46 protein-coding genes (2 of these 46 running past the window's edge) are annotated in these 57418 nt (G+C 66.5%); 25 read left to right on the top strand and 21 right to left on the bottom strand.

Translation table 11 applies throughout. The features are described 5' to 3' along the window. A protein-coding gene (locus ACQR10_RS00915) for a polyprenyl synthetase family protein (protein WP_316179209.1) crosses the window boundary here: on the bottom strand, window positions 1–882 show its 5' portion. The gene continues 39 nt to the left of window position 1, outside the view; the window shows 882 of its 921 coding nt (coding positions 1–882); its start codon is at window positions 880–882; its stop codon lies beyond the left edge, outside the window. Window positions 883–1069: 187 nt separating this feature from the next. On the opposite strand from ACQR10_RS00915, the gene mtgA reads away from it, so the two are divergent. The 3 genes from mtgA (at window position 1070) to ACQR10_RS00900 (ending at window position 3005) form a co-directional block, all read left to right on the top strand. Further along, the gene (gene mtgA, locus ACQR10_RS00910; protein WP_316179423.1) at window positions 1070–1741 is read left to right on the top strand and encodes a monofunctional biosynthetic peptidoglycan transglycosylase; all 672 of its coding nucleotides are present in this window, start codon (window positions 1070–1072) and stop codon (window positions 1739–1741) included. A gap of 167 nt (window positions 1742–1908) precedes the next feature. Further along, window positions 1909–2091, top strand: coding sequence for a 50S ribosomal protein L32 (rpmF, locus tag ACQR10_RS00905; protein WP_006610266.1), 183 nt, complete (start codon window positions 1909–1911; stop codon window positions 2089–2091). Window positions 2092–2279: 188 nt separating this feature from the next. Further along, window positions 2280–3005, top strand: coding sequence for a hypothetical protein (locus ACQR10_RS00900; protein ID WP_316215286.1), 726 nt, complete (start codon window positions 2280–2282; stop codon window positions 3003–3005). A gap of 17 nt (window positions 3006–3022) precedes the next feature. Here ACQR10_RS00900 and ACQR10_RS00895 read toward each other — a convergent pair whose 3' ends face one another. Next, window positions 3023–3244 carry a hypothetical protein gene (locus ACQR10_RS00895; protein ID WP_315801747.1) on the bottom strand — a complete coding sequence of 74 codons (222 nt, stop codon included), beginning with the start codon at window positions 3242–3244 and terminating at the stop codon, window positions 3023–3025. A 367-nt stretch (window positions 3245–3611) separates the two neighbouring features. Here ACQR10_RS00895 and ACQR10_RS00890 point away from each other — a divergent pair, with 367 nt between their 5' ends. Further along, window positions 3612–5279, top strand: coding sequence for a bifunctional diguanylate cyclase/phosphodiesterase (locus ACQR10_RS00890; RefSeq protein ID WP_316179424.1), 1668 nt, complete (start codon window positions 3612–3614; stop codon window positions 5277–5279). A gap of 39 nt (window positions 5280–5318) precedes the next feature. Here the strand turns inward: ACQR10_RS00890 and phaR are convergent, their stop codons facing one another. After that, window positions 5319–5918: a polyhydroxyalkanoate synthesis repressor PhaR gene (phaR, locus tag ACQR10_RS00885; RefSeq protein ID WP_257167926.1), complete on the bottom strand. Its 600-nt coding sequence runs from the start codon at window positions 5916–5918 to the stop codon at window positions 5319–5321. A gap of 383 nt (window positions 5919–6301) precedes the next feature. Here phaR and ACQR10_RS00880 point away from each other — a divergent pair, with 383 nt between their 5' ends. The 4 genes from ACQR10_RS00880 (at window position 6302) to ACQR10_RS00865 (ending at window position 11737) form a co-directional block, all read left to right on the top strand. After that, the gene (locus tag ACQR10_RS00880; RefSeq protein ID WP_315801746.1) at window positions 6302–7480 is read left to right on the top strand and encodes an acetyl-CoA C-acetyltransferase; all 1179 of its coding nucleotides are present in this window, start codon (window positions 6302–6304) and stop codon (window positions 7478–7480) included. 271 nt (window positions 7481–7751) lie between these two features. Then, window positions 7752–8477 (top strand): beta-ketoacyl-ACP reductase, encoded by a 726-nt coding sequence (locus ACQR10_RS00875; protein WP_316179215.1) that lies wholly within the window; start codon window positions 7752–7754, stop codon window positions 8475–8477. A gap of 153 nt (window positions 8478–8630) precedes the next feature. Then, the gene (gene yddG / locus ACQR10_RS00870; RefSeq protein WP_315801744.1) at window positions 8631–9503 is read left to right on the top strand and encodes an aromatic amino acid exporter YddG; all 873 of its coding nucleotides are present in this window, start codon (window positions 8631–8633) and stop codon (window positions 9501–9503) included. 224 nt (window positions 9504–9727) lie between these two features. Beyond that, the gene (locus ACQR10_RS00865) at window positions 9728–11737 is read left to right on the top strand and encodes a putative bifunctional diguanylate cyclase/phosphodiesterase (protein WP_316215285.1); all 2010 of its coding nucleotides are present in this window, start codon (window positions 9728–9730) and stop codon (window positions 11735–11737) included. Window position 11738: 1 nt separating this feature from the next. Here ACQR10_RS00865 and ACQR10_RS00860 read toward each other — a convergent pair whose 3' ends face one another. Together ACQR10_RS00860 and gloB are read right to left on the bottom strand one after the other, a co-directional pair. After that, window positions 11739–12173: a cupin domain-containing protein gene (locus tag ACQR10_RS00860; RefSeq protein WP_316215284.1), complete on the bottom strand. Its 435-nt coding sequence runs from the start codon at window positions 12171–12173 to the stop codon at window positions 11739–11741. Window positions 12174–12184: 11 nt separating this feature from the next. Continuing rightward, complete coding sequence (gene gloB / locus ACQR10_RS00855) at window positions 12185–12952, bottom strand: hydroxyacylglutathione hydrolase (RefSeq protein WP_316215283.1); 768 nt, start codon at window positions 12950–12952, stop codon at window positions 12185–12187. Between the two features lie 192 nt (window positions 12953–13144). Here gloB and ACQR10_RS00850 point away from each other — a divergent pair, with 192 nt between their 5' ends. Beyond that, the gene (locus tag ACQR10_RS00850; RefSeq protein ID WP_315801740.1) at window positions 13145–13921 is read left to right on the top strand and encodes a class I SAM-dependent methyltransferase; all 777 of its coding nucleotides are present in this window, start codon (window positions 13145–13147) and stop codon (window positions 13919–13921) included. An 86-nt stretch (window positions 13922–14007) separates the two neighbouring features. Here the strand turns inward: ACQR10_RS00850 and ACQR10_RS00845 are convergent, their stop codons facing one another. From ACQR10_RS00845 to ACQR10_RS00825, 5 genes are all read right to left on the bottom strand, one after another. Further along, window positions 14008–14835: a DUF4167 domain-containing protein gene (locus ACQR10_RS00845; RefSeq protein WP_315801739.1), complete on the bottom strand. Its 828-nt coding sequence runs from the start codon at window positions 14833–14835 to the stop codon at window positions 14008–14010. Between the two features lie 563 nt (window positions 14836–15398). Next, a complete protein-coding gene (gene prmC, locus ACQR10_RS00840) occupies window positions 15399–16286 on the bottom strand; it encodes a peptide chain release factor N(5)-glutamine methyltransferase (protein ID WP_316215282.1) in 888 nt (295 codons plus the stop codon). A 193-nt stretch (window positions 16287–16479) separates the two neighbouring features. Continuing rightward, window positions 16480–17565, bottom strand: a complete 1086-nt coding sequence (gene prfA / locus ACQR10_RS00835) for a peptide chain release factor 1 (protein WP_316179225.1) — start codon at window positions 17563–17565, stop codon at window positions 16480–16482. 60 nt (window positions 17566–17625) lie between these two features. Beyond that, window positions 17626–19893 carry a phosphoenolpyruvate--protein phosphotransferase gene (ptsP, locus tag ACQR10_RS00830; RefSeq protein ID WP_316215281.1) on the bottom strand — a complete coding sequence of 756 codons (2268 nt, stop codon included), beginning with the start codon at window positions 19891–19893 and terminating at the stop codon, window positions 17626–17628. 302 nt (window positions 19894–20195) lie between these two features. Continuing rightward, window positions 20196–21452, bottom strand: a complete 1257-nt coding sequence (locus ACQR10_RS00825; RefSeq protein ID WP_315801736.1) for an aspartate kinase — start codon at window positions 21450–21452, stop codon at window positions 20196–20198. Window positions 21453–21612: 160 nt separating this feature from the next. On the opposite strand from ACQR10_RS00825, the gene ACQR10_RS00820 reads away from it, so the two are divergent. Both ACQR10_RS00820 and ubiG read left to right on the top strand, forming a co-directional pair. Further along, a complete protein-coding gene (locus tag ACQR10_RS00820) occupies window positions 21613–22080 on the top strand; it encodes a PH domain-containing protein (protein ID WP_315801735.1) in 468 nt (155 codons plus the stop codon). A gap of 47 nt (window positions 22081–22127) precedes the next feature. Then, on the top strand, window positions 22128–22892 hold the full coding sequence (gene ubiG / locus ACQR10_RS00815; protein ID WP_409997904.1) for a bifunctional 2-polyprenyl-6-hydroxyphenol methylase/3-demethylubiquinol 3-O-methyltransferase UbiG: 765 nt from the start codon (window positions 22128–22130) through the stop codon (window positions 22890–22892). Window positions 22893–22983: 91 nt separating this feature from the next. Here the strand turns inward: ubiG and ACQR10_RS00810 are convergent, their stop codons facing one another. The 4 genes from ACQR10_RS00810 to ACQR10_RS00795 all read right to left on the bottom strand — a co-directional run bounded on the left by ACQR10_RS00810 (window position 22984) and on the right by ACQR10_RS00795 (window position 29094). After that, window positions 22984–25083 (bottom strand): S9 family peptidase, encoded by a 2100-nt coding sequence (locus ACQR10_RS00810; RefSeq protein ID WP_434889686.1) that lies wholly within the window; start codon window positions 25081–25083, stop codon window positions 22984–22986. Window positions 25084–25091: 8 nt separating this feature from the next. After that, entirely contained in the window at window positions 25092–26279 is a 1188-nt protein-coding gene (locus tag ACQR10_RS00805) for a pyridoxal-phosphate-dependent aminotransferase family protein (RefSeq protein WP_434911740.1), read from the bottom strand. Between the two features lie 154 nt (window positions 26280–26433). Next, entirely contained in the window at window positions 26434–27159 is a 726-nt protein-coding gene (locus tag ACQR10_RS00800) for a thermonuclease family protein (RefSeq protein WP_434911739.1), read from the bottom strand. Between the two features lie 210 nt (window positions 27160–27369). Then, window positions 27370–29094, bottom strand: a complete 1725-nt coding sequence (locus ACQR10_RS00795) for a hypothetical protein (protein WP_434911738.1) — start codon at window positions 29092–29094, stop codon at window positions 27370–27372. A gap of 430 nt (window positions 29095–29524) precedes the next feature. On the opposite strand from ACQR10_RS00795, the gene ACQR10_RS00790 reads away from it, so the two are divergent. Then, window positions 29525–30385 (top strand): caspase family protein, encoded by an 861-nt coding sequence (locus tag ACQR10_RS00790; RefSeq protein ID WP_316179233.1) that lies wholly within the window; start codon window positions 29525–29527, stop codon window positions 30383–30385. Window positions 30386–30760: 375 nt separating this feature from the next. On the opposite strand, the gene ACQR10_RS00785 is transcribed toward ACQR10_RS00790, so the two are convergent. After that, a complete protein-coding gene (locus tag ACQR10_RS00785; protein ID WP_409997898.1) occupies window positions 30761–31639 on the bottom strand; it encodes an efflux RND transporter periplasmic adaptor subunit in 879 nt (292 codons plus the stop codon). Window positions 31640–31841: 202 nt separating this feature from the next. Between ACQR10_RS00785 and ACQR10_RS00780 the strand changes: the two genes are divergently transcribed. Further along, the gene (locus ACQR10_RS00780; RefSeq protein WP_434911737.1) at window positions 31842–32819 is read left to right on the top strand and encodes a L,D-transpeptidase family protein; all 978 of its coding nucleotides are present in this window, start codon (window positions 31842–31844) and stop codon (window positions 32817–32819) included. A gap of 946 nt (window positions 32820–33765) precedes the next feature. On the opposite strand, the gene ACQR10_RS00775 is transcribed toward ACQR10_RS00780, so the two are convergent. Continuing rightward, entirely contained in the window at window positions 33766–34572 is an 807-nt protein-coding gene (locus ACQR10_RS00775) for an N-acyl homoserine lactonase family protein (protein ID WP_434911736.1), read from the bottom strand. A gap of 351 nt (window positions 34573–34923) precedes the next feature. On the opposite strand from ACQR10_RS00775, the gene ACQR10_RS00770 reads away from it, so the two are divergent. From ACQR10_RS00770 to ACQR10_RS00755, 4 genes are all read left to right on the top strand, one after another. Next, window positions 34924–36486, top strand: a complete 1563-nt coding sequence (locus ACQR10_RS00770) for a caspase family protein (RefSeq protein WP_434911786.1) — start codon at window positions 34924–34926, stop codon at window positions 36484–36486. Between the two features lie 131 nt (window positions 36487–36617). Beyond that, window positions 36618–37295, top strand: a complete 678-nt coding sequence (locus ACQR10_RS00765; protein WP_315801727.1) for an OmpA family protein — start codon at window positions 36618–36620, stop codon at window positions 37293–37295. Window positions 37296–37455: 160 nt separating this feature from the next. Then, window positions 37456–38382, top strand: coding sequence for an efflux RND transporter periplasmic adaptor subunit (locus ACQR10_RS00760; RefSeq protein WP_316179240.1), 927 nt, complete (start codon window positions 37456–37458; stop codon window positions 38380–38382). Next, entirely contained in the window at window positions 38382–41534 is a 3153-nt protein-coding gene (locus ACQR10_RS00755; RefSeq protein ID WP_315801725.1) for an efflux RND transporter permease subunit, read from the top strand. Before ACQR10_RS00760 ends, ACQR10_RS00755 begins: the two co-directional genes overlap by 1 nt. Before the next feature lie 24 nt (window positions 41535–41558). On the opposite strand, the gene ACQR10_RS00750 is transcribed toward ACQR10_RS00755, so the two are convergent. Together ACQR10_RS00750 and ACQR10_RS00745 are read right to left on the bottom strand one after the other, a co-directional pair. Beyond that, complete coding sequence (locus tag ACQR10_RS00750; protein WP_316215274.1) at window positions 41559–43193, bottom strand: glycosyltransferase family 39 protein; 1635 nt, start codon at window positions 43191–43193, stop codon at window positions 41559–41561. 276 nt (window positions 43194–43469) lie between these two features. Beyond that, on the bottom strand, window positions 43470–44144 hold the full coding sequence (locus ACQR10_RS00745) for a Crp/Fnr family transcriptional regulator (RefSeq protein ID WP_315801723.1): 675 nt from the start codon (window positions 44142–44144) through the stop codon (window positions 43470–43472). A gap of 212 nt (window positions 44145–44356) precedes the next feature. On the opposite strand from ACQR10_RS00745, the gene ACQR10_RS00740 reads away from it, so the two are divergent. Both ACQR10_RS00740 and ACQR10_RS00735 read left to right on the top strand, forming a co-directional pair. Then, window positions 44357–46438, top strand: coding sequence for an AsmA family protein (locus tag ACQR10_RS00740; RefSeq protein WP_315801722.1), 2082 nt, complete (start codon window positions 44357–44359; stop codon window positions 46436–46438). Between the two features lie 261 nt (window positions 46439–46699). Continuing rightward, window positions 46700–49156 (top strand): adenylate/guanylate cyclase domain-containing protein, encoded by a 2457-nt coding sequence (locus ACQR10_RS00735; RefSeq protein WP_315801721.1) that lies wholly within the window; start codon window positions 46700–46702, stop codon window positions 49154–49156. Window positions 49157–49291: 135 nt separating this feature from the next. Here the strand turns inward: ACQR10_RS00735 and ACQR10_RS00730 are convergent, their stop codons facing one another. Continuing rightward, the gene (locus tag ACQR10_RS00730; protein ID WP_434838196.1) at window positions 49292–49849 is read right to left on the bottom strand and encodes a MarR family winged helix-turn-helix transcriptional regulator; all 558 of its coding nucleotides are present in this window, start codon (window positions 49847–49849) and stop codon (window positions 49292–49294) included. Between the two features lie 167 nt (window positions 49850–50016). Here ACQR10_RS00730 and ACQR10_RS00725 point away from each other — a divergent pair, with 167 nt between their 5' ends. The 5 genes from ACQR10_RS00725 to fahA all read left to right on the top strand — a co-directional run bounded on the left by ACQR10_RS00725 (window position 50017) and on the right by fahA (window position 55654). Continuing rightward, window positions 50017–51651 (top strand): FAD-dependent oxidoreductase, encoded by a 1635-nt coding sequence (locus ACQR10_RS00725; protein ID WP_316238035.1) that lies wholly within the window; start codon window positions 50017–50019, stop codon window positions 51649–51651. A 13-nt stretch (window positions 51652–51664) separates the two neighbouring features. Further along, window positions 51665–51892 (top strand): DUF2783 domain-containing protein, encoded by a 228-nt coding sequence (locus ACQR10_RS00720; protein WP_315801718.1) that lies wholly within the window; start codon window positions 51665–51667, stop codon window positions 51890–51892. Between the two features lie 27 nt (window positions 51893–51919). Continuing rightward, window positions 51920–52876, top strand: a complete 957-nt coding sequence (locus ACQR10_RS00715) for an MBL fold metallo-hydrolase (protein WP_315801717.1) — start codon at window positions 51920–51922, stop codon at window positions 52874–52876. Beyond that, entirely contained in the window at window positions 52876–54222 is a 1347-nt protein-coding gene (hmgA, locus tag ACQR10_RS00710; RefSeq protein ID WP_316179256.1) for a homogentisate 1,2-dioxygenase, read from the top strand. The genes ACQR10_RS00715 and hmgA overlap by 1 nt, the downstream gene beginning before the upstream one ends. A 157-nt stretch (window positions 54223–54379) precedes the next feature. Next, complete coding sequence (gene fahA / locus ACQR10_RS00705; RefSeq protein WP_315801715.1) at window positions 54380–55654, top strand: fumarylacetoacetase; 1275 nt, start codon at window positions 54380–54382, stop codon at window positions 55652–55654. 75 nt (window positions 55655–55729) lie between these two features. Here fahA and ACQR10_RS00700 read toward each other — a convergent pair whose 3' ends face one another. Both ACQR10_RS00700 and ACQR10_RS00695 read right to left on the bottom strand, forming a co-directional pair. Beyond that, window positions 55730–56041, bottom strand: coding sequence for a DUF1272 domain-containing protein (locus ACQR10_RS00700; protein ID WP_315801714.1), 312 nt, complete (start codon window positions 56039–56041; stop codon window positions 55730–55732). A 91-nt stretch (window positions 56042–56132) separates the two neighbouring features. Continuing rightward, window positions 56133–56612, bottom strand: a complete 480-nt coding sequence (locus ACQR10_RS00695) for an Lrp/AsnC family transcriptional regulator (protein ID WP_316238039.1) — start codon at window positions 56610–56612, stop codon at window positions 56133–56135. Between the two features lie 118 nt (window positions 56613–56730). On the opposite strand from ACQR10_RS00695, the gene hppD reads away from it, so the two are divergent. Continuing rightward, on the top strand, window positions 56731–57418 hold the 5' portion of the coding sequence (hppD, locus tag ACQR10_RS00690; RefSeq protein ID WP_316215266.1) for a 4-hydroxyphenylpyruvate dioxygenase. The gene runs 431 nt beyond the window's last position; only the first 688 of its 1119 coding nucleotides appear in the window; the start codon lies at window positions 56731–56733; its stop codon lies off the right edge, out of view.

Raw genomic sequence — 57418 nt, 5'->3', positions numbered from 1 at the left:
CAGCACGTCGCCCTTGGCGCCGAAGACCGACAGCGCGGCATCGCCGCGGGCGAGCAGGTCGCGGACGCGCTGCCTGGCGCCCTCGATGCCGAGCTGGGTGACGAAGGTGGTCTTGCCGAGCTCGGCGTCGGCGCCGGCCGGCTTGCCGAGCGTCGCCGCATCGCCCTCGACGTCGAGCAGGTCGTCGGCGATCTGGAAGGCCTCTCCGAGCGCGCGGCCGTAATCGTCGAGCGCCTGGTACTCGGCCGCCGAGGCCTGACCGAGCAGGGCGCCGGCGATGCAGCCGAAGCGGAGCAGGGCGCCGGTCTTCATCTGCTGAACGCGGGCGACGTCGACCGGGCCGCTGTCGCCGAACCGGCCCTCGCCGGCGAGGTCGAGGATCTGGCCGCCGGCCATGCCGCCGACACCGGCGCAGCGGGCCAGCGCCCGGGTCAAAGCGAGGCGGACGCCGGCATCGGGATGAATCTCGTCGCGGGTGATGATGTCGAAGGCGATGGTCAGCAGCGCGTCTCCGGCCAGGATCGCGGTGGCGTCGTCATAGGCCTTGTGCAGCGTGGGGCGGCCGCGGCGCAGATCGGAATTGTCCATCGCCGGCAGGTCGTCATGGATGAGGGAGTAGCAGTGGATGCATTCGAGTGCGGCGCCGGCCATCAGCGCGCCCCGGCGCGGGACGCCGAACACGGCGGCGCTCTCGACCACCAGGAACGGGCGCAGCCGCTTGCCGCCGTTCAGGCTGGAATAGCGCATCGATTCGATCAGCCGCTTCGGCCTGATGATCTCGTCGGCCATCGGCGCATCGGACAGGAGCTCCCCGAGCAGCGCTTCGGTCTCCTCCGCGGTCTTGTCCAGGCGTTGGGTGAAGTCGGTGGCCGTCGCAGTCATTTAAGAAGAGCTCCAGGGAGGCGAAATTCGCCGGACAATCGTTGATGGCGGCGACTTCGTCAATTGCCGGGGCGGTGGCGGCTTTCAGCCGCAACGGCGGAAAAAAGCAGGAAACCACATCGAGATGTCGGATAATCCCGGCCAGCTGGCCGCCCCCGCGGCGGTCCCAACCGAGCGGCGCCTGCCCTTGCGTACCGTCAGAACCCTCCTCGTGATCGCCGTGCTGGTGCTGCTCGTGCCCTACGCGCTGACGCCGTTCTATGCCGTGGGCCACCCGGTCTCGACCCTGATGCTGTGGCGGTCGGTGACGGGGCAGCCGGTGACGCGGCACTGGATCGACCTCTCGGCGATGTCGCCGTATTTGCCTCGCTCGGTGGTCGCCGCGGAGGATGCCAAATTCTGCAGCCATCACGGCATCGATTGGGGCGCGCTGCGCGAGGTCATGGACGATGCCGAGGACGGCGAGGTCAGCCGCGGCGGCTCGACCATCACCCAGCAGGTCGCCAAGAACCTGTTCCTGTGGCAGGGCCGCAGCTATGTCCGCAAGGCGCTGGAACTGCCGCTGGCGCTGTGGATCGACCTCGTCCTCGGCAAGCGGCGCATCCTCGAAATCTACCTCAACATCGCCGAGCTCGGCCCGTCCGGCCAGTTCGGCGCCGAAGCCGGCGCGAATTACGCCTTCAACCGCTCGGCCGCGGGGCTCGGCCCGCGCGAGGCGGCGCTGATGGCCTCGATCCTGCCGAACCCGGTCCGGCGCAGTGCCCGCACGCCCGGCCCCGGCGTGAGACGGCTGTCCGCAACCTATATGATGCGGGCGCAGTCCTCCGGCCTGCAGACCTGCTGGGGGGAGCGGCGGTAAGGTCCGAGCGGCGCAAATTTGGCCAAAAATGCCTCGGAGAGCCCTAGCCATGCCGCACCCCTTCCTCTATAAGCGCGGCCTTGATCGGCATCCGGGCTCGCCAGCTTCATGGCTGCAGCCGTCCTTTGCGGACGATGCCTTGCAAAAATACCCTAGAGGATACCGATATGGCCGTCCCCAGAAGAAAAACTTCGCCGTCGCGCCGCGGCATGCGCCGCTCGGCTGACGCGATCAAGAAGCCGACCTATGTCGAGGACAAGGATTCCGGCGAGCTGCGTCGTCCGCACCACCTGGACCTGAAGACCGGCATGTACAAGGGCCGCCAGGTCCTGAAGAAGAAAGACGCCTGATTGTCCGCGCGGGCCGCTTTCCAAGCCGCCCGAATTCGGCCATCGATGGGGTTGAAAGCGGTCCCGAGCGACGTGATTCGCCGGGACCGTTGCGTATCTGTGCCGCGTGATCCCGTCTCGCTGTCATCTTCTTCGCACCGATTGATTTTGCGCCGGGCCGCCGCCCGCGCCATCCAAGGCTTCAACCGATGTCCATGGTCGGTTTCCCGCTGCTGCTGATCCCGCTGGCGATCTACAACATGATCGTCTTCCTGATGCCGGGGGTCGCCTTCAGCGAGACGCTGCTGCGCCTTCAGCTTCCGTCCGGCGAGCTCTGGACGATCTCGCTCGGCGACATGCTGCTGGCCCTGGGCGTGCTGCTGCTGCTGCTTGAGATCATCAAGGCGGCGAAGCCGAACGGCAAATATCTCACCGACCACCTGCTGTCGTTGCTGGTCTTCGGCGGCGCCGCCGCCGAATTCGCGATGTGGCAGAAGTTCGGGAACTCGACCTTCCTGCTGCTGACCCTGCTGGCGATGGTCGATTTCTTCAGCGGAGTCTCGCTGCGCACCAAGCGCGCCGCCCGCGCCGTCGTCGCAGCCCCCGCACCCATGCCGGCTCCCGTCGAAGCGCCCGTGGCGGATCCAGAACCTGAGCCTGTCGAAGAGCCTGCCCGGGAAGCGGTCAAAGAACCGACCAAGACGGAAATTCAGGAGCCGGAGGTCCAGCACGCGGACGCTGCTACACCCGTCGTTCAAGAGCCGACCGATGCGGTGCCGGCGGCTGCTTCGGTCGCCGAATCCGTCCTGCTCGACCGCTCGGTCCCTCGGCCGGCTCCCGCGCCGACGACCGGCTGGGTCGCGGAGCCGAAGGAGGCCGAGGCCGCTGCTCCGACCGCTTCTGAGCCGCCCAAGCCCGAGACGCTGAAGCCCTGAGACGCAGGAGCGCGCGCTTAGATCATTTCTCGGGTCCGGCCGCCGGCACGCGTGACCGGCTGAAGCCTCGCCGCGTAGGCACTGTGGACGTCGGCAGCGGCCGCGCGCCTGAGCGTGCGGGTCTGCGGCAGCTGCTCGGCGGTCGCGATCAGATGGGTCACGAAGCCGGCATCGGGGCGGGCTGCGCGAATGATCCGCGCGCGACGGTCATGGCTCGCGTCGCTCGGCAGCAGCGTCACCGAGCGGGAGGTCTCCTCCAACCCGTCCAGGCGACCGCCGTCCTGATCAATCGTTAACATTGTCCAACCATCGCCGGCGCGATTGTCACGTTCTGGGACGCCGGTACCTTTCGCCCCTCGATCTCGCAAAAGCAATGCCGTCCCAAGCGTCGCTGGGCGCTGCATGTTCCAAACATGGTTGACGCGTCTCGGACACGCGCTCGTCGCCTCGGCATGCTCTCCGTTAACCAGAGATGCGTAGTCTGATTCGCGAAGTCGGCCGCCGCCGCTCGCGCGGGTACGCGTCGGCCGTTCCCAAATCAGCGCCGGTCCTGCCGGCCTGTGCCGAAACGAGGCGACCTTGACATCCGAATTGCCACAGACCGCGATGATCCTGGCGTCCCTGGGCCAAGCCGCCTTCGTCTGGGACCTAGCAAGCGACGTGATCGTCTGGAGCGATCACGTCGGGGCGGTGTTTGCCGATGTTCCGTTGCCGCAGCTCTGCAATGGGGCCGAGTTCAGCAAGCTGATCGAGCCGGACCGCGGCATCCGCACTGAGATCATGCTCCAGACGGCACCGCTATACGGCGCCAGCGGCACGCCGTACCGGATCGAATATGGCGTGCGCACCCACGCCGGGGCGCCGCTGATCTGGGTCGAGGAAACCGGCTGCTGGTTCGCAGGCTCCGACGGGCGGCCGGCCCGCGCCCAGGGCATCGTCCGGATCAACAACGAGCGCCACGCCCGCGAGGAGCAACTGCTCAAGCTGTCACGGCACGATCCGCTGACCGGCGAGCTGAACCGGACGCATCTGCTGGCGACGCTTGCCGAGGTGATCGAGGAGGCGCAGCGGTTCCGCTTCTCCTGCGCCTTCATGCTGGTCGGCATCGATCATCTCGCGCGCATCAACGACGCCTTCGGCTTCGACGTCGCCGACGGCGTCGTGCTGGAGATCGCGCAGCGCATCCGGGGCCGGCTCCGTGGTGGCGACACGCTCGGGCGGTTCTCGGGCAACAAGTTCGGGTTGATCCTGAAGAACTGTACGATGGACGACATGACCACCGCCGCCGAGCGCTTTCTCGCGACCGTGCGCGACGAGGTGGTGCCGACCAAGTCAGGTCCGGTCGCCGTCACCGCGACGATCGGCGCAGTGAGCGTTCCCCGTCACGCCCGCTCGGTCGAGGAAGCGGTCAACCGCGCCCATGAGACGCTCGACGCCGCCAAGCGCCGCCGCATCGGATCGTTCTCGACCTGGCGGCCGAACGTGGAGCGCGACGCGCAGCGCAAGGTCAACATCCGCGTCACCGACGAGATCGTGACGGCGCTCAATGAGCGGCGCATCGTCACGGCGTTCGAGCCGGTGGTGAATGCCAACACGCTTGCGCCCGCCTTCTATGAATGCCTGGTGCGGATGCGCCAGGATGACGGCCGGGCCTTGCTGGCGCCGGACGTCGTCCCGGTCGCCGAACGGCTCGGATTGATCCGTCTGGTCGATCACCGCATTCTGGAGCTGGTGGTGGCTGAGCTCGCGAGCACGCCCGACGTCACCCTGAGCCTCAACATCTCGCCTGAGACCACCATGGATCCGGACTGGTGGGCCTCGATCGAATCCATGATGCGCGCCCATCCTGGGGTCGCCGAACGGCTGATCGTCGAGATCACAGAGACGGTGGAGATCCAGGACGTCGACGATCTCCGCGGCTTCGTGACGCGGCTGAAGGATCTCGGCAGCCGAATCGCCATCGATGATTTCGGCGCCGGGCACACCTCGTTCCGCAATCTGCGCAAGCTCGGCGTCGACATCGTCAAGATCGACGGCGCCTTCGTGCAGAATCTCGTGCGCTCGGCTGACGACCGCGCCTTCGTCCAGACGCTGGTCGAGCTGGCGCGACGGCTGCAGATCAAGACGGTCGCGGAATGGGTGCAGGACGAGGCGTCGGTCGCGCTGCTGCGCGACTGGGGCTGCGATTACATCCAGGGCCGGGTGATCGGCCTCGCCTCGGTCGATCGGCCGTGGATCGAGCACGGCAGGGCAGAATTGCCGGCGGCGAGCTGATCAGCCGCCGGCCTCCAATCGCGGATCAAGCGGCAAGCGTCAGCCTTGCTGCTCGTCCTTCTTCGGCTCCGACATGCGGTCGAGCCGGTCCTGCATTTCCTTCATCTGGCGGCGCAGCTCGTCGATGTTGTCGTCGGCGGCGGCAGCAGCGGGCTCGGCGGCCTTCTCCTCGGCGCGGACCGCACCAGGCGCGAACGGCTTGAACATCGAGAAGGTCTGCTGGAACAGCTCCATGTTGCGGCGCACCTGCTCCTCGAGCGGCGCGAACGGCGTCCCGCTGAAGGTGTCGGCGATCTGCTTGCGGAACTTCTCCTGCTCCTTGGTCAGCGTGTCGATCGACTGCTCCAGGTATTTGGGTACCACCATCTGCATGCTGTCGCCGTAGAAGCGGATCAACTGGCGCAGGAATGTGGTGGGCAGCAGGTTCTGTCCCGCCTTGTTCTCCTGCTCGAAGATGATCTGGGCGAGCACGGACCGGGTGATGTCGTCGCCGGTCTTGGCGTCGTAGACCAGGAAATCCTCCCCGTTCTTAACCATCGAGGCCAGATCTTCGAGGGTCACGTAGGTACTCGTCCCGGTATTGTAGAGCCGCCGGTTCGCGTATTTCTTGATCGTGGTGGGTTGGTCAGATTTCGCCATGAGCTCACACATGCAAACCGAGAACAGGGAACCCGGCGGCGTCGCCGCAGGGCGAAGAGCTACGCAATGCAATAACGTAATCACTTTCGGGCGAGTTCGGCTACGGTTTTGTGCGGAACGGTTAATCCCGCAGCAGAATTCCTGCTCACGAAACCGCCAAGCGTGCCAATTTGAATGCGCTGCAACAGGAATCGCTGATGCCGCCAATTGACATGTCGCAACGACGTTAACAGGATGAAGTGCGAAGGTTGCGCATCTGCCAATCCGAGGCTTGCGGACGGCCGGCGCGACCGTGAACGAAGAAATTCGGTTTGATTTCAAATACGCCCGATCTCTCAAGCCCTCGTTTCCACGTCCAAGATCAAGAACCCCAGGAGATGCTCATGTCAGACGATGTCGTCATCGTCAGCGCCGCCCGCACCGCGGTTGGAAGTTTCAACGGTGCCTTCGCCAGTGTCCCGGCCCATGAGCTGGGTGCGGTGGCCATCAAGGCCGCGCTGGAGCGCGCCGGTGTCGAGCCCGGCCGCGTCTCGGAGGTCATCATGGGCCAGATCCTGACTGCGGCGCAGGGCCAGAACCCGGCGCGCCAGGCCTCGATCGCCGCCGGCATTCCAGTCGAGAGCCCGGCCTGGGGCATCAACCAGCTGTGCGGCTCCGGCCTGCGCTCCGTTGCGCTCGGCTATCAGGCGCTCGTCAATGGCGACTCCGACATCGTGGTCGCCGGCGGCCAGGAGTCGATGAGCATGGCGGCGCATGCGCAATATCTGCGCGCCGGCGTGAAGATGGGCTCGCTCGATCTGGTCGACACGATGATCAAGGACGGCCTGTGGGACGCCTTCAATGGCTATCACATGGGCAACACCGCGGAGAACGTTGCGAAGCAATATCAGATCACGCGTGCGCAGCAGGACGAGTTCGCCGTTGCATCGCAGAACAAGGCCGAGGCGGCTCAGAAGGCCGGCAGGTTCAAGGACGAGATCGCGCCCGTGACGGTGAAGAGCCGCAAGGGCGACACTGTGGTCGACACCGACGAATATCCGCGTCATGGCGCGACGATCGAGGCCATGGCCAAGTTGCGCGCGGCCTTCGAGAAGGACGGCACGGTCACAGCCGGCAACGCGTCGGGCATCAATGACGGCGCAGCGGCCGTGGTGCTGATGACCGCCAAGCAGGCGGCCAAGGAAGGCAAGACCCCGCTCGCGCGGATCGTGTCCTGGGGCCAGGCCGGCGTCGATCCGAAGGTCATGGGCACCGGCCCGATCCCGGCGTCGCGCACGGCGCTGAAGAAGGCCGGTTGGAACATCGCCGACCTCGACCTGATCGAAGCCAACGAGGCGTTCGCCGCGCAGGCCTGTGCCGTGAACAAGGACCTCGGCTGGGATCCGGCCAAGGTCAACGTCAACGGCGGCGCGATCGCGATCGGCCATCCGATCGGCGCATCCGGCGCGCGCGTGCTCGTGACCCTGCTGCATGAGATGCAGAAGCGCGACGCTAAGAAGGGCCTCGCGACGCTGTGCATCGGCGGCGGCATGGGTATCGCGCTGTGCGTCGCACGCGACTAAAAAGCCGGCAGTGACTGCGAACCGTTCAGCCTTCGCAATCGCGTCCAGCTCAACTAAAGATCAACGCCCGGCGATCTCGCCGGGCGTTTTGTTCTTGATGTCCGTCAAACACGTCGCATAATCGACCACTAAAAAAATGGAGTTGAGCGAGCATGGATGGTCGTGCGGCAAGGTGATGGTCGCGCGGAGGTTCATGATCCAATAACAACGGTAGGCACGGTGGCAGCCAGAGGTTGTCCTGTGCGATCAGTCATCGAGGGAAGGATTCGACATGGCACGTGTGGCGTTGGTGACGGGGGGAACGCGCGGTATCGGAGCGGCGATCAGCAAGGCGCTGAAGGCGGCGGGATATAAGGTCGCGGCGAATTACGGCGGCAACGACGCCGCTGCGGAGAAGTTCAAGAGCGAGACCGAGATCCCCGTCTACAAATGGGACGTCAGCTCGTTCGAGGCTTGCGGTGAGGGCATCAAGAAGGTCGAAGCCGATCTCGGTCCCGTCGATGTCCTGATCAACAATGCCGGCATCACCCGTGACACCGCCTTCCACAAGATGACGCTCGAGCAATGGAGCGCGGTGATCAACACCAATCTCGGCTCGCTGTTCAACATGACCCGCCCGGTGATCGAGGGCATGCGCGCGCGCAAGTTCGGCCGCATCATCAACATCTCCTCGATCAACGGCCAGAAGGGCCAGTTCGGCCAGGTCAACTACTCCGCGGCGAAGGCCGGCGACATCGGCTTCACCAAGGCGCTCGCGCTGGAGACGGCCAAGGCCGGCATCACCGTCAACGTGATCTGCCCGGGCTACATCAACACCGAGATGGTGCAGGCGGTGCCGAAGGACGTGCTCGAGAAAGCCATCCTGCCGCTGATTCCGGTGGGGCGCCTCGGCGAGCCCGAGGAGATCGCGCGCGCCGTGGTGTTCCTCGCGGCCGACGAGGCAGGGGCCATCACCGGCTCGACGCTGTCGGTCAATGGCGGCCAGTACATGGTGTGATCTGCGCCGGCGGCGTTGCCTCCGGCCGCCGTCTGCGGCTAAGGAAAACGTGATGCCCGCGCTCGCCGCGGGCATTCACGTCTTGGACGCTCCCCGCACGGACGCAGGCGTGGGTGGCCGGCATGAGCCGGCCGTGACGGAGCCTGCCGCCTGATGTCCCAGCGCACTGCGACCCTGATCGGTCTGACCGCGATCCTGATGTGGTCGCTGCTCGCCTTGTTGACGGTCGCGACCGGCACGATTCCCGCCTTCCAACTGGCGGCAATGACCTTCGCGGTCGGCGGTGCGGTCGGCCTAGCCAGTTTGATCCGTCGAACGGACGGGCTCCAGGTGCTGCGGCAGCCGGTGGCGGCGTGGGTCGTGGGCGTGGGCGGGCTGTTTGGCTACCACGCGCTTTATTTTCTGGCGCTGCGCTTCGCGCCACCGGCCGAGGCCGGGCTGCTGAACTATCTCTGGCCGCTGCTGATCGTGCTGTTCTCGGCCTTTCTGCCGGGCGAGCGGCTCGCGGTTCATCACGTGATCGGTGCCGGGATCGGTCTCGTCGGCACCGCGCTGCTGTTGCTCGGTAACGGTGCGAGCTTCGCTGCGAGCCAGTTGCCGGGGCTTGCGGCCGCCTTCGTCGCGGCGTTCGTGTGGGCGATCTATTCGGTGCTCTCGCGCCGTCTGAAGGCGGTGCCGACCGATGCCGTCGCCGGCTTCTGCCTGGCGACGTCCGCTCTCGCGGCTCTGGTCCATGTTGCGGTCGAGCGAACGGTCTGGCCTGACGGTCCGATGCAGTGGCTCGCTGTTGTCGGTCTCGGCATCGGTCCGGTCGGTGCTGCGTTCTATGCCTGGGACATCGGCATGAAGCGCGGCGACATTCGGGTGCTGGGTGCGGCGTCCTATGCGACGCCGCTGTTGTCGACGGCGTTCCTGATCGTTGCCGGCTACGCGCGGCCGAGCGCGACGATCGCCGTGGCGGCGCTGCTGATCGCCGGTGGCGGTCTGGTCGCGGCCAAGGACATGTTCCTTCTGCGCAAGCGCTGAGCGCTCGGGTGAAGGGCGAGGTGAGCGGAGTCAGGCCTCGCATGCGAACTTCGGCGGCCCAATCCGACGGTTATCCTTGATGCGCACTTAACCGTGCGCAAAACCAGCGCGCCGGCCGGTAGCTCACAACCGTCGATTACAGTTTGACGCGTTCTGCACCTAACCCGCCCTTTACCCGTCCTGAGCGATAGTCCCTGCGAAATGGTGCTGACAACGGGGCGGCAATGCCGGACGTGAGACGTTACATGGCCCGCGCGGCGGAGTTGTTTCGCGTTCCCGCCGACAATCCCGAGCTGACGCGTGCGCAGTTCCAGGCGTTCTCCAAGCAGGTGCCGCTGCTCTATTTCATTCTCATCACCAATAGTCTGGCGCTCGCCTACACGTTCCTGCCGGTGGCGCCGGCGTGGCTGACGATTTCAGTGCCGGCGCTGCTGTCGACGATTACCGGCGTTCGCATGCTGTGGTGGCTGCGGCAGGGCGAGTCCGCCAGCAGCGACGCCGAGGTGCTGCGCAACCTCCGTGTCACCAACCGGATTGCCGGTCCGATCGGAGCGCTGTTCGTCGTCTGGTCGTTCGCGTTGTTTCCCTATGGCGATCCGTTCGCCAAGGGGCAGGTCGCGTTCTACATGGCGGTCACGGTCATCGGCATCATCTTCTGCCTCATGCATCTGCGCTCCGCGGCGCTGATCGTGACCCTCGTGGTCATCGTCCCCTATGTCGTCTTCTTCATGTCCACGGGCGTTCACGCGCTGCGGGCGATCGCGGTCAATCAGCTGCTCGTGTCCGGCGCCATGGTCACGGTGCTGTTCATCTACTACCGCGATTTCGCTGCGCTGGTTGCCAGCCGCAAATCGCTGCTCGCGGAGCAGGCCGCGACGCAAGCGCTGTCGGATGAAAACTTCCGGCTCGCCAATCTGGATTCGCTGACCGATCTGCCCAATCGCCGTCGCTTCTTCTCGGAGCTCACGCAAGCCTTCGCCGAGGCCGAGCGGGACGGCACGCGGCTTGCCGTCGGCATCATCGATCTCGACGGCTTCAAGCCGATCAACGACACCTATGGGCATACGGTCGGCGACCGCGTGCTGATGGAGGCCGCGCGCCGCATCCGCGACGCCTGTGCCGGCCATGGCGGCCAGGTCCATCTCGCCCGGCTCGGCGGCGACGAGTTCGGACTGGTGGTCGCCGGCAATCCAACGGACGACGATCTGCTCAACCTCGGACGGCAGATCACCGACCTCATCAAGCTGCCTTATCAGTTCGACACGACTCATACGGGCCTGTCGTGCTCGACCGGCTTTGCGCTGTATCCGCGCTCGGCCATGGTTGCGGATGCGCTGTACGAATGCGCCGATTATGCGCTCTACCACGCCAAGCGTCGCGCCCGCGGCCAGGCCATCATCTTCTCGACCGAGCTCGAGGCGGAGATCCGCAGCCGCAGCGTGATCGAGCATCTGTTGCGCACGGCCGATTTCGACGCCGAGATGGATCTGGCGTTTCAGCCGATCATGGACGCCACGAACTCACGCACCACCGGCTTCGAGGTCCTGGCGCGCTGGCACAGTCCCAAGCTGGGCACGGTGTCGCCCGCGAGCTTCATCCCGGCCGCCGAGCGGATCGGCGTCATCCGCAGCCTGACGCGTTGTCTCCTGGTCAAGGCGCTCGCCGCGGCGCGGACCTGGCCGGACGACATTCGCGTGTCGTTCAATCTCTCCGCACACGACATCTGTTCTCCAGACGGCGTTCTGCCGCTGCTGGCGGTCATCCATGCCAGCGGTGTGCCGCCGCGCCGCATCGAGTTCGAGATCACCGAAACCGCCGTCACCTTCGATTTCGCCCGCGCCGAGCAGTCGATCGCGGCATTGAAGGCGATCGGTTGCGGCATCTCGCTGGACGATTTCGGCACCGGCTACTCGTCGCTCAGCCACGTTCACCGGCTGCCGCTCGACAAGCTCAAGGTCGACCGCAGTTTCGTGAGCGACGTCAATGCCAATCCGATCAGCCACAAGATCATCAAGTCGCTGACCGGCCTCTGCGCCGACATGGAAATTTCGTGCGTAGTCGAAGGTGTCGAGACCAAGGAGCAGCTCGACAGCCTGCGGCGTCTGGGCGCGGACTACATCCAGGGCTACTACTTCGCCAAGCCGATGCCGGCCGATGCGGTTTCCGGCTTCCTCGCCCAGGAGCGCGAGCGCTTCGCCGAGCCGGCCGCGAAGGTCGTCGGCGCGAGCGCCTGACTCAGACCTCCGGCTCCCAGCCGGGCGGCGCGAGTTCGAATCCTTCGAACATGAAGCCCGGCGCCACCGTGCAGCCGACGAGCGTCCAATCGCCGCTGCTCTCGGCGGCCTGCCAGGCATGGGCGGGCACCACCGCCTGCGGTTGCTGGCCGGCTGCGAGGTCGATGCCCAGCGTCGTCGTTTGCAGCGCCTGGCCTTCGGCGGCGATCCGCAAGGTCAGCGGTGCCCCGGCATAGAAGTGCCAGGTCTCGACTGCATCGACCCTGTGCCAATGCGAACGCTCGCCGCGCGCAAGCAGGAAATAGATCAGCGTCGATGCGGCGCGGCCGGAGGCGTCGACGGCCGGATCGCGAAACGTCTCGCGAAAATGTCCGCCCTCCGGATGCGGCTGCAGACCGAGACGCGCGATGATGTCGGCAGCCGAGAGCGTAGCCATCGTCCTCAGCCCTACGACTTGTTCTTGCGCTCGCGCAACTCGCCGAACACCTGCTCGGCGCTCGCGCCCTTCATGCGCAGCCGCAGCGCGACGGCCGGATCGTCGGCGCGCAGGAACACGTTGGTGCTCTTTTCGTCGCCGAGCAGCGACGGGATGGTCGGCCGGTTGGCGGCACGGAGCCGCGCCACCTCGTCGGCGCGGGCTTTCAGTGCCTCGTTGTCGCCGTCGACGGTGAGGGCGAATTTGACGTTCGATGCGGTGTATTCGTGGCCGCAATACAGCCTGAAATCGTCCGGCAGGGCGCGCAGCTTGAGCAGCGAGTCCCACATCATCGAATAGGTGCCCTCGAACACGCGGCCGCAGCCGACCGAGAACAGCGTGTCGGCCGCAAACAACGCCTTGTCGGCATCGAACACGTAGGAGACGTGGTCGAGCGTATGGCCTGGCGTTTCCAGCACGCGCGCGAGCAGTTCGCCGATCTTCACGACATCGCCATGGGCGACTCGCAGATCGACGTTGGCGATCGCCGTCGTCTTGTCGTGCGGCGCGACGACCCGGCAGCCATATTTCTGCTTGAGCTCGGCGACGCCGCCGACGTGGTCGTGATGATGATGCGTGATCAGGATGTCGGTGAGCGTCCAGCCTTCGGCGTCCAACTGCCGGACGATCGGTCCGGCCTCGGGGGCGTCGATCGAGGCAGTCGCACCGGTCGCAGGGTCATGGATCAGATAGCCGAAATTGTCGGACAGGCAGGTGAAGGCGCGGATGTCGGCGGCCATGATGTCTCCGTCGGCGGGACCGGGCGAGGCACGATGGTCGCGCTCGCGATGCCAGAAGGTCGTGGAGGCGGAGCCCGGGCGCGGCGTTGCGGGCGGCCTCCGATGTGCCGGGCAGAGATATGGCGTTAACGCTGGAGGCGCAACGCAATATTGGGCGCGCGGCGGCGCGCGCCCGCATGATACATTGACGTCATGGACGTGATCGATCTGCGAAATTTCTATTCGGGTCGCCTCGGGATCGTCGCGCGGCTCCTGATCAACCGCGGTATCCGCGCGCGCTGGCCGAGCGCGGCCGGGCAGCGGGTGCTGGGCATCGGCTATCCCACGCCCTATCTCGGCTTGTTCCGCGAGGATTCCGAACGCTGCATCGCCTTCATGCCGGCGGCCCAGGGGGTGCTGAAATGGCCGACGGCACGGCCGACGCTGGCCTCGCTGGTGGACGAATTCTCGCTGCCGCTGCCTGATGCGGCGGTCGACCGCATCCTGATCGTGCATGCGCTGGAGATGTCGGACGACCCGGCCGGGCTGCTGCGCGAGATGTGGCGGGTGCTGGCGCCGGCAGGACGCATGATCATCGTGATCCCGAACCGGCGCGGCGTCTGGACGCGGACCGACAACACGCCGTTCGGCCATGGCCGGCCTTATTCGCGCTCGCAGATCACGCAGCTGCTGCGGCAGACCTGGTTCACGCCGACCGGCTGGGGCGAGGCGCTGTTCATGCCCCCGGTTGGCGGCTGGTTCCTGAAATCGGCGATGGCCTGGGAGCGCGTCGGCGCGGCGCTGTCGCTGCCGTTCGCCGGTGTCCACATCGTCGAGGCGACCAAGCAGGTCTACCGGGTGATCCCGGCGCGCCGCGAGCGCATCCGGCTGATCCCGCGGCTCGAACCGGTGCTGGCGCCGTCGCCGTCGGCCCCCGGATCCAGTGGCTCCGGTCGCCGCGAGGCCGGTCCGCCGTCGCGCGAGGGATGATCCCGGGCCGTTCTCCTGCGCGCCTCCCGCACAAAAAAACGGGTGGGCTCTGAGCCCACCCGTTTCGTCATGATGGAGCGTAATCGCTATTCGCCCGGATTGAGATCCTCGCTCGGCGCCGGTGCAGCAGCGGCCGCTTCAGTGCGCGGACCATGCGGACGCCGGCGGCGGCGCGGATAGCGCTCGGCAGCGCCCTCGAAGGCGGCCGGGGGATTGGCGATCTGCGGCTGCGGACCGGTGATGAAGGACGGCAGCCGATCGACGCCGCTGTCGGCGATGACGGGCTGGGGTTGCGGCTGCGGCTGGTACTGGACGGGCTGCGGACGCTCGCGGTGCTCGCGCGGCTCCCGCTCGCGATGCTCCCGCGGTTCACGGTGCTCCCGCGGCTCGCGGTGTTCGCGCGGCTCGCGATGCTCACGCGCTTCGCGATGCTCACGCGGCTGCTGCTCGCGCTGATAGGGCTGGTTGTCGCCGCGCTCGCGCTGGCCGCCTTCGCGGTCGCGCATGAAGGGCTGGGGTTGAGGCTGCGGCTGGGCCGGAACGAAGCCGGGCTCCTGGCCGAAATGCGAGAAGCTCTCGCCGTCATCATCGAGGTCGTCGACGGTCAGGTCCTCGGTGTTGCGCGGCTGCTGCGGCTGGTTCTGGCGGAACTGCTCCTGCGCGGCGGCAATCAGGCGGAAATAGTGCTCGGCGTGCTGGTAGTAATTTTCGGCGGCAACGGGGTCACCCGAGGAGCGGGCGTCGCGGGCAAGCTGGACATATTTCTCGGCGACATGAGAGGCTGTGCCGCGGATCTTGATGTCCGGCCCGTTGGACTCGAACACCCTGGTCAGCGGATTCTGGCCGCGCCGGTTATTATTGTTGTTACCGCTGTTCCGGTTGCGCATCCGCTTGTTGTTCTGACCGTTTCTCATGTCCTGCCTTTATTCCAACCCTGCGTTAGGAGCACCGATTGTCTGAGCACTGATTGTTATGCACTGATTGTTATCGGAATACCGAGAGCGTATTGAAATACCTTCGCTGGGCTCGGACGCCTCGCGCGCGGTCCAAATGGTCCCATCCGACCCATGTCGGTTCCGACATGCCGGTTTGACCCATGCCGATGTGATCGACAGCCGATTCTCTCGACAAAAGCGCGTTCAAAACGCGTTCCCCACCCGCCAGTCCCTGGGACCGGCGAACCACGTCATTCAGCCAGCCAAGGCGACATGCGCCACGACCACCCAGTTTGCTTAGCGTAAGACCTCAAGTGCAAAGTCAGGCTTTCGTTCGCTTTGCAGTCGCGGGCTGCGCAGCCATCCGGCTCTCGCGCTCAGCAGATCTGCGTTCTGGAACCTATCGCCCGGCGTGGCTCTCTGGCATCTGACCGCGGCGGTGTTCCGTGAATACCGCTCGTCGTGGCCTGCACCGGTGCTGTGAATGGAACGTAGTCGCTCCCGGGGGATATTCCAAGAGCTTTTTCCGTATCCCCGGACCTTTACCGGAGCTTTTTTAGGCCCATGACGGTTCGGGGAATACCGGCCAGATCGGCCCGGATCGTGGAGGAATCGGCCGCCAGGCCAGCCCTCACCATCAATGCAGCGACGCCGTCACTCTGGCCAAGCCCGACCTCCACGATGACAGCGCCGCCCGGCCGAAGCAGGGCCGCTGCCTGCGGGATCAGCGCGCGGTAGGCGTCGAGTCCGTCCTTGCCTCCGTCCAGTGCGCGCAGCGGATCATGGCTGCGCACCTCGACGTCGAGCTCGCTGATCTCGGACGACGGAATGTAGGGCGGGTTCGACACGATCAGGTCGAAGCCAGCGGACAGCGCTGCTGCATAGGAGCAGGCGACGAAGCCGGCGCGGTCGGCCAATCCGAGCGCGCGCGCATTGTCCCGCGCGGTGGCCAGCGCGCCCACGCTGATGTCGGTGCCGACGCCATGGGCCCGTGGCAGCTCGGACAGCAATGCCAGCAGGATCGCGCCGGAGCCGGTGCCGAGATCGGCGATGCGCAAGGGGCGCGTCAGGGCGCCGCCGGCGGCGAGATGCTCGAGTGCCAGTTCGACCACGGTCTCGGTGTCCGGCCGCGGCACCAGCGTATCCGCCGAGAGCTGCAGCGGCAGGCCCCAGAACTCCTTGGCTCCGAGGAGGCGCGCCACCGGCTCGCCGACCAGCCGGCGTTGCACCAGCGCTTCCAGACGCTGCGCATCCGCGTGGGATAGCTGCCGTTGGCCATGCATTACGAGACCGGTGAGGTTGAGCTGAAGCGCATGGCCCAGAAGCAGCCGCGCATCGAGCTCCGGCGAATCGAGACCGGCGGCTGCAAAGCGGGCCGCAACCGCGCGCCGCGCCGAGTCGATGTTTGCGCCGGCGATGATCTCGGTCATCGCCCGCGCTCTCTCCACGGGTCATCCCCGCGAACGCGGGGATCCATACGCCGTGCCGTTGCGAGGCGGAAGGTCGGAGTTGCAGCCTTTGCCAGCCACGAATACCTGTGGTGATGGGTCCCGGCGTTCGCCGGGACGACAGCTGATGTGCCGCAACACGGTCGCGCTTCGGTTGGCAGCGCGCAGGCGCCGCTCACGCCGCAGCGCCCTGCGCGGCAAGCTGTGCCGCCTGATGCTCCGTCGTCAGCGCGTCGATCAGTTCGCCCAGCGCTTCGCCCGCGATCACCTGCGGCAGCTTGTAGAGCGTCAGATTGATGCGGTGGTCGGTGACGCGCCCCTGCGGGAAATTGTAGGTGCGGATGCGCTCGGAGCGGTCGCCGGAGCCGACCTTCTCCTTGCGGTCGGCGGAGCGCGCGGCGTCGACCTTCTGCCGCTCGGCGTCGTAGATGCGCGAGCGCAGGATGTTCATCGCCGAGGCGCGGTTCTTATGCTGCGAGCGGCTGTCCTGCATCATCACCACGATGCCGGTCGGAAGGTGGGTGATGCGGATCGCCGATTCGGTCTTGTTGACGTGCTGGCCGCCGGCGCCCTGCGCGCGCATGGTCTCGATGCGCAAATCGTCCTGCTTGATGTCGACGTCGACATCCTCGACCTCGGGCAGCACGGCGACCGTCGCCGCCGAGGTGTGGATGCGGCCCTGCGTCTCGGTATCCGGCACGCGCTGCACCCGGTGCACGCCGGATTCGAACTTCAGCTTGGCGAAGGCGCCGCGGCCCTGCACCTCGGCGATGATCTCCTTGTAGCCGCCGACGGTGCCTTCGGACGCCGAGATCACCTCGACCTTCCAGCCCTGCAGGGCGGCGAACCGTTCGTACATGCGGAACAGATCGCCGGCGAACAACGAGGCCTCGTCGCCGCCGGTGCCGGCGCGGATTTCGAGCACGACGTTGCGGTCGTCCATCGCATCCTTGGGCAGCAGCGCGACACGGATCTTCTGCTCGAGCTCGCCGCGGCGCGCGATCAGCTCGTCGCGCTCGGCCTCGGCCATCGCCCGCATCTCGGCATCGGTGGCGGGATCGGCGATCAGCGCCTCGGTGTCGGCGAGCTCTTTGACTCCTGCACGATAAGCCTTCACCGCGTCGATCAGCGGATTGAGCTCGGCGAGCTCGCGGGTGATCTGCACGTAGCGGTCGGAATTGACCTGGCCGAGCAGCTCCGCCTCGAGCGAGGCGTGATGCGCGAGTAGGACATCGAGTTTGGCTTCGGGAAGCGACGACATGTTGCAATCTGATCTAGGAGCAAACGATACGGACGGAAGGCGGCCGGCGCGACAGGCCGGCTACAGCGCGAGGCCTTCGCTCTCGGCGAACTCGGTCAGCTTCTGCCGCATCGAGAAGCTGCCGGCCGGCGCGGCCAGCCATTCGGCCATCTTCGTCGCCGCCTTGCCGGCGTCGAGTTCGAGGATCATCGCCTTCACAGGGCCGTGCGCGGTGGCCGACAACGACAGCGAGCGGTAGCCGAGCGCGATCAGCGCCAATGCGCCGATCGGCTTGGAGGCCATCTCGCCGCACAGTGACACCGACCGTTTCGCCGCCTTGGCCTTGTGCACGATCTGCTGCAACGCCCGCAGGATCGGCGTCGACAGCGTGTCGAAGCGCTCGGAGACCTTGGCGTTGCCGCGATCGACCGCGAACAGGAACTGGAACAGGTCGTTCGAGCCGACCGAGATGAAATCGACCTTCGAAAGCAGCTCGTCGAGCTGATACAGCAGCGCCGGGACCTCGAGCATGGTGCCGACGTCGACGCGCTCCGGCAGCGTGTGGCCGTGCTGGCGCAGATAGGTCAGCTCGCGCTCGACGATCGCCTTGGCCGTGTCGAACTCGGCGACTTCCGAGATCATCGGGAACATGATGCGCAGCGAGCGGCCGCCGCCGGCGCGCAGCAGCGCCCGGATCTGGCCGCGCAGCAGGCCCGGACGGTCGAGGCCGAGGCGGATCGCGCGCCAGCCGAGCGCCGGATTCTCCTCGATCACGGTCTCCATGTAGGGCAGCGCCTTGTCGCCGCCGATGTCCAAAGTGCGGAACGTGACCGGCTTGTGGCCGGCGGCGTCGAGCACCGTGCGATACAGCGCCAGCTGGTCGCTGGAGCGCGGCAGGCTGGCGGACACCATGAACTGCAACTCGGTGCGGAACAGGCCGATGCCGGCGCTGCCGGTGTCCTCGATATGCGGCAGGTCGATGACCAGGCCGGCATTGATCATCAGCTCGACCGGTTGGCCGTCCCTGGTCACGCAGGGCTTGTTGCGCAGCTCGCCATATTGCGCCTGGCGGCGGGCGCGGAAGCGCACCCGTTCGGCATAGGCGGATTCGATCTCGGAGGACGGCCGAACGTAGATCGAGCCCGACGTGCCATCGACGATGATGGCGTCGCCGGGATCGGCGATGCCCGGCGCGTTCGGCACCTCGCCGACGGCGGGAATGCCGAGCGCACGGGCCACGATCGCGACATGCGAGTTGGCGGTGCCTTCCTCGAGCACGAGGCCGCGCAGCCGCTTGCGGTCGTAGTCGAGCAGCGCCGCCGGACCCATCGCGCGCGCAATCAGGATGGCATTGTCGGGCAGATGCTCACGACGCGGCGCGTGGTCCTGGCCCACCAGCTGGCGCAGCAGCCGGTAGCCGAGATCCTCGAGATCGTGCAGGCGCTCGCGCAGATACGGATCGGTCGAGCGCAGCATGCGGGCGCGGGTGTCGGACTGCACGCGCTCGACGGCGGCTTCGGCCGTGAGGCCGGTCGCCACCGCCTCGTGCAGCTTGTGCGACCAGCCCTGATCGTTGGCGAACATGCGATAGGCTTCGAGCACCTCGCGGTGCTCGCCGCCGTCGGCGACGTCACCGCGCTCCAGCATGCGGTCGAGGTCGGCGCGCAGCTTGAGCAGCGCGGCGTCGAGCCGCTTGATCTCCTTGGGCAGGTCCTCGGCGATGTAGTTGTTGATGACGACGCGCGGCTCGTGCAGCACGACATGGCCGAGCGCGATGCCATCGGACAGCACCGTGCCGGTCTTGTGGATCGAGTGCCGCGCCGCCGGCTCGGCGCCGGGCTGGGCGAGCGCTGCGAGCTCGCCGGAGGCGATCATCTCGGCGAGCACCATCGCGGTGGTCTGCAGCGCCTCGACCTCTTCCTCGACATAGGTGCGCTTGGCGCGGTTCTGCACCACCAGCACGCCGAGCGTGTTGCCGGCGCGCAGGATCGGCACGCCGAGGAAGGAGTGGTAGATCTCCTCGCCGGTCTCCGGGCGATACGAGAAGGCGGGGTGGCTCTGCGCGTCGTTCAGGTTGAGCGGCGTGGCCTCGCTGGCGACGAGGCCGACAAGGCCCTCATGCGCGCTCAGCACGGTCATGTGCACGGCGTCGCGGTTCAGACCTTCGGTAGCGTAGAGCTCGAGCGTGTTGTCGACGCGCAGCACATAGACCGAGCAGACCTCAGCGACCATGTTGGCCGCGATCAGCACCACGATCTTGTCGAGCCGCTCCTGTGCCGAGACCTGCTCCGCCATGGTCTCGCGAAGCCGTCTGAGCAGGACGCGGGGGCCTCCCGACGCGCTTCGCATGTGGCACAATCCCCCTTCCTGGGGCCAGCCCGGCACGCGGCCGGATCTGGCGCTAAACTCGCGGCATCGAACAGCTTTCTCGATTCGGCACTATCGCACGCTCAGAGTGCCGGCCCGAACCAGAACAACCATCACTGGAGCACAGTTTGCGGCTGCCATCCTGCGATGGCGTATAGCGAATTAGGGCTTGTTTTGCCAAGCAAAACGCCTGCCACCGCGGGCGGCGTCAACGGCTTTCGAACGATCTTCGGCCCGTCCCGCTGTCACATAACGGGACAGGTGTGGTCGCGGAGGAGGATTTTCTAGGCCTGGTCCAGTCCGTAGAGCGTATGCAGCGTGCGGACGGCGAGCTCGGTGTAGGCGGCGTCGATCAGCACCGAGAACTTGATCTCGGAGGTCGTGATCGCACGGATGTTGATGTTGCGGGCGGCGAGGGCGGCAAATCCCTTGGCGGCGACGCCGGCATGGCTGCGCATGCCCGAGCCGATCACCGAGACCTTGGCAACGTCGGTCGCGGTATCCAGGCGCTGATAGCCGATCTTGTCCTTGGCCGCCGTGATGGTCTCGCGCGCGCGATTGTAATCGGTGGCCGGCACCGTGAAGGTGAGATCGGTTGTCTTGCCGTCTTCGGAGACGTTCTGGACGATCATGTCGACGTTGATGTTGGCATCCGCCAGTGGTCCGAAGATCGAGGCGGCAACACCCGGCTTGTCCTCGATCTGGCGCACCGAGATCTGGGCCTCGTCCTTGGAGAAGGCGATGCCGGTCACGACGTGATTTTCCATGATTTGTTCCTCGCTGCAGATCAGCGTCCCCGGCGGCTGGTTGGCGTGCGGGTCGATATCCTCGGGCTTGTCGAATGAGGAGCGGACAAAGATCGGCATGTTGTGGACCATGCCCAGTTCCACCGAGCGGACCTGGAGCACCTTGGCGCCCTGGGACGCCAGCTCCAGCATGTCCTCGAAGGCGATCTTGTCGAGCCGCTTGGCCTTCGGCACCACCCGGGGATCGGTGGTATAGACGCCGTCGACGTCGGTATAGATGTCGCAGCGGTCGGCCTTGATGGCGGCCGCGATCGCCACCGCCGAGGTGTCCGAGCCGCCGCGGCCAAGCGTGGTGATTCGCCCGGTTTCGGCGTTGATGCCCTGGAAGCCGGCGATGACCGCGACCTCCTTGCGGTCGCGAAAGCGCTGGATCAGCTCGGAGCCGTCGATATCGACGATTCGCGCCGAGGCATGGGCATCGCTGGTCTTGATCGGGATCTGCCAGCCCTGCCACGAGCGGGCCTGGATGCCCATGCCCTGCAGCACGATCGCCAGCAGGCCGGACGTGACCTGCTCGCCCGAGGCCACGACGGCGTCGTATTCGCGCGCATCGTGCATCGGCGACGCCTCGGTGCACCAGGCGACCAGTTCGTTGGTCTTGCCCGACATCGCCGAGACGACCACGGCAACCTCATGACCGGCATCGACCTCGCGCTTGACGTGGCGCGCGACGTTGCGGATGCGGTCGATGTTGGCGACGGAGGTGCCGCCGAATTTCAGCACGAGGCGACCCATGACGACGCGCTCATTCCCATCAGGAGGATAAGTTGACCGGCTGAGCGCGAAACCGGAGGCGCGCCAGCCGAAACGCGCGTATACATAGCGCCGCGGCTGGGGGCAAGACGGTTCCTTGTGGTGACAGGGTCAGGTTACAGGGTCAGGTTAGAGGCTTGGAATGGCGCGTTACATCGACGAAATCCTGCAACCCGGCGAGAAGGTGCTGTATTCGACCAATGCGCACTGGATGTTCTACCTTCCGGCGATCGGGGCCTGGATCGTCGTGTTCGGATTGCTCGTCCTCACCCGCATGACCGTGAACGACAATCTGGTCATGCTGTGCCTGGCCACCGCCGCCGTCATCGCCATTGTTGCGCTGTATTGGACGGTCCGGGCCTGGTTCCATCGTCTCACCACCGAGACGGACGTCACCAATCGCCGCGTCGTGCACAAAACCGGTTTCATCAAGCGCCGTACCTTCGAGATGGCCCTCGACAAGGTCGAGAGCGTCGACGTCAACCAGACCATCATGGGACGGGTTCTCAATTACGGTGATGTCACCATCTTGGGTGTGGGCGAGGGCAAGGAAACCATTTCGACCATCGCGGAGCCGCTGGCGTTCCGGAACGCCATCACGGCGCGTTAGCCCGGTACGGCGCCGCAGCTTCGATCATTGAGTATTCAGCGATGACAATGCCTCAGGATTCCCGCAGCCCTTCTGTTCCCTCCGGCTCGACCGTCGATCCGGCCGAAATCGCGAAGTTCTCGAAACTGTCCGAGACCTGGTGGGACCCGAAGGGCAAGATGGCGCCCCTGCACAAGATCAACCCGCTGCGCCTGACCTATATCCGCGATGCCGCCTGCCGGAAATTCGAGCGCAACGCCAAGAGCCTCAACTGCCTGTCGGGGCTGCGCATGCTCGACATCGGCTGCGGCGCGGGATTGCTGTGCGAGCCGTTCACACGGCTGGGCGCGCAGGTCGTCGGCGTCGACCCTTCGGCCAGCAACATTGCCGCTGCCAGGCTGCATGCCGAGAAGGGGCATCTGTCGATCGACTACCGCTGCACCACGATCGAGGAGATGGACCCGCGCGAGCGCTTCGACATCGTGCTGGCGATGGAGGTCGTCGAGCACGTCACCGACGTCAGTGCCTTCCTCGGCCGCTGTGCCGCGGTGCTGAAGCCGGGCGGCATGATGGTGGTCTCGACCCTGAACCGCAACTGGAAGAGCTTTGCGCTCGCCATCGTCGGCGCCGAATACGTGCTGCGCTGGCTGCCGCGCGGCACGCACGAGTGGAGCAAGTTCGTCACGCCGGACGAACTGACCAAATACCTGCTCGACAACCGCCTGGTCATCACCGAGCAGAGCGGCGTCGTCTACAGCCCCTTCGCCGACCGCTGGAGCCTGTCGACCGACATGGACGTGAACTACATGGTGGTCGCCGAGCAGATGGTCTAGCCGGCGCGGTGTGCCCGGCTGCCGCTCCACAACCGGTGTAGATGGGGGGCGATCCCGCGCCAGATCCGGCAATTGCCGGCGTCGGCCGCGCTCACGCCGTCCGATTCGCCAGCCCCACCGCCCATAGCGCGAACGCATAGACGATCGCGACCTCATCCAGCCGGTTGAAGCGCCCGGAGGCGCCGCCGTGGCCGGCGCCCATGTTGGTGCGCAGGAGGACCGGGCCGCCCCCGGTCATCGTCGCGCGCAGCCGCGCGATCCATTTCGCAGGCTCCCAATAGGTGACGCGCGGATCGGTCAATCCGGCCATCGCCAGGATCGCGGGATACGCCTTGGGCGCGACGTTGTCATACGGCGAGTAGGACAGGATGGTGCGGAAATCCGTCTCGCTCTCGATCGGGTTGCCCCATTCGGGCCATTCCGGCGGCGTCAGCGGCAGGGTGTCGTCGAGCATCGTGTTCAGCACGTCGACGAACGGCACCTCGGCGACGATGCCGGCGAACAGCTCACCTGCGCGGTTGGCGACCGCGCCCATCAGCATGCCGCCGGCGCTGCCGCCGTGTCCGACGATGCGGCCGGCCGCTGTGTAGTTCGCCGTGATCAGCGCCCGCGCGCAGGCTGAGAAATCGTCGAAACTGTTGGTCTTCTTCTCGCGCTTGCCGTCGAGGTACCAGCCCCAGCCCTTGTCGGTGCCGCCGCGGATATGGGCGATGGCGTAGACGAAGCCGCGGTCGACCAGCGACAGCCGGTTGGTGCTGAAAGACGCCGGCATCGCATGCCCATAGGAGCCGTAGCCATAGAGCAGCAGCGGCGCCGAGCCGTCGGCCTTGAAGTCGCGCCGGTGCAGCAGCGACACCGGTACCTCGGCGCCATCATCGGCCTTCGCCATGATGCGCGTGGTGACGTAGTCGGCGGGATTGTGCCCGGACGGAATCTCCTGGCGCTTGCGCAAGGTTTTCGCGCGCGTCACCATGTCGTAGTCCCACACCTCCGACGGCGTCGTCATCGACGAATAGGCAAAGCGCAGGTTGGTCGTATCGAACTCGTAGGAGCCCATCGCGTCGAGCGAATAGGCGCCCTCGTCGAAGGCGATCGCGTGCTCCTCGCCGGATGTCAGGTCGCGGATCACGATCGACGGCAGCGCGTTGGCGCGCTCCAGTCGCACCAGATGGCCCGCATAGAGATCGTGGTCGAGCACGTAGATGCCGGCGCGGTGCGGAATGAGGTCGCGCCAGTTGGCGCGCTCGGGCGCGGACAGCGGCGCGGTGACGATCTTGAAGTCGATCGCGCCATCGGCATTGGTCAGGATGAACAGCTCGTCGCCGCGGTCGGCGATCGAATATTGCACGCCGTTCTCGCGGGCGGCGATGAGCCGCGGCGGCGCCTCGGGATGGTCGAGATCGATCAGCCGCTGCTCGGAGGTCTCGTGGTCGCCGCCGGCGATGACGCAGAACCGGCCCGAGGTCGACTCGTGCACATGGGTGAACCAGCCGGTGTCCTTCTCCTCGTACACCAGCACGTCATCGGCCTGCCTGGTGCCGAGCCTGTGCCGCCACACCTGCATCGGGCGGTGGTTGTCGTCGAGCTTGACGTAGAAGAAGCTTTTGCAGTCGCGCGACCACACCGCGCCGCCGTCGGTCTCCTCGACGATGTCGGCGAGGTCATCGCCGCCATCCCAGTCGCGCACGCGGATGGTGAAATATTCCGAGCCCTTGGTGTCGGCGCTCCACGCCACGCGCTTGTGGTCGTGCGAATGCCGGCTGCCGCCGAACTTGAAATACTCATGCCCGCGCGCCAGCGCGTCGCCGTCGAGCCCGATCGTCTCCGCCCCGCCGTTGCGCGGCGTCCGGCAGAACAATTCGTGCTGGCCGCCCTCGCGGTACTTGCGGAAATAAGCGTAGGGCCCGTCCGGCGACGGCACCGAGGAATCGTCCTCCTTGATGCGGCCGCGCATCTCCGCGACGAGCTTCTTCTGCAGCGGTGAGGTGTGGCCGAGCACGGATTCCGCATAGGCGTTCTCGGCTTCGAGATAGGCGCGGATATCAGCATCCAGCAGCGACGGATCGTGCAGCACCTCCTGCCAGCGCGCGTCTTTCAGCCACGCATAGTCGTCCTGCACGGTGATGCCGTGGCGGGTGAAGCTGTGCTGATGGCGCGGCGCCACCGGCGCTGTTTTGCTGCTGTCTGTCATCTCGTCCTTTACGGGGTCACGCTCTCGCCGAGCCATTGGATCGCGGCGTCGAGGCCGCCGCGGCCGTGCGGGATCTTCAACGCCACCAGCGCCATTTCGATCACGCCGAGCGTGCCCAGCACCATCGGCGCGTTGACATGGCCCATATGGGCGATGCGGAACGCCTGGCCCTGCAGGTCGCCGATCCCGGTGCCGAGCACGACGCCGCACTGCTCCTTGCAGTAGGTCTGCAGCACCGCCGGATCATGGCCGCCGCCGACCAGCACCGTGGTCACGGTGTTGGAGCGCTCGGCGGCGTCTGCGATATTGAAGCCGATCACCTGGCCCTCGCTCCACTTCGCCACCGCGCGTCGCACGGCCTCGGCGAGCAGCTCATGGCGGCGGAAGGCGTGCGGCAGCCCTTCGGCGAACAGCATGTCCATGGCCTGGCGCAGCGCGAACAAGAGATGCACCGGCGCGGTGCCGCCATATTTGCGATAGTGCTCGGTGCCCTCGCGCTCGCTCCAGTCCCAATAGGGCGTGCGCATGTTGGCGCGCTTGTGCGCCTCGAGTGCGCGGGCATTGGCGGCGACGAAGCCGAGACCGGGCGGCGTCATCAGGCCCTTCTGCGAGCCGGACATCGCGACGTCGATGCCCCATTCATCCATCTCGAACGGCATGCAGCCGAGCGAAGCGACGGTGTCGACCATGTAGAGCGCCGGATGGCCTGCGGCCTTGATGGCGCGGCCGATCGCCTCGACGTCATTGACGACGCCCGACGCCGTATCGATCTGCGCCACCACGATCGCCTTGATGGAGTGCTCCTTGTCGGCGCGCAGCCGCGCCTCGACCTCGGCCGGCCGCACCGCGCGGCGCCAGTCGCCACGGAGCACTTCGACCTCGGCGCCCATCGCGCGTGCCGCATTGCCCCAGCCGATCGCGAAGCGGCCGCTCTCCAGCACCAGCACCTTGTCGCCGCGCGCCAGCACGTTGGAGAGCACGGCCTCCCAGGCGCCGTGACCGTTGGCGATGTAGATGTAGGTCTTGCCCTTGGTCGCGAACAGCCGGCCGAGGTCGGACATGATGCCGTCGGTCAGCTCGACCATCTGCTTGGAGTAGATGTCGAGCGCGGGGCGGTGCATCGCCTGCAGCACCTCGTCGGGCATCGTGGTGGGTCCCGGGATGGCCAGAAACTCCCGGCCCGCGCGAACGGTCATTGTCAGTGTCCTCGGCGATGTGGTTTGGCGGTTGAGGGTGGTGATGGGCTCTCGCACACGGCCGGCCCAGCGCCGTTTTACGTGGCGGCGCCGCATAAGAAAAGCCGGAGAACCCGGGGGGCTGGCATGCCCCGGCGGGTCGGCGCGGTGGGGCTCAGCGCCGGGTCTCGCGGCAGCCGGCGGCCTCGGCCTCCTCGACCGAGCAGAACCAGCGCGTGCCCTTCGACACGTGCATCTTGATCTGCGCGTACCAGCGGCTCTTCTGCGTGTGATAGATGCATTCGCCGGCGCCGTTGACATTGCCCTTGATGGTGCAGTCCGGCGAGGGCGCGACCGGGCCCGAAGCCGAGGCGAGCAGGACCTTGCGCGCGCCCTCCGGCGGCTTGGTGGCGCCGAGGATCGCAGTCTTCTTGTTGCGCACGCGCCAGTCCCATGGTGCGATGAACGCGCCCTGCCACATGCCGGCCTTGGCGGCCCGCGCCTCTGCCTCATCGGGCTCGTAGTCGCGCGAGAGGGTGCGATAGGCCAGCGCCCAGCCGCTGCGCACCAGCCATTTCTGGATGTCCTCGCCGTCGACGTCGCAGCGCGCCACCTGGCGCCCGCGGCGATCGATCGAACGCGGATGACAGGTCCAGCTCTTGCCGTCCGCGTGCTTGATCAGCTCGTCACGCGCGGCCACGCCGCAGGTCCAGCGCTCGCCGTTCTTGTTGAGGCAGAGCTGATCCACGGAGGGCGCGTCGATGCCGCCGAGCCGGATGCGGGTGGCCCCGATCGTGATCCCGTCGGCCTCACGGATCTTGGGAATCCCGGTGATGTCGGCGGCGGACGCGACGGAGGGCAGCAGCAGGAGGAGCGCGAGCAGGGCTGGTTTCATCGACATCAACGGGCGCGGGTCGTCCTTGGGGATGGGCAATAGCAGCGATAGTGCGGCGGATCGCCCGCCAGTTCCAGCGCCGCGATTGCCTGAGTCGCTCAACTTCGCGCGATGGCGGCCGAAAGTAGGAGCCGAGCTATGGCCAAGGCGTCGCTCTGCTCCCCTCCCGCAAGGGGGAGGGGAGCACACTGCCCTTGCCGCCGAGATCGCGCTCGATCAGTTCACCGCCACCCGCCGGGCCAGCGCCAGGCCCATCAGCACAAACGCGGATGTCACCTCGGGGCCGCCGACCAGGATGCGGGTCGGGGTCTTCATCTTGTTCCACTCATAGGCGCGGTACGGATGCCGCCGGCCGCCCTCGCCGAACGACGTCACGATGCAATGCACCGCGGGCGCGAAGCTCGCTGCAGCGCCGCCGAGATGGCCGAGCGCGATCAGCGCCAGCGCCGCGTCGAACGGGTTCATCTCGCGGCCGATCAGCTCGTCCTCGACATAAGCGAGCACGCGCAGGCGGATGAGCTCGAACGCGCCGTCGGGGTCGATCGCCTGCCGCGCCGCCGGTGGCAGCGCCATGAAGGCGTGGTAGCAGCGGCCGAAATAGGCGCAGTACAGCTCCGGCAAATAATAGATGTGCGAGCGCGGATCGGCGAAGGCGCCGCTCAGCACCAGCCGCTGCTGGAAGCCGACGATCCGCCTGACGACGTCGAGCCTGCCTTGCGTCTCCAGGACCTGCCAGCGCTTGAGATTGCGGAACGAGACCTCGAGCACGTCGAGATTCAGCGTCGGATCGAGATCGTTGCCGTAGGGCCGCTCGCCGGCCAGGCTGTCGATCCAGGTGGCGACGCCGCCTTCGTAGTCGACGTTGTCGTTGATCGGCACCGTCACGCGCGGCTCGTTGCCGCCGGCGCGCACCTGGTAGCCGGCATAGAAGTCCAGCAGCGGCTGGCTCAGCATCGGATCGTCCGATCCGGCCTGCGTCGCCGCCGAGAACGAGCATGCCGTGGTGTCGCAATCCGGCACGTAGACGCCGAAGCCGAGGTCCTGCTTGATCTGGGTGAAGAAGCGCGAGAACCGCGGATGCGGATGCGGCGCCAGCGCGGTGACGACGTCGTAGCTCTTGCCGTCGGCGCCGCGCACCTGCTCGCGGCTGATGGTCAGGCAGAACTCGACCATCGCCGCGATGGCGCCGCGCGCCGCGCTCGTCTGCTCCGATGAGGCGAGGCCGGTCTCCAGATAGCTCAGCAGCGCCTCGGTGAAGAACGCGTCGTAATACGCCGAGCGGTGGCGGATCTGCACCGGCTCCCACATCGGCTCGGCGATGCCGCGCCACGGCGGATTGATCACCGCGGCCGCCGGCGAGCGCGCGATGAAGACGCGGGCGAGGTTGAACAGCAGGGTCGAGTTCTTGTAGCCGCGCGCGTCGAGCCCCTGCAGCGCCATCTGGACCTCGGAGCCCTTCATGTCGGGATCGCCGATCAGGTTGAAGGCGGCATAGGTCGGGATGAAGCCATTGCGGCTGAACGAGCCGAGCAGGTCGGCACCGCAGGCCCGGATCACCCGGTCGATCTCGCCGGCCGGCGGCATGGCCGCCGCCGCAGTCCGGCGCGGCGGGGCAGGGTGGTGCAAGGCGATGCTGTCGACGAGATCGGCGACCGGGCGGCCGATCTGCTCCCAGTCCGGCGTCGGATTGTCGCGGGCGAGAACCAGCGCGTCGCGCAGCGCATTGAGAACGGCGGGATCGTTCAGCTCGGGCAGGCCGGCACGGCGCAGCAATGCGCGCAGCGCCGGGTTCCCCAGCGCGGTCCGGTAGAATTTCGACAGATGCGGGTCGCCGCTGCCGGGCCGGCGCAGGATGGGGTCGCAGACCTCGTACAGCGAGGGCCCATCCTTCCGGGCCGTCAGTGCGCGACAGGCCGCGCCGGCGAAATACTGGAAACTCAAGCGAGGACTCGCGGGTTGTCGGAGGCGGGACGAACGGCATGCGCTGCTCGAAACGCCCCACAAACGGCGCGCCGTGCGCATGCATGGGGCAAACTGACACGCTCGACCGCCAAAGACAACGTGACGGCGGTCACGGCGCGGGAGGCGGATTTGGCGGCAATGTGGCCTCCCGGCGGTCCGCCCAGGGCCGTTTGGAGATCGCCGCCATGGTTAAATTTGCGTTTCTCTTCAAGTGCTTGAAAAGTCAATGGTGTTCCGATGTTGCCCTGGGTGCTCGTTCGGGTTAATCCTTTCTTCGTTGCGGCGCCGCAATTTGCGCGCATTGGGACGACACATCGTCTCGCAACCCCTCAAACCTCAGAGGCGCCAGCGCGACCAAAGGGTGCACCCCTTTGGCATCGACGGGCAGGCTCGGACCAGGATTGACGTGATGACCGCAAGGCAGCCTTCTCTTTCCCGCCGATCGGCCGTGATCGCCGCCGCGCTTCTCTGTACGGTGTCGCTCGCGATCGGCGCGCATGCTGCCCTCAACAAGCGTTCGCTCGAGGCGCCCAAGGCGGCCGCCTCCGAGCAGAGCAGCGTGGCGACCGGCAACGGCGCGCGCCTCGCGCTCGTCATCGGCAATGGTCACTATCCCGATGCGAATGCGCCGCTCGTCCAGCCGATCAACGATGCCCGCGCGCTGACCGGCGCGCTGCGCCGCGACGGCTTCGATGTCGATGTCGTCGAGGATGCCAATAAGGACGACATGACCCGCGCGGTCGAGCGCCTCAAGGCCAGGATCAAGCCCGACTCGGTGGTGATGCTGTTCTTCGGCGGCTACGCCATCCAGGCGGGACGCGAGAGCTACATGATCCCGGTCGACGCCAAGATCTGGCGGGAATCCGACGTGCGCCGCGAGGGCACCAGCATCGAGCGTCTGCTCGATACGGTCCGCGAGCAGGGCGCGCGCGCCAAGCTGGTGGTGATCGACGCCTCCCGCCGCAATCCCTATGAACGCCGCTTCCGCGCCTATTCGCACGGCCTCGCGCCGATCAACGCACCGGCCAATGCGCTGATCCTGTCGTCGGCGACGCCGGGCAAGGTGCTGGACGATCCGAAGGGCCAGAACAGCGTGCTGGTCGGCGAGCTGCTCAACCAGCTCGGCAAGAGCCCGAGCGCCGAGACCGTGTTCAACAAGACCCGCAACGCCATCGCGCGTAGCTCCGACGGCGAGCAGGTGCCGATGGTGTCGTCCTCCCTGGTCGAGGACATCCGCTTCAGCGCCGACGTCGCCAACGCCGGTAGCTGAGGCCTGGGGTTTCCATCTCTCGTTCAACGCGTCTGACGCTCAGAGCGCCTGAGCGTTTGCCCCCCTCTCACCAAGCTGACGGTCAGCTCCCCTCCCCCTTGCGGGGAGGGGTTGGGGGTGGGGGTCCACGGGCGCCGCGCGTCGTTGGCTTGAGCCTTTGCTGCAAACATCCTGCTTTGGCGGATGCGGGAGCGATCCTCCCGCATGGCGCTGCCTTGGATCGCTGAAAACCTCCCAGGAGCTGGCTCGCAAATCACGTCGAGCGCGACTCGGAGAACCCCCACCCCCGACCCCTCCCCGCCAGGGGGAGGGGAGCCGACCGCCACTGGCGCGACCTCCCCATTTCATCCGTTCCGCAGGACTCGGCCGCCGCCCTCAATTGCTCGCCATCACCGGCCGCACCGGGTCGCCCTCGCGCAGCAGCGCGCCGGCGCGGGTGACGACGACGTCGCCCTCGGCGAGGCCGTCGCGGATCTCGACCTGGCCGCCGGCCATCAGGCCGATTTCGACCCGCTTGGTCTCGATGCGCTGGGCGCGCACCACCTGCACCACGGTGCCGTCCGGATCGTACAGCACGGCGGTCAGCGGCACCGCGACGCCGCAGCTCTGGCCGATCTTGATCACGGCGCGCCCGAACGAATTCACCAGCAGCCGCGCCGTGCCGTTGATGCCGATGAAGGCCTGGCCGAGCTGGCTGTTCGGCTCGACGGTCGGCGCCACCCTTCGGATCTTGCCCTCGACCTCGCCGGCCCCGACGATGCGGATCCGCGCGGTCTGGTTGACCGCGAGCTTGCCGAGCTGCGCTGATGGCACCAGGCCGACGAGATCATATTCGTTGCGGGCGAGAATGGAGAACAGCGCCTCGCCGCGGCCGGAGGCGAAGGCGCCGATGGTGGCGCTCGACGACAGGATTGTGCCCGCGACCGGCGCCTGGATCATGATCGTGCCGCCCTCCGGCGGCGTCAGCCGCGCCAGGTTCTGCCCGGCCGTGACGCTGTCGCCGGCATCGACCAGCACCTCCGCGACCTTCAGTCCGGGACGGTCGGGCCTGACGGCGGTCTCGTTGCGCGCCAGCACCATGCCGGACACCTCGACCGTGTTGTCGAAGCAGGCCTTGGTCGCCTTGAGCACGCTGACCGCGGCGCCCTTCGGTGCGCTGTCGTCGGCTGCCAGCACCGGCTGGATCAGGGCCAGCACGCCGGCCGCGGCCAATAGCGGCATCCGGCGCATTGTGGCAATTGCGGCATGTCGCATGCGAAACCGATCCTCGCGAACTCACGTCAATTGAACGGCTGAAGTCGGGATAGCAGACGTGCAGCCGCCGGGCCAGCCGACCCGCGTCCCTGGTAGTCGCGCCAGCATGCTGCGACGTTCAGCGGAGGACCCCCGAACTTTCTCGGCAGGGTCCACGTTGACGCTGCCGAATGTCGGCCATCTCTATTTGGGACTCACGATCATGCTTCGGCTCTGGATACCACTTCTGCTCTGCGCCGCCCTCGTCACGCCGGCGGTCTCCGCCGAGCTCACCGCCGACGCCGTCAACGGCGCGGAGCTGCGCAAGCGGCCGCCGGCCGAAGAGAAGATGGACCCGGTGGCGATCCGCGCCCAGGTGCTGCTCGATCGCGCGCGTATCTCGCCCGGCGAGATCGACGGCCGCTTCGGCGACAATGCGCGCACGGCGCTCGCCGCGTTCGCGCGCGCCAAGGGGCTTGCCGGTGATGCGAAGCTGACGCCCGAGCTGTGGGACGCGCTGCTGCGCGGCGACCAGGCGCCGGCGATCGTCTCCTACACCATCACCCGCGACGATGTGAAAGGGCCGTTCCTGAAGAAGCTGCCGCAGCACATGGAGGACATGAAGGACCTGCCGGCGCTCGGCTACACCTCGCCGCGCGAGGCGCTGGCCGAGAAATTCCACATGAGCGAACAGCTGCTGTCGGCGCTCAATCCGAAGGCCAGCTTCGACAAGGAGGGCGAGCAGATCGCCGTCGCCAACGTGATCCGGCCGGACGAGAAGGCGCCGGAAATCATGCGGCTCGACATCAGCAAGGACGCCGGCACGGTGCAGGCATTCGACAAGGACGGCAGGCTGGTGGCGGTGTTTCCGGCCACCGTCGGCAGCGAGGAGAAACCGACGCCCGACGGCACCTTCAAGGTCACCTCGCGCGATGCCGATCCCAACTACCGCTACAATCCGGACTACGAGTTCAAGGGCGTCAAGTCGCGCAAGCCGTTCACCATCAAGCCCGGCCCGAACAACCCGGTCGGCGCCTATTGGATCGGCCTGTCGGTCGGCAACGGCTACGGCATCCACGGCACCGCCGAGCCGTCCAAGGTCGGCAAATCGGAATCGCACGGCTGCGTCCGTCTGACCAATTGGGACGTGCGCTTCCTCGGCGACCACCTGTCGAAGAAGGCGAAGGTGGAGCTGCATTGAGCGGGCACCGTTGCCTGGCGAAGCTACGCCATCATCCCGGCCGAACGACGTGACCCGGCTCGATCCACACCCACCGCCGTCATCCCGGCGAACGCCGGGACCCATAACCCCAGGGAGCGGTTTGAGGCAGGCCGGTCATTGACAGTTCGCCCATCGCGACCGCCGCCGCGTATGAGTCTCGGGTCGGCATCGCAACCACGCGATCGCGCGTCGCTACTTGCTCGGGACGGCGAGTGGCGGAGTACAGCAGCATCGCTGCAACGACCAATTCACCGCGTATGGTGGGCAAAGCGCGCAGCCATCGTGCGTGTCGCGAGGACGTGCCAGCGCCTTTGCCCACCCTACCGGCCGCATCGTCTTTCCTGCGCGCCGCGGCGAATTTAACGAGCAATGCCAAGCCGATCGGGCTTGTCCAGATATTCCGATAAAAAGAATTCCCTTGCGCCGTCGGGCAAATCAGGTGGAAATTTCCGCCCGTCCCGCCTCATTGAAGAGGGGCGCTGCGCGAACGTCACGACGCGTTGGGGTGGGATGCGATGGCCGCGAGATGGCGCAGCGTGCTCAAGGCATGCCGACGTACGCCATGCCGCGGACGGTGAAGTCGCAGGGTCCTGACCTCCCGACGCTGAGGTCCGCGCAACGTGCGTGATGCGCGCGTTGTCGCCACGGTGGCAAACAAGCCGGTCACCGGGGAGACTGCGTATAAATCGTAAAGCCATCGCGCAGGGAGGGCCGGGTCGTTCCGGCTGTACCTGTGGTTCTGCCGCCTGCATTTTTTCTCGCAGGCGGGCCGCAGGCCTCAGCCGAGGCCTGGCTCTCCCTGCGCCCTCTCACAAAAGAGGGTGTCCCGATGATCACAGCTCGGACGCAAAACGCGCCGCGAGAACGCGGACCTGCAACCGCGTGGGCTGTTTGACAATTACATCAGAAGAACAGGTCTCCGCCGCTACGTCGCAAACGACCGCGACGGTGCGACATGCAGCGCATAGACGTCGAGCTTGTCGCTCACGCGAGGATACAACTCGGTCACCAGCGGATCGTGCCCTGGGATGAATCGATCCGGATGGCCGGCGAGGCGTTCGATGATCTCCCAGCCCTGCGCCGTGTCGCCGATGTTGTAGACGATCGGAAACGGGCTACGGCGCTGCAGATTGGCGTAGTAATGCGCGGCGTCGGAGGCGAGCACGACGGGGCCGCGCGCGGTGTCGACGCGCACCACCTGCAGCCCGTCGGAATGCCCGCCGACCCGGTGCACGGTGACGCCGGGCGCGACCTCGCCGTCGCCGGCGTGGAAGGTGACGCGGTCGCCATAGACGTGGCGCACCATCGTGGTGACGTGCTCGACCGTGAACGGGTAGCGCAGCATGCCGTTGCACATGCAGCGGCCGGTGGCATAGGCCATCTCGCGCTCCTGCAGGTGAAAGCGCGCATTCGGGAAGCGGTCGAGATTGCCGGCGTGATCGTAGTGCAGATGGGTGACGATGATGTCGCGGATGCCGGCGGCGTCGACGCCGAACGAAGCGAGCGCATCGATCGGATCACGCGTCAGGGTGCGGTGGCGGATCTCGGCCTCCGCGGCGTTGAAGCCGGTGTCGACCAGGATGTCGCGCCCGTCAGTGCGGATCAGCCACACGAAATAGTCGAGGTCCTGCGCCGTGCTGTCGTGCGGATCGGGCTGCAGGAAGTTCATGTGCGGCGTGCGCGGCGACATCGTCGCATAGCGCAGCGCGTAGATCTCGGTGGCGTTCCCCATGATGGCCTTCTCGTTGGTTGGGCACGGCAACCATCGAGCCATCGGCAGGCATCGAGGTCAATCGCATCGAGGTCAATCGCGGCGCGCGTCGAACCGGACGGTGCGCTGCCGCGACACAGCGTGAGGCATCTCACATTTCAAGACATCGGGATCGTTGCATGGTCCGCTCGTGTCATCGCCCGCAGCTCGCAACAGGCTCCTGCGGGCGGTCGCCGCCTCAGATGATTCTTCAACCGCCGCAAGCGGTTGACGGACCGTCACGGCGATTTGATAATGCCTGACGCGTGGGATATGGTCGCCGCGGCGCAAGCTGGACGGCGCCTGATTGCTGACCGCTGGACCGCCATCGTGATGACTTTCCGCCTGCTGCTGCCGCTCGGCCTGATGTTCTCCGTCGCGTTCTCGGCCGTGGTCTCCTGGCCCGCGCGCGCGGCCGGCGACCGCTTTGCCCTGGTCATCGGCAATGCGAAATATCCGGATGCCGAGGCGCCGCTCAAGGAACCGGTCAACGATGCCCGCGATCTCACCGACGAGTTGAAGCGCGACGGTTTCAGCGTCGAGACCCTGGAGAACGCCGGCGGCGACGCGATGCGCCGCGGCCTCGACCGGCTCTATGGCAAGATCAAGCCGGGCTCGGTGGCGCTGCTGTTCTTCTCCGGCTACGGCATCCAGTCGAGCCGGCAGAGCTACATGATCCCGGTCGACGCGCAGATCTGGCAGGAGGCCGACGTGCGGCGCGACGGCATCGGCCTCGAGCAGGTGCTGCAGGAGATCAACAGCCGCGGCGCCGGCGTGAAGATCGCGCTGCTCGATGCCTCCCGGCGCAATCCCTATGAGCGCAGGTTCCGCACCGCCTCGGCTGGGCTCGCGCCGGTCATCGCACCGAGCGGTACTTTGGTGATGTACTCGGCCGCGCTGTCCGCCGTCGTGTCGGATAGCGGCCGGGATCACAGCCTGTTCGTGCAGGAGCTGCTGAAGGAGATCCGCGTTCCCGACCTCACCGCCGAGGAGACGCTGAACCGCACCCGCGTCGGCGTAACCCGCGCGTCGCGCAGCGAGCAGGTGCCGTGGATCTCGTCGTCGCTGGCGGAGGACTTCTCCTTCGTGCCCGGTAATGGCGGCGTCAGGCCGCCTGCGCCGGCCGAGAGCAATGCCGCGCCGATTCCGGCACCACCTGTCCCTGCGCCGACCCCGACGCAGGTCGTGGTGGCTCCGCCGGTGCCGTCGCCGCTGCCGCCGGCTCCGCCCGCGCCGCAGCCGACGCCGGTGCAGAAGGTGGATACTCCGCCGGCACCGCCGGTTGCTCCGGCGCCGCCGGCGCCCGCGCCATCTCCCGTGATCGCGAACGTGGCGCCCGCCGCGCCTGCTGCGCCCGCGGCCCCCGCCGCTCCGGCAGCGCCTGCGCAGGACCCGTTCGCCGACGACCCGACGATCAAGAGCCTGAGCGCCAAGATCGCGGCCAATCCCGACGATGCAGGTGCGCTCTATCGACGCGGCCAGGTGTATGCGAGCAAGGGCGCCTACGCGCAGGCGATCCGCGATTTCGACGACACCATCCGGATCAACCCGAAGGACGTCGAGGCGCTCAACAACCGCTGCTGGGCCCGCACCGTCGTCGGCGAGCTGCAGCCTGCGCTGCGCGATTGCAACGAGGCGCTGCGGCTGCGGCCGAATTTCGTCGACGCGCTCGACAGCCGCGGGCTGGTCAACCTCAAGAGCGGCGCGGTCAAGAACGCCATCGCCGATTTCGATGCGGCGCTGAAGATCAATCCGCGCCTGACGTCATCATTGTATGGCCGAGGTCTCGCCAAGCAGCGTAACGGCGCCGCGCAGGAGGGCGCGCTCGACATCGCCAACGCCAAGGCGATGGACCCCAACATCGTCCGCGAGTTCGAAGCTTACGGCGTGCGCTGATTTGTTGCGCGCGTCGGCCGGCCGGCTCGAACCATGCGGCAGGCCGGACCGACATAACAGCGAACAGCCGGGTGTCGCGTGTGGGCGCGGCGGAGACCGGGACGATCAGTTCGCGTGAGGAGGGATTGGCAATGACCGCACCGAAAACGAATTCGACCATGACCGCCGGCTTGACGGCTCTCCTGGCCGCGACGGTCCTGAGCGCAGCCGCGTCGCTCGTCGCGATGCCGGCCTTCGCCGCCGATGACGTCAGCGAGGATCAGATCGTCCGCGCCCTGGCCGGGCAGAAGAAGCCGCTGACCCGGGGGCTGTCGATGTCGCCGCCGTCGGAGGCTGCGCCCGCGGTTTCGCCGGAGCAGGACAAGTTCCTGCAGAGCATTCGCGGCCGCTCGACGCGGTCGCTGTCATCAGCCGAGCGCGAGGAGATCGCGGCGGTCGCCAAGACCAAGCCGAACATCGATCTCGAGATCACCTTCGACTACAACTCCGCCAACATCAGCCAGAAGTCGCTGCCGTCGGTGCAGGCGCTCGGCCGGGCGCTGACCAACGCCGAGCTGAAGGGGTCGACCTTCGTCGTCGCCGGTCATACCGATGCCGCCGGTGGCGAGGCCTACAATCAGGACCTGTCCGAGCGCCGCGCCGATTCGATCAAGCGCTATCTGGTCGAGAAGTTCGGCATCGCCGGCGCCGACCTGGTGACGGTGGGCTACGGCAAGAGCAAGCTGAAGGATCCGAGCCAGCCGCTCGCCGAGGTGAACCGCCGCGTCCAGGTCGTCAACATGCAGAGCAAGACGGCGGCGGCCAAGTAGCGCCGCGTCCATCAAGCGCCGTCGGAGGTCGCGTGGCCGGAGATCGAGGTGGCCGGATGCGTCCCGCAGGATTGCGGGGCGCATCGCCTTGTCGGAGCGTCCCGCGCCAAATTCGCAGCATCCATAACCCGCATCTCGCGCCGACCGGATCCCCCTGCCGATGAAGCTGCCAAAATCCCTTAAAACCGCGGCCAGCGCGGTGGTCTTCGTGGCCCTGTTCGCCGGCTATTACTGGTACGAGCATCGTCCCCATCACACTGCCGAGGAGCCGCCGATGCAGGCCCAGGTGCTGGTGACCAAGGCGGTGAAGGCCTGCTTCTCGGATCTCGTGCGCGTCACCGGCTTCGTCGTGGCCCGCCGCGAGGCGGTGGTCGGCGCCGATCAGGAGGGATCGCGGGTCATCGACGTTCTGGTCAAGGAGGGCGACACCGTCACCGAGAACCAGGAGCTGGCGCGCCTGACGCCGCCGCCGCAGCAGCCGGGAGCGCCGGCAGCGGCCGCGAGCCGGCCGGTGTCGCTGCGTGCGCCGGCCGCAGGACTCGTCACCGAGGTCCGCACGATCGCCGGTGCGCCGGCCTCGCCGCAGGCCGGCCCGATGTTCCGCATCGCCGTCAACAACGAGCTGGAGCTCGACGCCGAGGTTCCGAGCGTTCATCTCCTGAAGCTCGGCACGGGCGCGCCGGTGCGCATCACTCGTGACAACCTTCCCGACATTGTCGGCCGCCTGCGCGTGGTGGCGCCGCAGGTCGACCGGACCACCCAGCTGGGCCATGTGCGCATCGCGCTGACCAGCAATCCGTCGCTCAAGCCCGGCATGTTCGCGCGCGCCAATATCGATGCCCGGCGGAGCTGCGGCGTCGCCGTGCCCAATACGGCGATCGATCATCTCACCATCCAGGTCGTGAAGGGCAACACGATCGAGACCCGCCGGGTGCGGGTCGGCCTGGTGTCGGATACGTCGAGCGAGATCCTCGACGGGCTGACAGAGGGAGAAATCGTGGTGGCCGACGCCGGCAGCTCGCTGCACGATGGCGACCAGATCAAGACCATGTTTGCCGAAGACATCGATCGCACGCGGGTACGCTGATGGCACTGAATATTTCGGCATGGTCGATCCGGAACCCGCTGCCGTCGATCCTCTTCTCCATCATCCTGCTGATCCTGGGCTGGATGAGCTTCACCAAGCTCGCGGTGACCCGGCTGCCGAACGCCGACATTCCGGTGATCTCGGTCGCGGTGGCGCAATTCGGCGCGGCGCCGTCGGAGCTTGAATCCCAGGTCACCAAGATCATCGAGGACGGCGTCTCCGGCGTCGAGGGCGCGCGCCACATCCAGTCGCTGATCACCGACGGCCTGTCGGTGACGACGATTACGTTCGCGCTGGAGACCAACACCGATCGCGCCATCAACGACGTCAAGGACGCCGTCACCCGGGTCCGTTCCGACCTGCCGCAGAACGTCACCGAGCCGCTGATCTCGCGCGTCGACAAGATCGGCCTGCCGATCGTCACCTATGCTGCGATCTCACCGGGCAAGACCCCGGAGCAGCTGTCGTTCTTCGTCGACGACGTGGTCAAGCGCGAGCTGCAGGGCGTGCGCGGCGTCAGCCAGGTCGAGCGCATCGGCGGCGTCGAGCGCGAGATTCTGGTCTCGCTCGATCCCGACCGTCTGCAGGCCATGGGCCTCACCGCCGTCAATGTCAGCCAGAGCCTGCGCGGCACCAATGTCGACGTCGCCGGCGGCCGCGCCGAGATCGGCAAGAACGACCAGGCGATCCGCACGCTTGCGGGCGCCAAGACGCTGAACGAGCTGTCCAACACGATGATTCCCTTGTTCGGCGGCGGCGAGGTCCGGCTCGCCGATCTCGGGACGGTCACCGACACGATCGCCGATCGGCGCACCTTTGCGCGCTTCAACGGCGAGCCGGTGGTCGCGCTCGGCATCAAGCGCGCCAAGGGTGCCAGCGACGTGGTCGTCGCCGCCGCGGTCCAGAAGCGCATCGACCAGGTCAGAGCCGCCCATCCCGATGTCGAGCTGAAGCTGATCGATACGTCGGTCGATTTCACCAAGGGCAATTACGAAGCGGCGATCTCGACCCTGTTCGAGGGCGCGATCCTCGCCGTCATCATCGTGCTGCTGTTCCTGCGTGACTTCCGCGCCACGGTGATCGCGGCGATCTCGCTGCCGCTGTCGATCTTTCCGGCCTTCTGGGCGATGGATATTCTCGGCTTCTCGCTGAACATGGTGTCGTTCCTGGCGATCACGCTGTCGACCGGCATTCTGGTCGACGATGCCATCGTCGAGATCGAGAACATCGTGCGCCACATGCGGATGGGGAAGTCGCCCTATCGCGCGGCGCTCGATGCCGCGGACGAGATCGGGCTCGCGGTCATCGCGATCAGCCTCACCATCATCGCGATCTTTGCGCCGGCCAGTTTCATGTCCGGCATCGCCGGACAGTTCTTCAAGCAGTTCGGCATCACCGTCTCGGTGCAGGTGTTCTTCTCGCTGCTGGCGGCGCGCTTCGTCACGCCGATGCTGGCGGCCTACTTCCTCAAGCACCACGACCATGACGATCCGCCGCCCGGATTCATCCTGCGTGCGTATCAGCGCATCGTCACATGGTCGGTGAAGCACTACTTCATCACGGTTCTCCTGGGCATCGGGATCTTCGCGGGCTCGATCTGGAGCACGACCCTGCTGTCGCAGGGGTTCCTGCCGGCGCAGGACGCCGCGCGATCGCTGCTCGCGATCGAGCTGCCGCCCGGGGCGCAGCTCGCCTACACCGAGAAGGTGACCGAGGACATCGTCGCGCGCCTGCGCAAGCGGCCCGAGGTCCGCAGCGTGTTCGTTGACGGCGGCCGGCTTCAGGGCGCGATGGAGGTTCGCCGCGCCGGGATGATCGTCAACTACACGCCGAAGACCGAGCGCAAGATCACCCAGAAGGAGCTCGAGCTCGAGATCACCAAGGATCTCGAGAGCATTCCGGACATCCGCTTCTGGTTCACCGACGAAAATGGTCTGCGCCCGATCAAGCTGGTGCTGACGGGCTCGGATCCCAAGCTGGTCGACAACGTTGCCAGCGAGCTCGCGTCGCAGATGAAGCGGATTCCGATCATCTCCAACGTCGTGTCGGACACCTCGCTCGACCGGCCGGAGTTGCGGGTGCAGCCGCGCGCCGACCTGGCCGCGCGTCTGGGCGTGTCGACAGAAAGCCTGTCGCAGACCATCCGCGTCGCCACGATCGGAGATGTCGGTCCCGCGCTGGCGAAATACGATGCCGGCGGCCGCCTCGTCCCGATCCGGGTGCAGCTCGAGGATGCGGCACGCAGCGACGTGAAGATCCTCGAACAGTTGCGGGTGCCGCTCGGGCAGTACGGCGAAAAGGGCGGTGTGCCGCTGGCGGTGGTCGCCGATATCAAGCTCGATCAGGGCCCGACCAGCATCAGCCGCTACGATCGCGGGCGGCAGGCCACCGTCGCGGCCGACCTCGTCGGACTTGCGGCGCTCGGCGATGCGACCAGGCAGATCGACGAGCTGCCGGTCAGAAAGAGCATGCCGGCCAGCGTCAAGCTGATCCCTTCGGATGATGCCGAGAGCCTGAACGAGCTGGCGTCCGGCTTCATCACGGCGATCACGGCAGGGCTGATGATCGTCTACGCCGTGCTGGTGCTGCTGTTCGGCACCTTCCTGCAGCCGATCACGATCCTGTTCTCGCTGCCGCTGTCGATCGGCGGGGCGATCGGCGCGCTGATGCTGACGGGCAAGCAGCTCACGATCCCGGTCTATATCGGCATGATGATGCTGATGGGCATCGTGACCAAGAACGCGATCATGCTGGTCGAGTTCGCGGTCGAAGCGATTCATGCCGGTGTCAGGCGCGACGAGGCGATCATCGACGCCGGCATGAAGCGGGCCCGTCCGATCGTGATGACCACGATCGCGATGGTCGCCGGCATGATGCCGAGCGCGCTCGCGGTCGGTGCCGGCGGCGAGTTCCGCTCGCCGATGGCGCTCGCGGTGATCGGCGGCCTGGTGTTCTCGACCGTGCTGTCGCTCTTGTTCGTGCCGGCGATGTTCCTGGTGATGGACGATGTCGGCGCGTTGTTCGCCCGCCTCGGCCGCAAGCTGATCGTCTCCTCCGGCGAGACTGCCGACGAGGCGCAGTCCGGCCATGGGCCGGAGGCGGGGCATCAGCCAAAGCCGCCGCCGTCGGCGATGTCGCCGGCCGCGGAATGAGATGAGTGCTGGAAACGTGCTGTTTCAGTTCGCGGTCGAGGGCGTACGGCGGCGCGCGCTGAGATCGTGGGCCACGTTCGGCGCGCTGTCGACTGGCGCGGTGGTCTCAGGCGGAACGATCAGGGCAACGAAGCCCTGGCTCGCGCCCTCCAGGCCGAACAGCTTGGTCCGGAGCGTGAAATCGGCCCGTACCGAACGTCGCGCCTGCGCTGCCGCGGCTTGCATGCCGGAGATGCAGGAGATGTCGGTGTCGTAGCACAGCGCCGCCCAGCCCTGCGCAGTCAGCTCTTCCGACGGAGGGTGCAACTCGTGCGGGTGCACAAGCGCCATTTCATAGTGCGGGTGGTCGGGACTGTAGAACGCGGCGGCAAAGGCGAGGCCGTCATCGCCGCCGACGGCGACAAGGGCTCCGTTCGACGCCGTATGCCACAGGCGGTCGAGCTCGGTCACGGCCGGCTCGTAGAAATCGCGGCCCTCGTTCAACGGAACGTAGTTCCGGTACAAGGCATGGAAGGGCGCTACGACTGTGGCCGCGAATGCCGCGATCGCGATCGTCGCAGCGGCGAGATTGATCGTGACGTCGCGGGGGGCGTGATAGCTCGCGCCACACACGATCACGATGACGAACAGGAAGACGCCCTGCAGGCCCCACAGCGGCGGCATGTCGGTGCCGAACACGATCGAGACCAGCGCGGGGAACACCACGGTCCCGATGCTGATCATCGCCAGCAGCCGGAGTCCGGGGTCGAGGCTGAGCGCATCGTTCAGCACGCGGGTGGCGCGGGGCCGGGTCATGGCGAGCCATATGAGGCCGGGGATACCGGCGATGCCGGCCATCGCCAATAGGAAGCCGCTGCCCTCGACCAGGGCGGCCGAGGCGGTCTTGCCGACGTGATGCTCGATCGCATGCGAGAACGGCTGGGCGCCGGTCGTGGCGAGCCAATAGATATGGGGGGCGAGCGCGACCAGGCCGGACAGCGCCGCGATCCAAGGCGCGGACGAGGTGAAATAGGCCCGACGCTCGCCGTGGCACAACGCTGCGACCGCAAAGCCCGCGATCAGGAAGACCGAGTAGTACTTGCCGAGCATGGCGAGTGCCGCGGTCAGGCCGGCCGCGACGGCCCAGCCGACGTGACGTGTCTCGAACGAGCGCAGGAAACACCACGTCGCCAGCGGCCAGCTCGACAGCAGCACGGCGTTGGCGTTGAAGCGTTGCGCGTGCAGTTGATAGACCGGCAGCAGCATGAGCAGCAGCAGGACGACCAGGCGCTTGTCACCGCGCGCGAAACGCCGGGTGATGAGGTCGACGGCCCAGAGGCCGACCGCCGCGTTGGTCAGCGCCAGCAGGTTGAACGACCAGTTGGTCAGCGGAAACACGGTGGTCCAGGCCCGCGCGGCCCAGCCCATCAGCGGCGGATGCTTGGTCGAGCCCCAGTCGAAGCTGCGTCCGAGCGACCAGGTCTCGATCACATCCTGATGGAGATCGCCCCCCAGATAGGCGACCGAGAAATACACCATCCAGACCGCGACGAACCCGACGATCAGGGTTGGAACGGCCCAACCGTCCTCCACGGCGTCGATCCAGATCGTGAGAGCTCTGCGCCACCGGCCTACCGAACCACTGGCCTCGATCGCGATCGCCGGCAACGCAAGACTCATGACTTCGCTTCCACCACGCTTGTCTGGCGCGCAAAGCCCCACCCCGCGCACCGTCCGTGCGCGAGCCCGTGGAGTTCATCGCTGCCGGATTGAACCCTGTTAGAACTGTTAAAAAGAGTTCATGTCGCAAATTGTGAGGCGTGGTGGCCCAATTGCGATCATCTTTGGCCGATGCTGATACGAAACGATGCACGACGGGCAGTTCCCGCCATGGACTGGACCCGCAATCGACAAATTCGCGGTGAACGACGCTGCGCGCTTGCCGCGCTCGGCCAACTAATCGTTGCGTGCGATCGTGTTCAGCCTGGTCAGGTCATGCAGCAGGATGCGGCCGCGTTGCAGATCCAGGATCTTGTCCTTGCGCCAGGCCTGCAACTGGCGGTTCACGCTTTCGCGCGCCGCGCCGACGAAGACGCCGAGCTGTTCCTGCGAGATGTGAACCTCGGAGCCGAAATCCTCCGCCAGCGCGCACAGCCGGCGTGCCAGCCGCACCGGCAGCGGCTGCAGCACGGATTCCTCCATGCGCTCGCTCTGCCAGCGGATGCGCTGGCACAGCAGCTGAATGATCCTGATCGCCACCTTGGGCTCGCGTTCCAGGAAACTGAGGAAATCCTCGCGGCGGAGCACGAACAGCTCGGTTGCTTCACCGGCGGTAGCGTCCGCCGTGCGCTCCTGCCCGTCGAGCACGGCGACCTCGCCGAACAGATCGCCGGGCCCCATGAAGTTGAGCGTCAGCCGGCTGCCGTCAGTGGCACCGGTCTCGATGCGAATCTGGCCGCGCCGCACCCCGAACAGGGCATTGCCGGGGTCGCCCTTCTGGAACAGTACCTCGCCCGACGACAGATGCTGAGTGTGGCAGAGGCTCGAGATTCGCTGCAACTCGTCCGCACCGAGGTCGGCGAACATCGGGTTCATCTTCAGAATGACCGCAAATTCGGCCTGCTTGCTCATCACTATACCTTCGGCAATGGTTCAAAGCCTCAGTTACAGAAACCCCCCGGTCGGAAGTGTGTCATAAGTCACATAATGACGCACGGGCTTCCGACTATTTTGGTCGCGCTGGGAGCGGTCTTCGTTCCGAGAAAATTTCGGATTGAACCGGGTCGGCATTGCCGCACGCTAACCGGTGGAGACCGCTCGCGCCTCGCGCTTGGGACATCGACATGAAGGCATTGAAGATCGCAGGCGGTTTGATTGGCGCCGTCATCGTCGTGCTGGCTCTGGCGCTGGCTTTTGGACTTCCGGCGAGCTTCCTTACGGTGGCCATCCAGGACCGCGTCGAACGTGACACCGGCTATCGCCTGAGCATCGCCGGCTCGGCAAGCGTCAGCCTGTGGCCGTCGCTGCATGCAACCCTGACGGACATCACCGTGCAGGATCCGAAGGAGCGGGACGGCAACAATCGGCTGACGATCGGCAAGCTGCAGGCTGACGTGGCGCTGTCGAGCCTGTGGTCCGGCCGGCCCGACATCGGCGAGATCATCATCGACAAGCCCACACTCTATCTGCCGCTGCTGCGCGAGCGGCTGCGGGATAATGCGCCGCGCAGCCGTGCCTCGGCGAAGCCAGAAGCGGCGCCTGCGGCCCGGATCGAACGGGTCACCGTCAGGGACGGCGCCGTCATCCTCTCCAACCCGCGCGACCGCGTCGAGAATCGTCTCGAGGGCATCGGCGCGACGGCGTCTCTGTCCGATGGCAAGGTCAAGATCACGGGTACGGCCCGGGCCGGCGACCGCCCGGTCACGTTCGACGTCACAGCGCCGGCGCCGGCGCTGCCGATTGACCGCCAGACCCTGCCGGTCGAGTTCAAGATCGACGTGGCCAATGCATTCCGCGGCGGTCTTGCCGGCCGCGCCGACGTTCGCCTGAATGGCCCGGTGGTGATGATCAACGGTCTCAGCGGAACGCTCGGCGATGGCGATTTCAACGGCTGGGCCTCGGTCGATCTGGCGAGCAAGCCGCTGGTGAAGGTCGATCTCGACGTTCGCCGGCTCGACTTGGGAGCGCCTGCCGCGCAGGGCCCTGCCGGCGCGTCGGGATGGAGCACGGCGGCAATCGACTTGCGCGGTCTCAACTACGTCGATGCCCGTGTGAAGCTGTCGGCGACGGACGTCGTTCTCTCCGGGGCCCGCCTCGGTCCGCTCGATCTCGAAGCCTCGCTGGCCGGCGGCCTGCTGAAGGCGACCATCGCCAATCTCGGCGCCTATGAGGGGCAGGCCAGTGGCGAGGTCGTGATCGACGCCTCCACGGGCAATCCGGCCTATGCGATGCACTGTGATCTCGTCGGCATCCGGGCGCTGCCGCTGCTCTCTAACGTCGCCGGATTCGACAAGCTCGATGCGCGGATGCAAGGCAAGCTCGCCTTGCGCTCCAATGGCGCCAGCCAGCAGGCGATCATGAGCAACCTGAGCGGCTCGGCGTTCCTGTTGTTCCAGGACGGCGCGATCCGCGGCATCAACGTTGCGCAGATGATCCGCTCATTGACATCCAATCCGCTGTCGGGATGGCAGGATTCGAAGGAACTGACGACCGATCTCACGCAGCTCTCGGCCTCGTTTCAGGTCGAGCGCGGGCAGGCCGCCACCAGTGACCTTAATTTGGTCGGACCGCTGGTCAAGGTCGCCGGTACGGGGACGATCGATCTGGGCAATCGGGCGCTGGCGATGCGGGTCGAGCCGAAGCTCGTGATGACGACCGAGGGGCAGGGCCGCACCTCGGAGCCGATCGGCCTTGGGATTCCCGTCGTCATCGACGGCCCCTGGAGTCAGCCGCGCTTCTACCCCGACATGGCCGGCATCCTCGACAATCCGGACGCGGCCTACGCCAGGCTCAAGCAGATGGGCCAGGGCCTGTTCGGCAAGGACGGAGCCGGGCTGAACAATTTGATCAACGGCATCGGCGGCCTGATCGGAAATTCTGCGCCCACCGGTGCTGCTGGTCCGAACGGCGCGCCGTCAGCGGCAGCCCCGAATGGGCAGGCCCCGGCCCCCGGCCAATCCGACCTGCTCGGCGGCGATCTCGGATCGGCGATCGGCAATCTGATTCAGCAAGGACTGCAGGGCGCGTCGCCGCCCGCCAAGAGCCGCGGCCGTACGCTGGTTGCGCCCCAGGACGGCGCTGTTTCGCGGCCTCCGGGCGACGCCGGCCAGGGCGCGGCAGAGGCCGCTCCCGCCGAGCCCTTGCAGGACGGTGCCCAGGACAGCCAGCCGATGAACGACGTTCTGAAGCGCATCTTCAATAGGTAATATATGACCGCGACCGGCCGAGTCCGCGAAGGATGTCCCCCGAGCGGTGGATGCAATTCAGGGCCAGCCGCACGATAACGAGGCGCGCGAGCGCGCGCGGCGTGGGCGCCGCTGTGCATGCCATTCTGTGCTAAACGGATGCCGGCGACGGATCGTCTCGCACCCGAGCGGTCCCGTCTCCGAGGTGTTGCTGCCGCGAGGACGGCAGCGGACGCGCCTGTCCGAGGCTGACCTCGGCGATGATGCGCGTGAGGGGTCCGGATGAGCGAGGTCGAGAACAGAGGCTGGTCGTTGCGGCAGGGCCTGTTCGCCAAATACGTCGTGTCGCTGGTCGGGCTCGTCGTGTTCGTCCTGGCCGTGAACGGCGCGACCGAAACCTGGATCAGCTATCAGTCCACCAAGGCGAGCCTGACCGCCGCCATGGCCGAAAAGGCCGACGCCAGCGCCCGGCGGATCGATCAGGCGCTCTCGGATCTGCAGCGGCAGATCAGCTGGGTGACGCGGGCGAGCGCCAACACGCTGGAGCTGCGCCGCGCCGACTATGTGCAGCTGCTGAGTCAGGCACCGGCCGTGCGGCAGTTGTATCAGCTCGACGGACAGGGCCGCGAGCAGCTCAGGGTATCGCGCACCTCGATCTCGTTCTCCTCGGGCAACGACCTGTCGCGCGATCTGCGCTTCACCGACACCGTCACGCATGGAAGCAGCTTCTCGGCCGTGACCTTCAAGGGCGCGCAGCCGATGATGTCGATCTCGGTCGCGCATTCCGGCTTCAATGCCGGTGTGACCGTGGCTGACATCGATCTCGACTTTCTCGAAGACTTCATGACCGAGGCACAGGTCGGCAAGGTCGGCACCGCCTACGTGGTCGATCCGCGCGGCCAGGTGCTGGCGAGCTCCGCGAAAGGGCCGGCCGTCGGCCAGGACCTCGCCAAGCTGCCGCAGGTCGCGGCGGTGCTCGCGCCGGATGGCCAGCCGCTGGCCTCCGGCACGGACACCGCGGGGCATGCCGTGCTCTCGGCGGTCGCGACGCTCCCCAAGCTCGGCTGGTCCGTGTTCTTCGAGCAGTCCACTGCGCACGCGCTGGCGCCGATCCGGGACCAGCTGTTGCGTGGGGCGCTGTTGATCGCGCTCGGTCTTGCCGTGGCGATCCTCGCGGGCTCGCTGCTGGCGCGCCGCATGCTCGTTCCGATCACCGCATTGCGCGCCGGCGCGCGCAAGCTCGGCGCGGGTGACTTCGCCCAGCGCATCGAGGTGAAGACGCATGACGAGCTGGAGGAGCTCGCCGATCAGTTCAACAGCATGGCCGGCCAGCTCGCGCAGTCCTATGCCGTGCTGGAAGCCAAGGTCGAGGAGCGGACGCGCGATCTGGCTCAGTCGATCAATGAGCTGAAGGTGCTCGAGGAGGTCGGACGCGCGGTGGCCTCCTCGCTCGATCTCAATGCCGTGCTGCCGACGGTGGCGGCGCGCGCGCTGGAGATCACGCATGCCGATGCCGTGCTGATCTATTCCTACGATGCCGCGGAACGCCGCTTCAGGCTGGTGGAGGCCAAGGGCGTCGACCGGGACGGCGCGCACAATGTGCTCGACGAGCGCACGAGCCTGCTCTCCGATTCCGTGCGCAGCGGCGAGCCGATCGCGATCGCCGAGCTTGAAAGCGCACCCGATCACCCGCTGCGCGATGTCGCCGTCGCCGCCGGCTTCCGCGCCGTGCTGTTCACGCCGCTGGTCGATCAGCAGGGCGTGCTCGGCGCGCTGGTGGTGCTTCGGCGGGCGGCCGGCACGTTCCCGCCGAACCTGATCGGACTGATGCGGACATTTGCCAACCAGGCCGTGCTGGCGATGCGCAATGCGCGATTGTTCACCGAGGTCGACCAGAAGGGCCGCGAGCTGGCGCTGACCCACGCCACCGTGCAGCAGCAGGCCGCCAAGCTCACCGAGCAGACCGAGCAGCTGCGCGAGTGGAACAAGTCGCTCGAGGAGCGCGTCGAGAAGCAGCTCGCGGAGATCGAGCGGATCAGACGGCTGGAGCGCTTCCTGGCGCCGCAGGTGGCCCAGATCATCGCGTCGTCGGATGGTCACGATGCGCTGCTGGAAAGCCACCGCCGCGAGGTCACGGTCGTGTTCTGCGATCTGCGCGGCTTCACCGCGTTCACCGAGACCACCGAGCCCGAGGAGGCGATGAACGTGCTGCGCGAATATCACGCCGCGCTCGGCAAGCTCATCTTCAAATATGAGGGCACGCTCGATCGCTATGCCGGCGACGGCGTGATGATCCTGTTCAACGCGCCGATCCCGTTCGAGGACCACACCACGCGCGCGGTGAGGATGGCGCTCGAAATGCGCGAAGAGATCGGACAATTGACCGAGCGCTGGAAAAACCGCGGCCACAGCCTGGGGTTCGGCGTCGGCATTGCGCTGGGATATGCGACGCTCGGCCAGGTCGGCTTCGAGCACCGGCTGGAATATGCCGCGATCGGCAGCGTCACCAATCTCGCCTCGCGGCTGTGCGACGAGGCCAAGGCGGGACAGGTGATCGTGTCGCGTCGTGTCTACGGCGTGGTCGAACAGTCGGTCGACGCCAGGCCGATCGACGACCTGCATCTGAAGGGATTCAACCACCCGGTGCTGGCGATGGAGATTTTGCGCTGGCGGGGAGAGGGTATCGACGTGTTGGACGTCCCAGCGGAGCCGCGGCGTTCGTCGGCGACCAACAAGTAGGGTGGGCAAAGGCGCCTGGGCGGTGCTTGTTGCTTGGCAGCAGTCTCACGCGCCGCGCCCACCGTCTCAATCCGACGAAGAACGGCGGGCACGCGCCGCCTCCGGCGGCGCTTTGCCCACTCTACACCTTGGCAACTAATAGGCCTGCTTCGCGTCGGCCTCCTCGCTGGTCTGGATCAGGTCGAGGCTCGCCTCGATCTTGCCGATCAGGCGGTCGAACGTCCTGCGCTCGTCGCCGGACAGGCATGCCATGATTTCGCGCTCGCGCTGCTGCAAACGCGGGATCAACTCCTCGTACAGCGTCTTGCCCTTCCGTGTGAGGCGCAGGCGGAACTCGCGGCGATCCTCGGTGTTCTCGACCCGCTCGATCAGCCGCCGCTCCAGCAGCGACGTCACGGCCCGGCTGATGGTCGATTTGTGCGTGCGGGTGCACGCTGCGACATATTGCGCGCTGCAGGCCTCGCGGCGGAAGCCGAGCGTCGCCAGCACGCGCCATTCCGGAATGTCGAGCCCATAGCGCTCGCGATACTCGACGGCGAGCGCCGCGCTGACCTCCGCGGCCAGACGGTTGAGCCGGAATGGCGCGAACTTGAACAGGTCGAGCCGCTCGTCGTCCTGCGGCACCGCGGCATTTCGGTCATCCTCGACCGGCTTCGCCTGCTGCCTGGACGCCGCGGGAGATGGCTTCGCCAAGATCGCGCTCCGATTTTTGAGTTGACGCGGCCGAAGCCGTCGGCTTTAGAATAGTTGCAGGTGAGACTATCTGGCAAGACGGCCAGATGGCCTCGCCCGAGGAAATGTCGGTCGCTTCGAAAATCGTCGCGTCGAAAAGTCCAAGAAAACCACAAGGCGAGCAAGCCATGGTGCAGGCCAATCCGGGGCAGGGCGCGGGCCAGGCGAAGGTTCAGTTCGGCTATCATCGGCACGAAGACCAGGATCAGGCCACGCCGGCCGCGCATCCGGTCGTCGTCGTAGGTGCGGGTCCCGTCGGGCTGTCGTTCGCGATCGATCTCGCGCAGCGCGGCCATGCGGTGGTCGTGCTCGATGATGCCGATCGTATCGGCGAGGGCTCGCGTGCGATCTGCTTTTCGAAGCGCTCGCTGGAATATTGGGATCGGCTCGGCGTCGGCGACCGGATGGTCGACAAGGGCGTGGTGTGGAACGTCGGCCGCATCTTCCACGGCCCGTCCGAGCTCTATCAGTTCAACCTGTTGCCGGAGCCCGGGCACAAGCGGCCGGCCTTCATCAACCTGCAGCAGTTCTACGCCGAGGCCTATCTGGTCGATCGCGTCAACGCGCTGCCGGCGATCTCGCTGCGCTGGCGCAACAAGGTCACCGCGCTCGAACAGCGCAATGATCACGTGGTGCTGACGATCGAGACGCCGGACGGCCCGTATCGGCTGTCGGCGCAATATGTGATCGCCTGTGATGGCGCGCGCTCCTCGCTGCGCCAGATGGTCGGCGCGGGCTTCTCCGGCAAGGTGTTCGAGGATCAGTTCCTGATCGCCGACGTCAGGATGACGGCCGAATTCCCCACCGAGCGCTGGTTCTGGTTCGATCCGCCGTTCCACGCCGGACGCTCGGCGCTGTTGCACCGGCAGCCGGACAATGTCTGGCGCATCGACCTGCAGCTCAGCCGCTATGCCGATCCCAACGTCGAGAAGCAGCCGGAGAATGTGCGGCCACGGATCGCGCGCATGCTCGGCCATGACCAGTTCGAATTCGAGTGGATCTCGCTCTATAAATTCCAGTGCCGGCGCATGGAGCGCTTCATTCATGGTCGCGTCGTCTTCGCCGGCGACTCTGCCCATCAGGTTTCGCCGTTCGGCGCACGCGGGGCCAATTCGGGGCTGGAGGATGCCGAGAATCTGGCCTGGAAGCTCGATCGCGTGCTGCGCGGAAGCTCGCCCGCGGCGCTGCTCGACACCTACCATCTGGAGCGAAGCGCGGCGGCCGACGAGAACATTCGCGAGTCGACGCGCGCGACGGATTTCATGGCGCCGAACTCGCACCAGGAGGCGCGGCTTCGCAAAGTGGTGCTCGCGCTCGCCCGGGATACCGAATTCGGCAAGCGCATGGTCAATGGCGGCCGGCTGTCGGTTCCCTCGGTCTACGAGACGCCGCTGTCGACCGAAGATGACGAGGCCTGGGAGACCGGACCGCGCCCGGGGACATCGATGCCGGATGCGCCGCTGAAGGCAGCCGACGGACGGCACCTCCATCTTACCGATGCGTTCAACGCTCAGGGCCGGCGCTTCACGCTGCTGTCGTTTGCCAATGGTGAGGCGATCGACGTGCCCGACGATGTCGGTGTCATCCGCGTCGGCGACCCGAATGGCCTCACCGATGGCGAGGGCTTCGCGGTCAAGCGTTACGGTGCCAAACCCGGCACATCCTATCTGCTGCGTCCGGATGGCTATGTCGCGGCGCGCTTCCGGCACCCGAGCCGCGCCGCGATCGCGGCGGCGGTCGCACGCGCCTGCGGCCTGAACTGAGGAAGCCGCAACGATGACGCTCTCGACCGCCTCCAATTTCCCCAAGCCCGACGATGCCTTCCGCGCCATTGTCGAAGCCCATCGCGGCCTCTCGGACCTCGAAAGCGCCGACCTCGATGCGGCATTGGTCCTGATCCTCGCCAATCACATCGGCGACATCGGCGTCCTGCGCGACGCGATCACGCTGGCGAAACGCAGCATGGCTGATGCCGGTCAACAGCAACAACAACAGCAGCAATAGGCTGCCGCGCACACAAGGAATGAACTGATGGCGAAAGGTTTCGCTTCCACGACGGATCTCACCGAGAAGAAGGTGACCTTCTCCGAGATCGGCCCGGATCTCTATGCCTTCACCGCGGAGGGCGATCCGAACTCGGCGGTGATCGTCGGCGATGACGGCTGCATCGTGTTCGATGCGCAGGCGACGCCGGCGATGGCCAACAAGGTGATCGAGCGCGTCAAGACCGTCACCGACAAGCCGATCAAATATGTCGTGCTGTCGCATTACCACGCGGTGCGCGTGCTTGGCGCTTCGGCCTATCACGCCCAGGGCATCGTCGCCTCGCAGGAGACGCGCCGACTGATCGTCGAGCGCGGCCAGCAGGACTGGGATTCCGAATACGGCCGCTTCCCGCGCCTGTTCCAGGACGCCGAGAGCATCCCCGGCCTGACCTGGCCGACGCTGACTTTCGAAGGCGAGATGACGATCCATCTCGGCAAGCGCGAGGTGCAGCTGATCCAGCTCGGCGCCGGCCACACCTCCGGCGACATCGTCGCCTGGGTGCCGGACGCCGAGGTGATGTTCTCCGGCGACCTCATCGAATATCATTCGGCCTGCTATTGCGGCGACGCCTATCTGCGCGAATGGCCGTCGACCTTGAACGAGATCCGCGACTTCAATCCCAAGGCGATCGCGCCCGGTCGCGGCGATGCGCTGAAAGGCGAGGCCACCGTGCGCGAGGCGATCGCGATGACGCGCGACTTCGTCAGCTCGCTGTACGGCGCGGCCGAGATGTCGGTCGCGAAGGGACGCAGCCTGAAGGAATCCATGGCCGCCACGCGCGACGTGATGGACCCGAAGTTCTCGAGCTTCGCGATCTACGAGCACTGCCTGCCGTTCAACGTGTCGCGCGCCTATGACGAGGCCAGTGGCATCGACGATCCCGTGATCTGGACCGCCGAGCGCGACCGCGAGATGTGGGCCCGCCTGCAAGGAGAAGGATGATGAACGTCAACACATCGCCTGACCAGCTCAACCGCGCCACGGGGCAGGTTACGCCGGGCTACATGTCGGGCTTCGGCAATTCGTTCGAGACCGAAGCGCTGCCTGGTGCGCTGCCAATCGGGCGCAACTCGCCGCAGCGCTGCGCCTATGGTCTCTATGCCGAGCAGCTCTCGGGCTCGCCGTTTACGGCGCCGCGCGGGTCCAACGAGCGCTCATGGCTGTATCGCATCCGTCCGTCGGTGAAGCATTCCGGCCGCTTCACACGCGTCGATGCCGGGCTGTGGCGCACCGCGCCCTGCCACGAGCAGGAGATCACGGTACAGCAGCTGCGCTGGGATCCGACTCCGATGCCGTCGGGCGAGGTGACGTTCCTGCAGGGCGTGCAGACCATGACGACGGCGGGCGATGCGGCGACGCAGGCCGGCATGGCGACGCATGTCTACGTCATCACCAGGTCGATGGTCGATCAGCACTTCTACGACGCCGACGGCGAGCTGATGTTCGTGCTGCAGCAGGGCCGCCTGTTGTTCGTCACGGAGTTCGGCCGCATCGATGCCGAGCCCGGCGAGATCGTCGTGATCCCGCGCGGCGTGAAGTTCCGGGTCGAGATTCCGGCCGGACCTGCGCGCGGCTATCTGTGCGAGAACTACGGCGGCGCCTTCACCCTGCCGGAGCGCGGCCCGATCGGCGCGAATTGCCTTGCCAATGCCCGCGACTTCCTGACGCCGGTGGCGTCGTATGAGGACAAGGACACCCCGACCGAGCTCTATGTGAAGTGGGGTGGCGCGCTGTTCAAGACCGAGCTGAAGCACTCTCCGATCGACGTCGTCGCCTGGCACGGCAACTACGCGCCCTACAAATACGACCTGCGCACCTTCTCGCCGGTCGGCGCGATCGGCTTCGATCATCCCGATCCGTCGATCTTCACCGTGCTGACCTCACCGTCGGAGACGGCGGGCACCGCCAACATCGACTTCGTGATCTTCCCGGAGCGCTGGATGGTCGCTGACAACACCTTCCGCCCGCCGTGGTATCACATGAACATCATGTCGGAGTTCATGGGCCTGATCTACGGCGTCTACGACGCCAAGCCGCAGGGCTTCGTGCCGGGCGGCATGTCCTTGCACAATTGCATGCTGCCGCACGGCCCGGACCGCGAGGCGTTCGATCACGCCAGCAATGGCGAGTTGAAGCCCGTCAAGCTCACCGGCACCATGGCCTTCATGTTCGAGACGCGCTTCCCGCAGCGGATCACCAGGCACGCAGCGGAGTCCGGCACCTTGCAGCCTGACTATGCCGATTGCTGGAACGGACTGGAGAAGCGGTTTGATCCGAACAGGCCTTAGCGCGAACTATGTCAATGCCGTCATGGCCGGGCTTGACCCGGCCATCCACGTCTATCGTCCCGCCGGCTAGATGGATGCCCGGGCCTTCGCGCCGAAGCGGCTTCGGCCGCGCAGGCGGGTCAAGCCCGGGCATGACGACCCGGTTTGGAGAAGCATTTTGACCCACCCCAACGACCCCTCACTCCGCTCCTTCATTCCGGCCGATCCGGCCTCGGACTTTCCGATCCAGAACCTGCCCTATGGCGTGTTCTCCGCCGCCGATTCGCCGAAGCCGCGCGTCGGTGTCGCCATTGGCGATTTCGTGCTCGATCTCGCCGTGCTCGAAGATGAGGGCCTGCTCGACCTGTCGCCGGCCTATGAGGTGTTCGCGCAATCCTCGCTGAATGCCTTCATGGCGCTCGGCCCCGCCGTGTGGTCGAAGACCCGCGCGGCGATCAGCGCACTGCTGCGCCATGACAATCCGCGCCTGCGTGACGACAAGCCGCTGCGCAGCCGCGCGCTGCTGCCGCGCAACGACGTCAACCTGCACTTGCCGTTTCACGTCGCCGGCTACACCGACTTCTATTCGTCGAAGGAGCACGCCACCAATGTCGGCGTCATGTTCCGCGGCAAGGACAACGCGCTGCAGCCGAACTGGCTGCACATGCCGATCGGCTATAACGGCCGCGCGTCGACCGTGGTCGTCTCCGGCACCAAGGTGCGCCGGCCGCGCGGGCAGCTGAAGCCGCCGAGCGCCGACGTGCCGAGCTTCGGCCCGTGCAAGCGGCTCGATTTCGAGCTGGAGATGGGCGTCGTCATCGGCCAATCATCTCCGCTCGGCGAGATGCTGACCGAGGCGCAGGCGGAGGCGATGATCTTCGGCTTCGTGTTGCTCAACGACTGGAGCGCGCGCGACATCCAGCAATGGGAGTACGTCCCGCTCGGGCCGTTCCAGGCCAAGGCGTTCGCGACCTCGATCAGTCCATGGGTGGTGACATCAGAGGCGCTGGAGCCGTTCCGGGTGGCCGGGCCAACGCAGGACCCGGTGCCGCTGCCCTACCTGCAGCAGAAGGCCGCGCAGAACTACGATCTCGCGCTCGACGTCGCCTTGCGTGCGTCGGGCAGCAACGCCGCGCAGACCATCGCGCAGACCAATTTCAAGTACATGTACTGGTCGAGCGTGCAGCAGCTGATGCACCATGCCTCGTCAGGGTGTGTCATGAGCGTCGGCGATCTCCTGGGGAGTGGCACCATCTCCGGCCCGGAGAAGCACCAGCGCGGGAGCCTGCTCGAGATCAGCTGGAACGGCACCGAGCCCATCGAACTCGCCGGCGGCGTGAAGCGCACGTTCCTGGAGGACGGCGATTCGCTGGTGATGCGCGGCTGGTGCCAGGGCAACGGCTATCGCGTCGGCTTCGGCGAGGTCGAAGGCACGATCGTCGCAGCGGAGTAGCCGCCCCATCCACTGCCGTCATTCCGGGGCGGCCCGCAGGGCCGAGCCCGGAATCCATAGTGACGGGAAGAGAGCTCAACGCTCCACTGGCGGCACGTGCTTCACGCCGGCGACGAAGGCGGCAACATCCTCGGCCGCATATTTCAGGTGAACGCGCTTGTCCGACGGCACTTGTTTCACGGTGCAGACCCCCGGCCGCCACTGCCGCGCCGGCCGGATCGGCCGCGGCGCGAAGCCGCCGCCGCAGTTCGGGCAGACGTTGAACAGCCTGGTCTCGACGCAGTCGGCGCAGAAGGTGCATTCATAGGAGCAGATGCGCGCGTCCTGCGCGGCCGGCGGCAGGTCCTTGTCGCAATATTCGCAATTGGGCCGAAGCTGCAGGGCCATGGGCGTCTCGCAGGTCAGGGAGCACGGCAATCGTCGCAAAAGTGATGGGGATGTTGAAGGGCGCAAATCCCTCGATTCGCGCCGTATGAGCTCAGCCGGTCGATAGCGACGCCAGCGGCAGCTTGGCGCTTTCCTTGAGACGGTCGAGCACGATCGAGGAGCGCACGTGCGCCACGCTCTGGTGTGGCATCAGCACGTTGTTGACGATGTCTGACAGGCTCTTGAGGTCGCGCAGCACCACCTTCAGCAGGTAGTCGGAATCGCCCGTCAGCGCGTAGGCCTCCTGGATGTCGTCGATGCGGTTCACCAGCGCGCGAAACTTCTCGGCGTTGTCGGGCGAATGCGTCGCCAGCGTGATCTGGATGAAGGCGATCAGCTCGAAGCCGAGCGCTTGGCTGGCGAGCTGGGCGCGGTAGCCGGCGATGACGCCGTCCTCCTCCAGCCGCATCCGCCGCCGCGAGCATTGCGAGGCCGAGAGCCCGGCGATCTCGGCCAGCTCCTGGTTGGTCAGGCGACCGTCATCCTGGAGCGCGGCCAAGATGCGGAGATCGAAGCTATCGACGAAGTTCATGCGCTATCTCCCCTAATCATGCACGGATCGTGCATATCTCGGCGAAAATGACAATGGTTTGCATGCTCCATGCATCGAATTGGGGAGATCATGAACCCAATCAGCCTAGGAGCTTGCCATGGGTCCGTTTCCGCACGATGCGCCGCCTGCCACCATCTCCGCCGACAACCCGATGGGCACGGATGGCTTCGAGTTCGTCGAATATGCGCATCCCGACGCCGGCGAGCTGCATGCCCTGTTCAAGCTGATGGGCTTCGTGGCGGTCGCGCGCCACAAGACCAAGGCGATCACGCTGTATCGCCAGGGCGACATCAACTATCTCGTCAACGAGGAGCCCGGCAGCCACGGTCACGACTTCGTCGCCGCGCACGGCCCCTGCGCGCCGTCTATGGCGTTCCGCGTGGTCGATGCCAACAAGGCTTACGCGCGCGCGATCGCGCTCGGCGCCGAGCCGGCCGACCTGCCCGCATCGCAGAAGACGCTGGACGTTCCTGTGATCAAGGGCATCGGCGGCAGCCTGCTGTATCTGGTCGATCGCTATGGCGCCAAGGGCTCGGCCTATGATCTCGAATTCGACTGGACCGGCGCGCGCGACCCGCGGCCCGCGGGCTCGGGCCTCTACTATATCGATCACCTGACCCACAATGTGCATCGCGGCCGCATGAACGTGTGGGCCGGCTTCTACGAAAAGCTGTTCAACTTCCGCCAGATCCGCTTCTTCGACATCGAGGGCCGCGCCTCGGGCCTGTTCTCGCGCGCGCTGACCAGCCCCGACGGCAAGATCCGGATTCCGATCAACGAGGACG

This window comes from Bradyrhizobium sp. HKCCYLRH2060 (assembly GCF_051168135.1).
In the GTDB taxonomy this organism is placed as follows: domain Bacteria; phylum Pseudomonadota; class Alphaproteobacteria; order Rhizobiales; family Xanthobacteraceae; genus Bradyrhizobium.
The sequence above is the reverse complement of the archived record's forward strand: the minus strand, read 5'-3'. Positions and strand labels throughout refer to the sequence as shown.

Excerpts from the sequence above, each read along its gene's own strand:
- hmgA (WP_316179256.1), top strand. The coding sequence starts at position 52,876 with ATGAACGTCAACACATCGCCTGACCAGCTCAACCGCGCCACGGGGCAG.
- ACQR10_RS00865 (WP_316215285.1), top strand. The coding sequence starts at position 9,728 with ATGCCGGACGTGAGACGTTACATGGCCCGCGCGGCGGAGTTGTTTCGC.
- rpmF (WP_006610266.1), top strand. The coding sequence starts at position 1,909 with ATGGCCGTCCCCAGAAGAAAAACTTCGCCGTCGCGCCGCGGCATGCGC.
- ACQR10_RS00800 (WP_434911739.1), bottom strand. The coding sequence starts at position 27,159 with ATGTCGATGAAACCAGCCCTGCTCGCGCTCCTCCTGCTGCTGCCCTCC.
- ACQR10_RS00820 (WP_315801735.1), top strand. The coding sequence starts at position 21,613 with ATGGCGCGTTACATCGACGAAATCCTGCAACCCGGCGAGAAGGTGCTG.
- ACQR10_RS00745 (WP_315801723.1), bottom strand. The coding sequence starts at position 44,144 with ATGAGCAAGCAGGCCGAATTTGCGGTCATTCTGAAGATGAACCCGATG.
- gloB (WP_316215283.1), bottom strand. The coding sequence starts at position 12,952 with ATGGCCGCCGACATCCGCGCCTTCACCTGCCTGTCCGACAATTTCGGC.
- ACQR10_RS00890 (WP_316179424.1), top strand. The coding sequence starts at position 3,612 with ATGATCCTGGCGTCCCTGGGCCAAGCCGCCTTCGTCTGGGACCTAGCA.
- yddG (WP_315801744.1), top strand. The coding sequence starts at position 8,631 with ATGTCCCAGCGCACTGCGACCCTGATCGGTCTGACCGCGATCCTGATG.
- ACQR10_RS00750 (WP_316215274.1), bottom strand. The coding sequence starts at position 43,193 with ATGAGTCTTGCGTTGCCGGCGATCGCGATCGAGGCCAGTGGTTCGGTA.
- ACQR10_RS00785 (WP_409997898.1), bottom strand. The coding sequence starts at position 31,639 with ATGCGACATGCCGCAATTGCCACAATGCGCCGGATGCCGCTATTGGCC.
- ACQR10_RS00695 (WP_316238039.1), bottom strand. The coding sequence starts at position 56,612 with ATGAACTTCGTCGATAGCTTCGATCTCCGCATCTTGGCCGCGCTCCAG.
- ACQR10_RS00900 (WP_316215286.1), top strand. The coding sequence starts at position 2,280 with ATGTCCATGGTCGGTTTCCCGCTGCTGCTGATCCCGCTGGCGATCTAC.
- prmC (WP_316215282.1), bottom strand. The coding sequence starts at position 16,286 with ATGACCGAGATCATCGCCGGCGCAAACATCGACTCGGCGCGGCGCGCG.
- ACQR10_RS00740 (WP_315801722.1), top strand. The coding sequence starts at position 44,357 with ATGAAGGCATTGAAGATCGCAGGCGGTTTGATTGGCGCCGTCATCGTC.
- ACQR10_RS00790 (WP_316179233.1), top strand. The coding sequence starts at position 29,525 with ATGACCGCAAGGCAGCCTTCTCTTTCCCGCCGATCGGCCGTGATCGCC.
- ACQR10_RS00715 (WP_315801717.1), top strand. The coding sequence starts at position 51,920 with ATGGCGAAAGGTTTCGCTTCCACGACGGATCTCACCGAGAAGAAGGTG.
- ACQR10_RS00880 (WP_315801746.1), top strand. The coding sequence starts at position 6,302 with ATGTCAGACGATGTCGTCATCGTCAGCGCCGCCCGCACCGCGGTTGGA.
- ACQR10_RS00770 (WP_434911786.1), top strand. The coding sequence starts at position 34,924 with ATGACTTTCCGCCTGCTGCTGCCGCTCGGCCTGATGTTCTCCGTCGCG.
- ACQR10_RS00810 (WP_434889686.1), bottom strand. The coding sequence starts at position 25,083 with ATGACAGACAGCAGCAAAACAGCGCCGGTGGCGCCGCGCCATCAGCAC.
- ACQR10_RS00805 (WP_434911740.1), bottom strand. The coding sequence starts at position 26,279 with ATGACCGTTCGCGCGGGCCGGGAGTTTCTGGCCATCCCGGGACCCACC.
- ACQR10_RS00845 (WP_315801739.1), bottom strand. The coding sequence starts at position 14,835 with ATGAGAAACGGTCAGAACAACAAGCGGATGCGCAACCGGAACAGCGGT.
- prfA (WP_316179225.1), bottom strand. The coding sequence starts at position 17,565 with ATGTCGTCGCTTCCCGAAGCCAAACTCGATGTCCTACTCGCGCATCAC.
- ACQR10_RS00825 (WP_315801736.1), bottom strand. The coding sequence starts at position 21,452 with ATGGGTCGCCTCGTGCTGAAATTCGGCGGCACCTCCGTCGCCAACATC.
- ACQR10_RS00755 (WP_315801725.1), top strand. The coding sequence starts at position 38,382 with ATGGCACTGAATATTTCGGCATGGTCGATCCGGAACCCGCTGCCGTCG.
- ptsP (WP_316215281.1), bottom strand. The coding sequence starts at position 19,893 with ATGCGAAGCGCGTCGGGAGGCCCCCGCGTCCTGCTCAGACGGCTTCGC.
- ACQR10_RS00700 (WP_315801714.1), bottom strand. The coding sequence starts at position 56,041 with ATGGCCCTGCAGCTTCGGCCCAATTGCGAATATTGCGACAAGGACCTG.
- ubiG (WP_409997904.1), top strand. The coding sequence starts at position 22,128 with ATGCCTCAGGATTCCCGCAGCCCTTCTGTTCCCTCCGGCTCGACCGTC.
- ACQR10_RS00850 (WP_315801740.1), top strand. The coding sequence starts at position 13,145 with ATGGACGTGATCGATCTGCGAAATTTCTATTCGGGTCGCCTCGGGATC.
- phaR (WP_257167926.1), bottom strand. The coding sequence starts at position 5,918 with ATGGCGAAATCTGACCAACCCACCACGATCAAGAAATACGCGAACCGG.
- ACQR10_RS00760 (WP_316179240.1), top strand. The coding sequence starts at position 37,456 with ATGAAGCTGCCAAAATCCCTTAAAACCGCGGCCAGCGCGGTGGTCTTC.
- ACQR10_RS00775 (WP_434911736.1), bottom strand. The coding sequence starts at position 34,572 with ATGGGGAACGCCACCGAGATCTACGCGCTGCGCTATGCGACGATGTCG.
- ACQR10_RS00720 (WP_315801718.1), top strand. The coding sequence starts at position 51,665 with ATGACGCTCTCGACCGCCTCCAATTTCCCCAAGCCCGACGATGCCTTC.
- ACQR10_RS00735 (WP_315801721.1), top strand. The coding sequence starts at position 46,700 with ATGAGCGAGGTCGAGAACAGAGGCTGGTCGTTGCGGCAGGGCCTGTTC.
- ACQR10_RS00875 (WP_316179215.1), top strand. The coding sequence starts at position 7,752 with ATGGCACGTGTGGCGTTGGTGACGGGGGGAACGCGCGGTATCGGAGCG.
- ACQR10_RS00780 (WP_434911737.1), top strand. The coding sequence starts at position 31,842 with ATGCTTCGGCTCTGGATACCACTTCTGCTCTGCGCCGCCCTCGTCACG.
- ACQR10_RS00765 (WP_315801727.1), top strand. The coding sequence starts at position 36,618 with ATGACCGCACCGAAAACGAATTCGACCATGACCGCCGGCTTGACGGCT.
- ACQR10_RS00860 (WP_316215284.1), bottom strand. The coding sequence starts at position 12,173 with ATGGCTACGCTCTCGGCTGCCGACATCATCGCGCGTCTCGGTCTGCAG.
- ACQR10_RS00725 (WP_316238035.1), top strand. The coding sequence starts at position 50,017 with ATGGTGCAGGCCAATCCGGGGCAGGGCGCGGGCCAGGCGAAGGTTCAG.